Raw genomic sequence first — 51,682 nt, 5'->3', positions numbered from 1 at the left:
TACGTGATAAATGAAACACAACTGCTTCGTTTATCGTTTGTGATTGCCGTAGCAACTTTTATATCTTAGCAAACCATCAATTGATTGTCAACTGTTTTTTAAAAGTTTTTTGAACTCGTTTTTCACGAGGTCGTTTTAGCAACTCACTTATAATAACTTGTCGTTTGTTATTTGTCAACAACTTTTTTTGTTTTATCTTTTATAGAGTCAACATTCGTTGCCCACTGTCTTAAACGACATCAGTTATATTAACATGTGTTTTTCTGTTCGTCAAGCATTACTTCAAGTTTTATTGATCATGCAAAAACTAAAAAACAACAAAAAAAAATATACCATTGATTCTATTTGATTGTCAATAACTATTTTCTCTGGTCGTACCTGAAGCATTTCTTATTCTGCCCCTCTATATAGTAGGAACCCGAAAAAAATAAGTGTTTTTTCTTTGAGAAAATGTGTAGCATGCCTTTGGTAATAAGCCAAAAAATCAGAGAACAGTTGGGTGATATTTTGATTCTTTGGCTTGTTACTAAGGAAAAGCCGGTTATTCCAATTGTCTTTTTCAGTATGTAACTCAATTGGATAAAGTTTATTCATGTAAAATCAATTGTTCCATCAATCGTTGATCGTATCCAACAAACAACGTATCATCGATGATGATCAGAGGCCGTCTTAACAGATGACGTTGCGTTTTGCACAATAATAGAAGTTGTTCTTCTTTATTCTTAGGAAGTCCAGCTTTTATTTTTTTGAATTCAAACGACCATGTAGTAAATAATTGTTCAATATCTGCATTTTCAAAACTACATAGCTCTTTGACTTCTTTATTACTTAATGCTCTGCTTTCTATATCAACGAATTGGTAAGACAAACTTTGCTTTTCTAACCATTGGATCGCTTTGACGGTTATCATACAATTCGTTGAACTATAAATTTTGATTTTCACAACGCCTCCTCCTATTCTTACGAATACAAGACGCTATGTTTCATATAGATCAAGTTTCTTGCCACACCACGAATTTCTCTAGGGATGAATGCACGAATTTCATCTTCATTAAAGCCAATCAATACTCGTTTTTCATCAAGTAAAATCGGACGTCTAAGTAAAGAAGGATATTCTTTGAACAAACGGATCATTTCTTTCAACGATAAATCATTAAAATCGATGCCTAATTTCTCATAAACTTTTGACCGAGTGGAAATAATATCTTCGACTCCACCTTCAGTCGCGGCCAATATTTGTCGGATCTCATTTTCTGATAGAGGTTCTGCAAAGATATTCTTTTCTTCAAAATCAAGGTGATTCGTTTGTAACCATGCTTTGGCCTTTCTGCAAGATGTACAGCTAGGCGAAGTGTATAGTTTTATCATTTTCTCACTCCTTTTTAATTGTAATCCCATTCTAAACGTAATATCAAAATAATGCCAGTCATACGCTATCTTCAAAATAAATAAAAATCGTTTTATTATAAAAAATAGTTATTTAAAACATTTATAAAACGTTATATTCTTTGATGAAACAACGGTTATTTATAACCAACTTAAATAAATATAGTTATTTATTTTTTTGAATAAAAAAGCAAAGTGAGTGTATTTTTACTCGCTTTGCTTTTTATGATTTATTGGATTTTTTTAACTTTACAACCCGTTTCTTTAATAAAACGAGAAGGCTTTAATTTTCTTTTCCCTTTAAATTCAGGTACACATAAATAAAGGCGATTCCTTGCTCTCGTCATCGCGACATAAAAAAGCCGTCTCTCTTCTTCAATCGTTGTTAACGGTTCTGTTTTCAACTCACTCTTTTGCCTTGTATCTTTCGCCACCGCCCCATTGTAAGGAATCATTCCTTCATTGCAACCGATCAAAAAGACGTTACGGTAACTTAATCCTTTACTTTTGTGGATACTCTGGATACACAGCGCATCTAGATTTCCTTTGCGATACGCAATCAGTCTTGTTTTTAGTTCTGCTGCAATCCCTTGGATCTCAAGATATAGTTTTTTCAATTGTTGGATCGTTGGATGTTTCTTGATCGTCTCCAGCAGCCATTCTTTATCGCCTTGCTCGATTTCCTTATACGGTCTTGGTAATCGGCAATATGCCTCTATCAGTGGAACGCATGAACGTTTTGTTGGTTGACTGAATGTTTCTAGGGTATTTACAAAAGCTTTTAGTTCTTTCTCTCTGGATTCTAAGTTAGGACGACGTTTTAATATATAGTCAACAATATCTTGATCATGGTTTTTAGTAGAGAAAAATTGGTCGCATTCATTTGTTTTCAGATAACAATTGATCATCAACTGTCTTAATAATTGTTGATAAGCTTGTGGTTTCAATGGTGCTGCCGCATCATACCAAACGATGAATTTTTGATAGAATTGTTGGAAAAGCTTGATTCCATATATTCCTGCATATTGCGAATCTGCTTCTAAGACAAAAGGGATATCTGTTTGTATCAAATGCTGTACTAAGGCTTGTGTTTGTGAGAGCGAACGATACAACACGATGGATTCTTTGTATTTTCCTTTGTCTGCTATGAAAGTTTTCACTTGCTGGATCAGCCAATCACTTTCCTCTTGTACCGTTTTAAATGATAGAGCCTGCAAGATACCTGCTTCTTTTTGTGCCGGCACCATTGCTTTTGGTATACGGTCTTCTTTATTGAATGTAATCAATCGATTAGCCCCTTGGACGATCGATGCACGCGAGCGATAATTGGTTAATAGAAAAAGTGTTTTTGTTGGATACTCTTTTTCAAATTGTTTGATGTAGTCCGGTTCAGAACCTCTAAAGCCATAGATACTTTGATCATCATCTCCAACAATAATCAACTTGATTGAGGAATCTTTCGTAATCAATTGCACGATTGCCCATTGTAAAGGATTCGTGTCTTGAAATTCATCGATAAATAAATAATCGTATTTTTGTCCTACATATTTTCTGACTTCTTCATTCGAAAGAGCAGCTTTCAAATTCTGTAGTACATCGTTAAACTCAAAAAGTTGCTGTCTTCGTTTTTCTTCAAATAGTTCAGTCATTAATTGATTCATACGTTCAGAGATAGGTTGCCGTGGCTCTTTCTCGATCGAATCAAACCTTTTTTTGATCAATTGGATGATCTCTTGCTGAGACAGGTTCATATTTTGCCAATAGTCCAAACGGTTAGCAATCGTTTTTTCACCATATTGATCGAAAGAATATAGTTGATATTTTTTTATCAGCTTCTGCAGTAATATATTTACTTTGTAAGGCGTATCTTTAGAAAATTCACCTTGAATCCCTTCACTAGACAGATGTGGAAATTGGCGCTTGATCTCACTGTACAGACGGTAAAAAATACTATGAAACGTCCCAATCGTCACACTTGTTTTTCTTTGACTGAAATTATCCACTCGTTTTTTCAGTTCATTGGCAGCATTTCTAGTAAACGTAATCATTAAAATTCTTTGTTCTTCTACTTGCTCTTCATTCATCAAGTAAACGGCTTTCGCACAAATCGTTTGCGTCTTCCCGCTCCCAGCGCCTGCAATGATACGTAAGTGTTTACTCATATCATAAGTGATCGCTGCTTTTTGCTCATTGTTGAAGCGATTATAAGAGCGCTTTTCAATCTTTTCAAAAAATGATTCATTTGGCTGTTCTTCCGTTTGATGTTCTTCTACCAACCCCGGTGCTTCCCCATATGCAGCTTCATAACTGGCAATTATCTCTTCTTGCATTCGAAAAATTTGTTGGAGCTTTTTATACTTTGTTTCCCAATGGCTGATTTCTCTTTGCAATCGAAGAATTTCTTTCTCACTTTCTTGATTGATCATCTTCCCCATCTTTCTCTTGTTTATTTTCTACTCCATTTATTTTCTTTATACTAACAGACCTTTACAAAAAATAAAATGGGGCTTCCTTCTTTTGAGGAGATATCTTGAACATGGAGAGAAGACTCGCTACTAGTAAAATATCTATTGATGAATTTCCAAGATAAACTGGATTTCCTTCATAAAAAGTGTAAAAAATAGCCAATCAAATTGGGAATGATGGATTGTCATTTCCAATTTGATTGGCTATTTGTAAAAGTTTTGATTCTTATTTATGAATATCTGCTTTTAGTAGCTATATTCTTTTACAGCATTTGATTTACGAACAACTAATTGCCAATGAAGATTTTGTGCGGTTTCGTTGTCTTCATCTGCACAATTGAGAACGCGAACCATCAAACTGTTCTCATAGATTTTTTCAATTTCCGCTTCAATTGGTGAACAGAATAAATCTGATACAAAGGCATAAGTTTTACCGATTTCAAATAGATTTTCATTTTCCATACTATTTCCTCCGTTATGTTGTGCATCTCGCACAGCTTCTTCTGATAAGTTTCTCAAACCACTAAATATTTATATAAAAACTCACCTTCATCAAGGCTTGTATTTTCACATAGGAACCTCTACTCACGTTATATCAGAAGACAACAACGAAAGGGGAAGAGTAGCTGTTGTCTTCTATACTAGAAGTTAGCAAAACAAAAATATAAGAACGTGTCACTCATATTCTCTTTCACAACCTCTATTACTTTTTAACATAAAATTCCAAACATAACACAAAAATATCATAAAAAGTACTTTTAACATCAAAACTGTTAAATAATCTCACTATTTTTTGGTTTTAGCTCACTTTTTGTTAAAAATCAGAGATCGTTCACTCGATTTTTAGCTGATTTTTCATGATTTAAAGATAAATCTTGCTTTTATTTGTTTTTTTGCACTGAAACAAAACAAAAAGCACGTTCCTATATAACAAACATGTTACAAATTTCACTTTTTTAACGGTTTTGATCTTAAAACGCTCTTTTATGAGTTAAAACACTTTTTTTACGCATTTTCGATTAATATATTACTCGGAGGTACGTATAGAGATGAAAAATAAAGTGGTAAATAGAATATTGGCAATATTATTCAACGGTAAACAGGATGAAGAAGATATGACATACATCCAAGTGAAGTTCGCTCTAGAAGTTTTGCTGAACAACCTTGGAAAACTTGCTGTCGTTTTCGTATTTTCTTTATTGACAGGCACATGGGCGGAAACAGGAGTGACTTTTCTCTCCTATATCTGTATTCGCAGATACGCTTATGGTCTTCATTCCGATTCTGAATTTGTTTGCTTACTTTGGACATTGCTTTACTTGTGGGGGGTTCCCTTACTAATGAAACATTATCAATTGACGATCTCTTTTCCTATGATGGTCCTTTTGTTAATCGTTTGTTTTTTCCTTTTGCTTCGCTATGGATCAAGAGGCACAGCGCTGAACCCGATTGCACCAGAGAAACGCCCACCCCTACTAAAAAAAGCGATTTTCATGTATCTTTTATTTGCGGCATTCACATTATTTTTCTCTGCTTCTTATTTTTCTACCTATTTATTACTTGGGATTATTTTAGAAATAGCTACGTTGCTTCCAGTTACAAATTACATGATGAATATTGGAGGAATTTTTTATGAAAAAAACAATCGTTAAACAATTAACTAACCTTTCTGATTTCTTTGTATCTGGCTGCTGCTTCGGTATGAGCTCAGAATTTAAAATACCTGAAAAATTAAAAAAATAAAATCATAAGTATGCTATAATTTGGGAAAACGCAACGGGAGCTGTGCTTTATGTTTCTATGGTCCATAGCCTTGCAATACCTGATTTACACAAGTTCTATCTTACTCATCAATCCCCAAATTAAAAATAAATACCTATTTTCTACGTTTAGTCTCTTAGCAGCGACCCTGCTGGGAATGCTTTACCCGATTTTAGGTATTTTTTCTGCACTTGTTGCAATCGCCATGCTGATTCTGCTTTTCTTTTTCTTTTCATCTTCGCGCCATCATATGATCTATGCCGTACCTTGGGGGTTATTGACTTCCATTTTAGGGGATCATTTGACGAGTGTCGCAGATTTTTTAGTATTGCAGTCAGCTGTCATCGAACCTGGCGATGCGCTACAGTATTTCCATATCGCTGTATCCGCGATATTAGCTTTACTACTTTCTTATGGATTTAAAAAAATTCTAGATAATTGGTCATACATGATCGATCGTCGCATGATCGGTACGATTGGTGCGCTGATTCTACTCACTTACTACATCATTATTTTCTATACCCGTTTTTCTGGCGAAACACCAAAAGTTTTAGCACTAAATACTAGTTTTTTTATGTTGTATCTATGCATAGGTCTTATCATCTTTACTTACTATTGGAAAATATCTAATAAAAAAATGGCGGATCAATTATTAGAACAACGTATCCAGTTACAGCAAGATTACATTCGAGATCTAGAAAAGAATTATCAAGAGCTTAGAGAGTTTAAACACGATTACCAAAATCTGTTGTTTTCTCTAAATAGTTACATTTCTGAAGGCGATCTAGAAGGCTTACAAAAATATTACAATCAAACGATTTTACCTACACGTGAAATGATGAATCTCTTCCCAGCAAATCTTAGCTTACTAGATAAAATGAAAGTACCTGAAATTAGAAGTCTCTTCTCTCTAAAACTAATGATGGCCCAAGAAAAAGGTATCTCTGTCCAATTGACTGTCCCAGAAGAGATCGTTCTCGGGAAGAAATATACGATCAATTTGGTAAGAATGCTTGGGATCATCCTTGATAATGCAATCGAAGGTGCGACGGTAACCAAAAAGAAAAAAATCGAAGTCCTTATCATCAAGAAAAAGCAGTCGTTGATGATACGCGTCATCAATACGACGACTAATACTTTTCCATTGAGTAAATTAAAACAAAAAGGCTTCTCGACAAAAACAAATCCAAAGAATGAAGGATTAGGTTTGTTTATCCTTGATGAACTAACAAAAACGAATCCTTATCTTTTTCTTGAAACAACGATTGAGAATCAGCGATTTTCGCAAACAATCCATATACAATTAAAGGAGTAATTTTATGATTCCCATTTACATTTGTGAAGACGATCCGAAACAACTGGAAGTCATCTCTACAGTAATCAAGAATCGGATCATGATCGAAAATTTGGATAGTTATGTCCATATTGCTACCTCTGATCCTGTTGAACTCCTCAATGCAGCAAGGGTACGTACGTCTTCTTTTGGTATCTACTTTTTAGATATCGAACTAAAAGACAGTGAGTTAGACGGCATTGCCATTGGCAAACGAGTACGTGACTTGGATTCGCTTGGAAAAATCATTTATGTCACTTCACATACAGATCTTTCCATGACGATTTTGAAAAGCAACATTGAGCCGACTGATTATATTATCAAAGAAGATATTTTTGATTTAAAAGAAAATGTTGAACGGATCTTAAGCAAAATATTTGAAGATTTCCAAACTGCGCCGCTGCAAAAGGATATTTTCAGAATTGAATTCAATGACGAAATCAAGTTTTTACCAATCAGAGATATCCAATACTTTTCTACTGCACAAGGCACGCCTCATAAACTTGAGGTTCACCTGACACATGCACAAATGCAGTTTTATGAGAAGATAAAAGATATCGAAAAGAAAAATCAACACTTTATTCGCTGTCACAAATCTTATGTCATCAATACTCAAAATGTCCGAACAATTAATAAGAAAACACGAGAAGTGACTCTATCCAATGGGGATGTCATCCCTGTTTCGATTCGCGGATTAAAGAAGTTGATTTCTTGAATGCCAGAAAAGGAAAGCAACTGAATCTTTCAATAAAGAAACGAAGAACGAATGAAAAGTCGTAAAGCCCTCTTTTCCATTCATCCTTCGTTTTTTAGTCTCTTTTAATGTGCGATCATTTCTTGCGCGATTTCTTTGCCAGTCATTTCTTCAGGATAGAAAGTTGGCCAATTTTCCATTTCTTCTAATAACGCTTCTTGGCTATCATTTCCTAAGTAGATATGGAAATGATCTGATTTAGTCGGCGCAATTGAATGGTCACTGAATTGTACATACTTGAACGCACCAGAATCAGGATCTTCAGCTTCGAATAAGAAGCGAACCCCACGATTACCTGCTGAATAGTTCAAGATTTCTTTACCCGCATAGCGATACTTAGATTCTTTGACCTCGCCGTTTTTAAAGGTAAAGATCATTGTATCATCTTTGATTTCGATTTTTTCGACATCCGTTTTGTACCCTACTTCATAGTACTCACGGTATTCCTCAGCTGTCATGTCTGTGTTAGTTTTTGCTTTATATTCAAACACTTGATCAAACGTTCCGTCTGCCATATACGTATCGACTGTTTGCCAAACACCGTTCCAGTCTGATAATGGACGATCTTTGACCTCTTCATCTTCAAAGTAACCGTTATAAACTGTTTTTTCTTTCTCTGGCTTCAATGTATCTTCTAATGGGTTTTCAGTATCTGTTGTTTTTTGGAGCGCTTTTAAGTTTGCTTCCATAATTGAGATATATGTTTCGCCATTGTCCATTTGTTCTTTTGTCAATCCTTCTAAAGGATTCAACACTGCTAATGATACGCCAGCTTCAGTAGCTAACGTACGAGCGATACTGTCTTTGGCATTTTCTTCAAAATAGATATATTCAATACCATGTTCTTCTACAAATTCTTTTAATTCGGCAATTCTTGCAGCAGATGGTTCTTCGCTTGAAGAAAGACCGGCAATCGGTACTTGATTAAGACCATATTCTAGAGCTAAATAATTAAATGCAGCATGTTGGGTAACAAATGATTTCTGCTTTGCTTGACCCAATGTTTCTTTAAACGTGTTGTGTAGTGCTTCTAATTCTTCTAAATAAGAGGCAGCATTTTCAGTGAATGCTTCTTCTTTTTCTGGGTAAGCTTCGATCAATTGATCACGAATCGTTTCTACTTGCTTCATCGCTAGATTTGGCGCTAACCAGACATGTGGATCTAACTCGTGTGAATGACAGTGGTCTCCGTGGTCGTGATCATGGTCATGATCGTCAGCATCATCGTCGTGGTCATGATCATGGTCGTGGTCATGATCATCATCAGCGTGATCGTGATCATCGTGGTCGTCATGGTCGTGGTGATGTCCATGGTCATCACCAGGTAATAACAACATCCCTTCGGTTGCTTTGATTGGAAGGACATCTCCTTCTTCTAATGTATGTTCAATCGCTGGAACCCACGTTTCCATATTTTCATCATTATAGACAAATACATCTGCCTCTTGGATTTTTGCCATATCTCTTGCAGAAGGTTCGTAGTCATGTGAATCTGTTCCAGCCGGAATCAATAATTCAACATTTCCTTCATCTCCGACGACTTGCTTAGTGAATTCATACATTGGATAAAATGTTGTCATTACATTTAAGCTTTCATCATTTTGTGCATTTGTTTGTGTTGCAGTTTCTCCTGTGCCACAGCTTGCAAGTATCCCTGCAAACAGCAAGCCTCCTACCACCTTGATCCAACGCTTCATCTTATTCGCTCCTTCTCATCTTCTTTCTATGTTTGATTACGATTAGCAAATACAAATCGTAATAGTTACGTTTTAGCAACAGGAATTAATTTAGCATAGAATCAAACGACTCGTCAAGCATTATTGTTAAATTTATTTTATTAAAGGAATTCGCTTGATTTTTCAACTGTATTATTTTCTTTTTATACCCGTTTCAGATTATAATAACTTGGAGTAGAACAAGGTTGTGAAAGAAGCGGTCAGCACTGAGTAATAAGACAGGAAAATCAAAAATGGCTTTTTCATTTTGGATTTTCTTGGCTTATTATTGAAGTGTTGCTTCTTGAACACCGTTTATCAAGGTTGTGAGAAAAGCGATTTGACCTGAACAGTAAGATGGAAAATCAGAAAATAGCTTTTCATGTTTATACGTTTTGGCTGACGAGTGCAAAGCGCTCATTCAATTTCAATAGTTGCCTCGTGCGAATGGCTCAACCTCAAAACTAACTACTTATTTCAAGAGAAAGGAGAACTATCGTGGAAAAAAAATCAAAAGAATCTTCCCGACTGATTCGTTTTTTAGGAGGTAAAACTTCGTATTATGTACTTGGTTTACTCGTGATGATTGCGTTGGTCATTTACTTTTTCCAAAAGATTGCTTTTATATTCAGGCCACTGGTTGTCATTTTTATCACAACTTTGCCACCGGTCCTTTTTGCTTTGGTCTTATATTACTTATTAGATCCTTTGATCAAACGTCTCAGCAAGAAATTATCACGTAATCTGTCGGTCATTTTAGTCTTTCTGGTTATCTTATTGTTTATCGGTTTAGGGGCTGTCTGGCTGTTCCCGTTTTTACAACAACAAGCGACTTCACTGGTCCAACAGCTACCTGATCTATTCCAAGATTTCCAACAAACGTTGAGAGACTTTTTAGCACAGACACCATTTTCTGATACGTTCAATCAATTTTTCGCATCGGTTGATGACTTCACCGATAACTTTACTTCATTCATCGGTAATTACTGGAAGAGTGGGGCTGAAAGTTTAGGCAATCTCTTTTCAGCTGTGACAACGACCTTTATCACATTGTTCACTGGCCCGATTATTGCGTTCTTCCTGTTAAAAGATCCACACAATTTTTATCAAGCGGTCTTAGGTATCGTGCCACCAAAATTTCGGACGGATTTTCGAACATTGACTAAAATTGCGAACCAGCAATTAGGGGCCTTCTTAAAAGGACAGATTATCGCTTCTTTCATTCTAGGGGCTGTCTATTGGGTAACGTTCTTATTGATCGGTTTAGAGTTTGCAAGTATTCTTGCTATCGCTGCCGGTTTGTTATGTATTATTCCTTACATCGGACCATTTGTGGCTTTCTTTCCCGGGCTCTTCATTGCCTTTCAAGATTCAACCTTCATGGCTGTAAAATTCGTGATCGTCTGGTTCGTTGTCCAATTGCTGCACGGAGATCTTGTCGTTCCTCGTGTCATGGGCGATCGTTTACAGATCCATCCCATCACGATTTTGATTGTTTTACTAGTCATGGGTGATCTTCTAGGAATCATGGGCGTTATTTTTGGTATTCCGATCTATACGCTGGTCAAACTACTCGTTGTATTCCTCTTTAGAAAATTCAAACAACGGTACAACAAGTTTTACGGTGACCAAGGTGTCTATCAAAAAGCTGACTTTTCAGAGAAAGATTATTTTAAATAACTAAAAAAGGGATAAGAGTGTGACATTAGTCAACTCTTATCCCTTTAAACTGAATAAATAGTGTTCAAAACCCCTACTTCTACTGCAATAATAAAGCGACTGCTTGATAAGGCTGTAACTTCATTTCCTTTTCAACTGTCGTTGGATAATTACTGATCAATGCTTTCGCAGCAACAAATTCTTCTGGTAATTCGACTGTCGTTTCGTCTGCGTAAAAGTTGGTCAAGACGAGTAATTTTTGATCTTCAGTTTGTCTAAGATAGCCATAGACTTGTGGATGTTCAGGTACATATGCTTGGTAATCACCGATAGCAATCACTGGATATGTTTTTCTTAATTGAATCAGCTGTTGGTAATAAGCAAAAATCGACTGTTCTTGCTTTTGTTCATTCGCTACATTGATTGTTTCATGCTTTGCTGCTAAAGGCAGCCAAGGTGTCCCAGATGTGAATCCGGCTTGTGGTTCATCTGTCCATTGCATGGGTGTTCGTGAGTTGTCTCGTGATTTTGCTTTGATTCGGCGGAAAGCTTCTTCTTGAGTGAGTCCTTGTTCTTGTAAAAGCTGGTAAGCGTTCAAACTTTCAACGTCCCGATAGTCAGAAATAGATGCAAAGTCTGGATCGATCATCCCGATTTCTTCTCCCATATAGATATATGGCGTTCCTCGATTTAGATGGATCATCGTAGCCAACATTTCTGCCCCTTGTTTGCGGTAATGTTCGACGTCGATAAAGCGATTCAAGGCGCGGGGCTGGTCGTGGTTATTTAAAAATAAAGCATTCCACCCATTTCCTGCACTCATTTCTTCTCCCCAAGTATGGAACAACCGTTTTAATTCTTCAAAATCAAATGCTGGTGTGGTCCATTTATTGCCATTCTCATAATCGACTTTCAAATGATGGAAATTAAATACCATCGACAATTCATTTCGTTCAGGCAGTGTATACAAAATACAGTTTTCGATCGTTGTTGAACTCATTTCTCCAACCGTAATGATTTCAGGATCTTGTCCGAATGTTTCTTTGTTTAGGCGTTGCAAATACGTATGAGTAATCGGCTTATCTGTGTATTCGGCTTTTCCTTCATTTTCTGCATTGTCTTTCAGTTCTTCGTCTTTTCCAATTACGTTGATCACATCAAAACGGAACCCTTTGACCCCTTTTTCCATCCAAAAACGGACAACTTTGAACAATTCCTGTTGGACCGCTTCATTACGCCAATTCAAATCGGCTTGAGTTTTATCATATAGATGCAAGTAATATTTACCTGTTTCACCAAATGGTGCCCATGCGTTCCCGCCAAATTTTGACACCCAATCCGTTGGTTCATCTCTTAAAATAAAGAAGTCTTGATAATACTTATCCCCGGCCAATGCTTTTTGGAACCATTCATGTTCAATAGAGACATGATTCAACACCATATCCAACATGATGTCGATCTGATATTTTTTCGCTTCAGCGACTAACTCTTCAAAATCGGTCATTGTGCCGAATAATGGATCGATTGCTTGATAATCAGAGATATCATAGCCATTATCTTTTTGCGGACTTGGATAAAAAGGATTCAACCAAATCATATCAACGCCTAATTCATTCAAATAAGGCAATTTTTCTTTAACTCCTGGTAAATCTCCAATCCCATCACCATTCGTGTCACGATATGACTTGGGATAAATCTGATAAATCACTTTTTCTGTAAATGCCATAAGCCAACCCTCCAGCTGATTTTTAACTTGTATATATAAGTTGATAATCCAATTATATCCGAAACGTAAGCGTTTGTAAATCAATGTCACAGGTAAATGAAAAAAGTCTTCTTTTAGGAATATCTCCAGTTTTTCCAGTGAGATGAACCGTTTTGGCTACGTTTGATTCAGTTAAAAACATTTATTTTTTTTAATAAATTCTTCGAAAAATAAATAAATTCTTATAGTTATGTTATATTTGAATATGAGTTGTGCCAGAAATCATCTCATGTCATCTAAAATTGGATGTACATTTCTTTCACATTCTCAACCATAAAAAGCCACCCAGCGGAGGATCTCTACTATGACTTTTTTAAAACGCTCCAAACTATTTGCTACACTTGTTTTACTCAGTTTGACAGGAATCACTATTTTTATTTTTTCTAAGATCACTTTTATCTTCAGACCCTTAGAAGCGATCATGGCAAGCATTTTCTTGCCAATTTTGATCTCAGTTTTTCTTTTTTATATTTTCCTACCTATTTACAATCAACTCCTCAAATATATAAAATCAAGAACACTCGCTGTTACGTTGATGATGTCGCTGATTTTATTGACTATTTATTTGATCATACAAGTTGTTCTACCGATCATCATTTTAGAAATCAGTCGATTTATCGGGCAAATCCCTCAAATACTGTATGTCTTAGCGGAAAATCTGGATGGATCTTTACTGGAAGAACATTTGCTTCCTTTTATTGATACATTAGAATTGAATCAATTGACGCGCTTTGTTTTACAATTTGTCTCAGGAGCAACTTCAAGTTTAGTCAATGTATTCGAAATCGTTTCACGTTCTGCGATCATTCTCTTCACGATCCCACTTTTGTTGATTTATATGTTCAAAGATGGGGATAAGATTCCTGCTACTTTGACACGTTACATGCCTAAGAAATTCCATCAGCTAGTCAGAGATTGGTGTCATGATTTCCACTTAGCTGCTTCGACCTATATCAGTGGCAAGCTATTGGTTTGTATGTATGTCGGTGTAGGAAGTTATCTTGTTTTCAAAGTATTGGGCTTGCCAAATGCGTTATTGCTTGCCTTGATTTGCGGATTGATGGATATCATCCCATATTTTGGTCCATTTATTGGTGCGGCACCTGCGTTACTCTATGCTTTGAGTCAAGACGTCAAAACAGCTTTACTCTTAGTAGCCTTCATCACCTTGATCCAATTTGGTGAGTCATACTTAGTTTCCCCTCTCGTGATGAATAAAATGATCCACATCCATCCGATTGCGACTGTTTTTCTTTTACTTGTCGCTGGGAACTTGTTTGGTTTATTAGGGATGATCCTCGTGCTGCCAACATATACGATCATCCGAGAAATGATTCGCAGCTTTATTCGTTTTAAAAAAAATGAAGGTACCATGCCAAAATTTACTGAATAAACTCGAACAATAAGAATGGATAAGCAGAATGCAATACGCTGTTTATCCATTTTTTGTGTTTGTCTCTTTTTTATTTTCCTATATTTAGCCGACAAAAAACCGCTTATTGCTCTCTTCTTTTTCAAGAATTCGCAATAAACGGATAAATATTGTTCTTTCTAATCGCTGGGTTCATCGATAAAACGCTGGACCTTCATTTTTAAGTGGTATTTTTTTCGTAATTCAGCGATTTCCACCATCATTTCTGATTGGTGATGGCGATCGATTGCTGCTTGATCCGCCCAACGATCCACTAATAAAATCGTTTCATCTTCTTCTAAAGGAATGAAATACTCATAACGTTCATTTCCTTCTTGTGCTCGAATGCGTTCAACGATTCCACGTTCGGTCATTTCTTTCGCAAATGCCTTTGCACTACCTTCTTTTCCTGTATACAAGATATTCACGGTAATACTCATAATCATCCTCCTACTCATTATTCATTTGATTTCAAGGCATCGATCATGTCGATATGTTTCAATTTGAAATGAGTCACGATCATCACGATCACCGTGAATAAGATCGTTAAAACAGCAGATAGTGTATAAGCGACCCAAGTAATCACTAATGGGAAGATCACTGATTCCATTGATGCTTGACGTAAGATAAAATCAGTTAAAACATAGCCAATCCCAAATCCTCCAAGGATCCCTAACAAAGTAAAGATGATATTTTCTCGAACGATATACATCGTCACTTCTTTATCAAAAAAGCCTAAAACTTTGATCGTAGATAACTCGCGAACACGTTCGGAGATATTGATATTCGTTAAGTTGTATAACACGATAAATGCCAACAAGCCTGATAGAACAACGAAGATGATAACTACCGCATCTAAATTAGAAAGAGATTCTTCTTGGTTCTTGATCTGTGTTGAGATAAACGAAGTATTCGTGACTGCCCCAGTTTTCAATAATTCTTCTGATAACGTGTCTTCTTCATCCTTCGACATCTTTTCTGTTTTGATCAAGTACGCATTTGTCGTCATCGGCTGTCCAGAAATTTCTTCATAATAGGCTGGGCTCATGTAGACGAAATTCCCTAAATAATTTTGCAAAATGACCTCCACTGTACCGTGTAGCTTTTGTTGATCATCATCATACAGCTCGATCGTATCACCGACAGATAAATCAAATAGTTCTGCCGCTTTTCGGGTGATTGCAAGTCCAGAATCTGGCAAGTCGACCGCTTGATCATCCGTTGTTTTCAAATGAATAAATGTTTCTAAAGCTTGTTCCTTTTCTGGTACCATCAAAGTCAAACTCTGTGACGCTTGTCCTTTTTTGCGTAGCTCAACAGTTTGCGTATCGATTGCTAAACGGTCAGTGATCTTCGCTTGATCATCCATTGCCTCGTTGACTTCCTTTTGACTCGCTTCATCGGTTTGATTAGTTGTTACGATGGCTTGGTAATCAATGATCGGGCCGAATTGTTTGTCGGAAACAGAACTAAGTGAATCTTTTAACCCTACTCCAGCGACCATCAATCCTGCACAGCCGGCAATTCCGACGATTGCCATAAACATCCGTGACTTATAGCGGAAAAGGTTACGATAACTGATTTTTTGATTAAAGCTTAGACGTGACCAAAGAGGCGTAATGTATTCTAAAAGAATTCTTTTCCCTGGTTTTGGCGCCTTAGGTTGCAATAAAGCAGCTGGTCGTTCGCGCAAATCTTTGAATAATACTAACATCGCCGCACCAAAAGCTGCGATGAAAAATGCAATTGCTGCTTGGATGATCGGTGGCCAATCATAAAAAATCACCGCACTGCCGATATCATAACGCTCATTGGAAAGTTCATAAATGATTCGCGGTAAAAGATTTGTTCCTAGTACCGTTCCTAAAATAATCCCAATGCCAGACGCGAGACAAGCATAAATGGCATATTTTTTGGCAATCTCTAATTTACTATAGCCTAAAGCTTTCAGTGTACCGATTTCTCGACGGTTTTCTTCTACCATCCGCGTCATCGTCGTAAAAGTGATCAATGCCGCAATAAAGAAGAAAAAGACAGGAAAGACATTCGCGATAGCTGCAATTCGTTCTGCTAGATCGCCGAATTCCTGAAAGCCGACGTTTTCTGAGCGTTCTTTGAAAAGATACGTTGGCTTTTCTAACTCATTGATTGTTTCTTCATTCTCAGTAATCGTTGCTTCAGCCTCTGTCAGCTCAGCTTCTTTTGTCGTCAATTGTGCTTCTTGTTCTGATAATTGACTTTCTTGCTCAGCCAACGCACTCAACGCTGGTGTTCGTTGTGGTTCTGGTAACTGCGCCAAGGCTTGGCGTTGTTGATCGATCTGCATTCTCGCTGTTGCTAGCTGACTTTTCGCATCCGCTAATTGTGATTTTCCATCTGCAACTTCTTGTTTTGCAGGGGCTAAAGCATCCTTGCCTTCTTGCTGTAGTTGTTCTAATCGTTGCTGTGGTCGTTCTTTAAACAACTTTTCCAGCTTTTCGATGTTCTTTTCCATCTCTTCTTGGTATTCTGCACTGTACGTATTCAGATCATCGACATTCGCAAAGTCAAGAGTTAAAACCGATTGGATATCCGTTGTAAAATTCGCTTGTGGGACATAGGCAAAGTAATCGATGCTCCCATTGCCGACATTTGCAAAACCTCGTTCCAAGTTATTGATGAATAAAGGCGAACGGACAAAACCGACGATTTTATAATCTGTCTCTTTCAAGTCGTCTGTTTCGATCGTATAGGTGTCACCAATGCGATACCCTTGATTTTCAGCTTTCTCATCTAACACAAGTTCGTCTTCTGCTTGAGGCAATCGACCATCGACTACCGTCAATTGATTCTGTTTCATGTCAGGATCATAAGAGAAAACTTGGACAACTTCATTTTTATTCGCATTTGCGTAAAAAAGCTGTTTCCCCGTCTCAACTGTGACACCGGAGAGCTTTTCTGCCTGAGCAACGTCCTCTTCGGTCAAGCCTGCCGTTGAAACGATCTGTAAATCAGAGAGTTTGCCTGCTCGGACATATTCATCCATCGTTTTTTGCATCACAGGACCGGCTGTCTTAACACCGACATACAGTAGCGTGCCGAGTAAAATGATCAAAATGATTGCGATGAACCGCCCTTTTGATTGGCGAATCTCACGAAACCCTGCTTTCAGGTAAGTTTTATTTTTCATTACAGACCTCCTTACCAAACAAGTTCATCAATTGATGAAGGGTGTTCATTCAATTCGACTGCTCGGACTTTTGCATCGTTGATATGGATCACTCGATCAGCGATTGGCGCTAAAGCCGAGTTATGTGTAATGATCAATACTGTATTTCCATGTTCACGGCTAGCATTTTGCAACAATTTCAATACTTGTTTTCCTGTTTCAAAGTCCAACGCGCCAGTCGGTTCATCACAAAGTAATAATTTTGGATTTTTCGCAAGTGCTCGTGCAATGGATACCCGTTGCTGCTCGCCACCGGATAATTGGGACGGAAAATTATTCAACCGATGCGCCAGTCCAACTTGCGTCAAGACTTCTACCGGGTCTAACGCATTTGGCGATACTTCTGTCGCTAACTCGACATTTTCTTTTGCGGTCAAGTTAGGAACGAGATTATAAAATTGAAAAACAAAGCCCACATCTGTGCGACGATAAGCCGTCAATTGTTTGTCATTGAATTGCGCAATATCTGTCTCATCAATGATGATCTGTCCTTCATCTGGTGTATCCATCCCACCTAAAATATTCAATACTGTTGACTTCCCAGCCCCACTAGGACCTAGGATGATCACTAATTCTCCTTTTTCAATGGAGAATGAAATATCGTCATTCGCTGTAATCGTTGTTTCGCCCATCTGGTAACGCTTAAATTCATTTTTTACTTCTACGTATTTCATATCACTTCCACCTTCATTCTCCAGTTTGCTTTTTCTATTTAATCGATCCCTTCTATTCTAACATTGAAATCAAAGGTTGTGAAAAAAACCTTTTTGAAAAAAGGAATAAAAACGATTTGACAAGTCTACCGCCGATACGCTCAAAACCTAAAAAGAGACAAAGTCATTTCTCTCATTTACTTCTTTACGTATTCATGGGAAAATGGCACTAAGAAAGAGATAGGAGTATAGCAATGGGAAAGAAAAAAGTGACGATCAAAGACGTTGCGAAACATTCAGGCGTATCCATCGCAACTGTCTCATTGATCTTGAATGGCAATGAAGCAAAGTTCCATCCAGATACAGTCAAAAAAGTGGTGAAAGCAAGAGATGAATTAGGCTACCAGCCCGATTACATTGCTCGACAAATGATCACCAAGAAAACAAAAACGATCGGTGTTCTGGTACCCGATATTACCAATCCTTTTTTCAATACATTGATGCAAGGAATTGAAGATTGTCTTTACCAACAAAATTTTGTCACGATTTTATGTAATGCAGATTTTGACCACCAAAAAGAAACCGATTATTTACTGGAGTTGACGCAACGCGGTGTCGATGGTTTTATCATTGCCTCATCAGCTGTCTCAACAAAAACACTTCAAAATTCTTTGAAAAAACAAGGCAAACCATTTATCGTATTAGATCAGAAAAAAGCAGAAGGCTACAGTGACGCAGTTTTAACCGATGACTATCACGGTGGATATTTAGCCGGTGAGCATCTATTAGGCTTAGGACATCAGGAGATTGCTTTGGTTTATCCACAGCAAACGCCCCAAAATGTCCAAAATCGGATCGATGGTTTTCTGGCGGCATGTAAAAAGGGCGAACATTCTGAGAAACAGCTCCATTGGTTCCCCGCTGAGTTTTCTAAAAAAGGCGGCTATGAGATCGTTCCTGATCTGCTTTCTTCTCCTACTACAGCGATCTTTGCATTGAATGATGAGTTAGCTTTTGGGGTCTATCGTGGTTTAGCGGAGCATGATAAAGTGATTCCCGAAGATTATAGCATTATCGGTTACGATAATATCGATATGTGTGAATACATGAAACCTAAATTAACGACCATTGCTCAACCCATTTTGGAATTAGGGAAAGCGACTGCTCGTTTACTTTTAGATCGTATCCAAAGTCCCGATAAATCATGGGAAGAACTTTTATTGCCGGTAGAGTTGGTCCAACGATCCTCCACTCAATCGCTCAACAGATCATCAAATCAATGAAACGAGCATTTCTTACGAACCAATGACGACTAATTCTGTTGTCATTGGTTTTATTTTTACGTCATGTTATTTTATCGTTTTATTTACCCTCGAAAAACCTTTTACTTGCGCCTTATTTTTCACATTAGTTATTTAACGAAATGTTTTGAAGAAATGTTAAATCTTTGGTAAACTGATAGTAAGTGTACTCATTTCCCCCAAAATTTGTGCCCCCACAAATGAAATAGGGTACATCCAATAATGAATGTTCGAACGAATGAATGACTACTCATCGCTTTTGTCCAGATGTTGAATTGTTTTTTTGTCAGTCAATAAAGCTTGATTTTATTGACGAAATCAAACAACTGACCGAACAGGTAGCGCTTTTTTAGCGCAACTGTGGAAAAAGAAAAGGAGTATTTCATTATGAAGAAAAAAACAGCAATACGCCTACTTGCAGCATCTTGGCTGATTGCTCCAACGTTGTTATCTACACAATCTGCGTTTGCAACAACTAGTCGGACCCAAACATCCAGCAGCTCTCTCATTGCTGAGCGCCCGACGTTTACGACCGAATCAAGTACGAGTGATTCGACCGTCTCAAGTTCTTCCACTGATTCTTCGGATAGTACGCAGGAATCCACAGAAGAATCTTCCGAAGCAGCAACTCGGACGCTAACGATTGCTCGAAACCTACGTGGAAAAATCAAACTGAGGATCGTTGATGAAGAGGAAGAAGAAGCCGATATCAAGACAAGAGAATATACTGAAGAGGATTTTCTAGAGATTTCTAAATCCGGAAAAGTCAAAGATTTAGAAGAAGGTACCAAAGTTACATATATGATCACACCTGCGGCAAACGAACGATTGGTTTCGGTCAAAATCGAAGGCGCGCAAGAAATAGACTATACTAAGCAAATGTTTACAGTCGGTGTGACTGATTTAACGATCACTGGCAAATTTGAATCGACGACTTCCCCTTCTGAACCATCAACGCCTGAAGAAGAAACGACAGATTCTTCTCAGCCAACCCCAGTCACGCCAGAGGTCCCAGATAATGGGAATAGTGGCAATTCTGGAAATAGCGGGAACAACAATGGAAACAATAACGGCAATTCAAATACGGGAAATACCACGAACCCTTCAAGACCGCCAAGTTCTTCGAATAATAATGGGAACTCAAATACAAACGGTTCTACCGGGTCAACGAACAATACAGGCTCATCTTCAAATCAGACAGCAAACACGAATCGTCCGTCGACGCCTGATCGAATCGAAAATCCTTCTTCAGAATCATCTGATTTTGTTGTCAAAACACCGATTGAAGCTGTTCTACCGACAAATACGACTAGTATACAACAAGCACTTGTCAAAGAAGCCTATAAGCATTTAGGGAAACCTTATGTTTGGGGTGCCAAAGGACCTGCTACTTTTGATTGCTCTGGTTTGACTTATTTTATTTACAAACAAGTCACGGGCTATTCCATTGGTGGTTGGACGGGCGAACAACAATACGCTGGAACTAAAATCCCAGTTGATCAAGCGCAACCAGGCGATTTAGTCTTCTGGGGTCCTTCTACCGGTATCACGCACCATGTCGGTATTTATATCGGTAACGGGAATTATATCCATGCGCCCCAACCGGGTGACCATGTACGGATCACTTCGCTCAAAGCATACACACCTAATTTTGCCTTACGTGTCAATTTAGCAGGCTTACCACGAGCAACGGGATCTTTAGCTAGCTCGCCGATTTTAGACGGATTGAATGAGACGTTCCACTTCACACAAAACCAGACGACTGACCAATTTTTAGAAAAAATCGCAGAGGATGCGCGAGAAATCGGTCAAGAAGAAGATATTTATGCTTCTGTCATGATGGCACAAGCTATTTTAGAGAGTGGTTCTGGGAATAGCTTGCTTTCTCGCTCACCTAACTATAATCTATTTGGGATCAAGGGTGCTTATAAAGGAAGTAGCGTTTCCTTCAATACTTTAGAACAAACATCCGCCGGTCAAAATTATCAGATTCGTGCAGCTTTTCGGAAATATCCTTCTTACAAAGAAAGCTTAGAAGATTACGCCGATTTGATCAAAAATGGTCTGTCCCATAATTCTGATTTTTATAAACCGACATGGAAATCTGAGACCAAAGATTTCCGTGAAGCAACGAAGTATTTAGAAGGACGCTATGCAACAGATCGTCAATATTCTAGAAAATTGAATGCGATCATCGAAGCCTATGATTTAACGCAATTCGATGAACCAAAAGAACAAGAGAAGAATGAGGAAGAAACAAATGAACAAAGTGATTCCTTTGTGGTTCCAATCCGTTGGCAACGTCCTTCTCCTACATTCTCACGAATGAATATTTCACTGTTCAATCAAAGAAATCCTTCACTGCTTTATTTATCAGAATTAAGATTTGCTTCATTTTGGGATCTATGGCACCATTTCTCAGTGAGAGAGATCCCACAGAAGCTTTCTGTAACCGTTAGGGAAACCGACCAGCCACTGGCTAGCCGCTTGAATCTTGATCGTGTCTTTCGGATGAAACAGTTTTTAAGATAACAACTTGGATAGACTAGAACCAGAAAGCAAAAGTTGATGGCTGACTTTTGCTTTCTGGTTCTTTTTACGTAGCTTAGTTCAACGGAATAGATGCTGGAAAGGTTTATTATTGAGTTAGAAAAAATATTTGGCAATTTCCGATAATGTTTTTTTCGTTTGAGAATCGATTTGATCAACCACCTGAAGATTACTGCGTTGAGATAAATCGATGCTTCGGATATGTTGACATAATATCGTTCCTTTGATTGTATTCATCTCTGTATCAGAAATTGTTTGAAATGCCCCTGAACGTTGATATTTTTCCTGTAAATACTTTGTGGAGCTACTAATTGGCATGACTAAAACAGTATTGAAAATCTTATTGTAATAATCATTACTGATGATGACACACGGACGTGTTTTTGCTAGTTCATTCCCTTTTGTTGGATCCAAATCTATAAAAACAATATCCCCTTGTTTTACCATTGGATTTTCTCCTCGCCAACGTCCTCACCAAAATCGACAGTTTCTGTATCATAACTCCCATATTCTTCCATCACAACCAATTCATGCTTCCAAAATTCTTCAAAATCCAGATTAGCTTTTTCACTAGTCACTTTAATTTCACCCTCAGGCGTGAATTCAAAAATAACTCTCTGATTCTCTTTCAAGCCTAATTTTTGACGAACACTCTTAGGGACAGTAATCTGATTTTTGGATGTCATTTTAGCTGATACTTGCACTTTTTTATCCATAGTTATTCCTCCCGTTTCTTTTATTATACCAAAAAAGTAAGGAAAAGTAAGGAATTATCTAACTTTTAAATCAGCTCCTGAACGTAGCATTTTAAGCTGTCCAACTATTTCTCTGATACTTTCTGTAGCAACAATAAAAAATAAAAGCACCAACCGGTAGCATACTAAAAAAGAGAAGTGCTCGATTTAATGAGAACTGTTGAACCAGTACTCCGCCTAGTAATGGAGAAATAAATGAAGAAATCCCCATATAAATACTTATAGATAGGAGTTGCCCTGAGGAAAAAACATTTTTAGGTGTAATCTCACTGATGATCATTCGACTACCGATGGTAAAAGCTGGGACAGTAAAAAACTGCATGAAGCTAGCAACAAGTAATAGGAATGGTGTGCGTGAAATTGTATAAATCAAAAATTGCAGCACCAAAAAGAAACCAGAAATAAAAATCAATCGCTCATTTTTCCATTTTGTCACTGAACGATTCAATAGAAAATATGCTGGGATTTCACAGAAAGCTTGAATCGACCACTTTGATCCTACAAATGCATGTCCACTATCCATTAAGAGCAACTTATCGATCACAATCGTATTATTTGCGACGATGGTTAAATATAAAAGAAAAAATAGCAAGGTATAAAATAAGAACTCCTTATTTTTTATAAGCAGATACATATCCGAAAGGCTGAATTCTTTGATTTCTTGCTTTTTTTGTTTATTTTTCTCGCGCTGTGCTTCCGGTAAAGATTTAGCAAAACAAAAATAAATGACTAAGAAAAACAAAAAAGGAGCTACTAACCACTGATAGTCATTATTGAAAATAAATAGCGGAACACAGATACTCATCACACTCCACCCTAAAGAACCAATTGCTTTGATTGAAGCAATCTCATTTTTCACTGCTACTTGTGATAATACCCAATTATCTAGAACTACTGCACCTGTATTGGATAACCCACCAGCAATTGCCAATACGATAAAATGTATCAACCAAGTATCTTTTCCTAGCAAATAAAAACTGCTCGCAAAGCATACAAATAGTGTAGAAACGACCATGGCAATTTTTTTTATCTGTTTGCTTCGATCTGAATAATACCCAATAAAGATTTGGAAAACAATCGTGGTTACACTGTAAGAAGCTAAAAACCAACCTCTCTGTACCGTGTCATATCCTTGTCCGGTCAAAAACGGAACGATCTGTGTCATCAAAAGAGCCATCAATGCATACTGGAAAAAATAGACTGCTTGAAATTTATTTTTTACTGCCATGTCGACTTTCAAAATAATCGGCTGAAGGATATCCTACAGCCGATTCCTTTCTTTCTTTTAGTGATACTTATTTCAGTTCTGGCCAATAAGGGGCATTGACTTCAATCATTTCATCAAGTATCTTCTTAGCTACTTTTGCACTAGGTACCGTTTTGTTCATAATGAAGGCTTGCCATAACTTTTGATATGATTTTTGTTCCCATGCATCAACTGCTAACTTTTCAGATGCAATTTGTTGTTCCATCAAACCTTTTTGGAAAGTAGGAATCGCACCAATTGACACTACTTCATAACCATCTTTCCCCACGATACAAGGCAATTCAACCATCGCATCATGATCAAAATTAGAAATCGCACCATTGTTTTCAACAATCAGGATCATGCGTTCTTTTGTATTAAATGTCAACGCACAAGCTAGATCTGTAATAAATGAGGCATGTTCATTGGAGGCAAAAGTTGTGTCTTTGGCCGTTTGATTATCGATGATTCTTTGACATTCTTCAAATACATATTTCTCACGTCCATCGATAATTTCATTTGCTCTTGTATACTGTTTATCGGCATGAGCAACTGTTTCATCAGCCATTAAATAATATTTCAAATACGTATTTGATAAAAAAGTCGGTTCAATCTCATGTAACTCTTTAGCTGCTAACATGGTTTCCAACCAACTCGTTTCTTTATGTTGGCCTTGTTGCGTTTGTTCCGTATACCCATATTTTTTTACATGCGCGCTTATTTTTGGCAATAAGTCGTTTCCCTTATGATCTTTGATACTCGTCCACCACCCAAAGTGATTCAAGCCAAAATAAGATGTTTCGAAGTCTTTACGATCCTGTAAGCCCATCACTCGAGCCATGATATCTTCTAAACAAACAGGCATATCACAAATATTGATGATTTTTGAATTGGGGCGAAACCTTCTTGTTGCTTCTGCGACAACTGCTGCTGGATTGGAATAATTCAATAACCAAGCATCTGGCGAATACTTTTCCATATAATCAACTAGTTCTAAGACTGGCCCGATCGAGCGTAATCCATAGGCAAGCCCCCCTGGACCGCATGTTTCTTGTCCTACAACATTATATTTAAATGGAATTTTTTCGTCTTGTTCCCTCATCGCATATTTTCCGACTCTTAGTTGCGCCATGACAATATCAACATCTGTGAAAGCCTCTTTGGGATCCGTTGAATAGCTAAATTCTATTTCTGGCGCTCGTTCAGCGAGAATGATTGCACAGGCTTTTGCGATGACTGCTTGCCTTTGTTCATCATTATCATAAAATTTTATTTTACTGACTGGAAATCGTTCTCGGTCTTCTATTAACATCATTACTAGTGATGGTGTATATGTGCTTCCTCCGCCGGCAATCAAGATTGAACTTTTTTTCTTACTCATGGTTCTCCTCCTCTTATTTTACAATCAAGTCTTCAAACGATTCTCTCACTCTTGGAACAGTTAACCCAACGATGATTTGGATAGCACCATTGCCTGGATTGACTAGTCCTGAGGCGCCAGCTTCCTGAAAATCAATAGAACTGGCTACTTTACTTGTATCTTTCACGGTAAGTCGTAACCGTGTTGCACAATTCGTCACATCAAGTACATTCTCTTTTCCACCCACTAACACTAAATAGGCTTGTGCTTGCCTTGCATGTTTAGGTAGGTTTTTATCTTGCTCATGTTGTTGTACATTCTTTTTGTTCTCATAATCCGCTTTTGAATAAAGCTGTATCTCTGATAGATCCTCTTCACGTCCAGGAGTTTTTAGATTGAATTTTTTGATCATGAACGTAAATACCACAAACCAAATCGCAGTAAATATAAGTCCGATCATAATTTGGGTGAGGTACGTGGAACCATGGAAATTCCATAAGGGTAGCCAGTTTAGCCCGAGCCAATTGATCAAGCCACCTCCAAAGTCTCCAACAACGCCAAATGCATAAGAAACTGTAGCAATCGATGCATCTAACAGTGCATGGACTCCCCATAAAGCAGGGGCAACAAATAAGAAAGTAAACTCGATGGGTTCGGTGATTCCGGTCAAAATCGCAGTTAATGCAGCTGGTGCGATCAATGCGATGACCTTTTTCTTTTTATCTGGATTAGCAGCTTGAATAATAGCTAAGCTCAATCCAGCTGTACCAAATACTTTTGACATACCTGATAAAGAAAAACCACCAAAAGGATAAAGTTCTTTAAGCGAAAGTGCACTTGTTTGGAATTCACCAATATTTGATGCCCAATAAGCGGCCATCCCACCTTCAACTACCGCACTATCATAAGCAAATGGTGCGTACACAAAATGATGTAAGCCTGTTGGGATAAGAATTTTCTGCAAAAATTGATAGATGAATACACCAAAATTTCCCGAATTCACAAAAAATCCTTGCATGCTTCTCATTCCTTCTTGAATGATTGGCCATACGACACACATCAAAAGTGCTAAAGGAATCATGACAAGAAAAGCAATCATCGTCACGAAAACAGAACCACTAAAAATCGTTAACATCTCTGGTAATTCTTTTTCATAAAAGCGATTATGCAAATAAACCACGATACCTGAAATCAACAATGCTCCGATCATACCAGTATCTAAAGTGATGATCCCTGCAATCGATGTTAACCCGGAACCAACCGTTGTTCCTTGAGATAGATCCACAGCGAAAGAATTTGGCCATAACGTTAAGATCGCATGAACGAAATAGTTAAAAGCAATATAGATCACTAATGCTTCCATTGTTGCTCGAGCCGCATATTTTTTAGCTAAACTGATCGGTAATCCGACAACAAATAAAAGCGGTAATTGAAAAAATGGGGTCCATCCACCGGCTGCTACAACATTCCAGAACTTATACCAGAGTGTGCCTGGTGCAGCAATATCTCCCATAATCGTTTGATTCGAAAGAAGCAAAGAAAAACCAATAACGATACCGAAAAAAGAGAATAGCATGACAGGTGCTAACATTGCTCCACCAAATCTTTGAATTTTTTTCATCATAGTCTTTTTTTCCTTTATATTTTTGGGTAAGCGCTTTACCTGTTTCCAGTTTACTATTAAAACGGATTTATAAAATACTTTCAGATGATTTAAAAGTTTCTCACAACAAAAAGGTTTTTTTCACAAAAAATGTGAATCGTCACATCGTATCCTAGAGTATAAAACTAGACATATGATAACAGTTGATCAAAATAGATAAATCTTTCATTTAACCGAGAAACTATGCGTATCTTACTATTAAAGGAGCAATAATGAGGACATATCCAGTCGAAAACATCCCTCGAATAAACGTATAGGTGGTGAGAAAAGATAAAAAAATGTTGATACAAGAGAGTTGCAACAGTTAAATTTAAAATCTATAAATACCTATAAAATTTGCGGTTATATTGCCAGATATGGCGTATTGTAGTTTTGAGAGGAGAAAAAGGTCGATCGATTTAGTTGAATAATTCCTAATAAAGATGAAATAGACCGATCGACGAATTTCTTTCGTTGGAAATAAATTTTGGTATCAAAGCTTTAGCAGTTGTATCGAATGGCAGAATCAAAAAAATAGCAACTAAACAGACATAAAAATGTTGCGCATATTGATGTCTGTTACAAAGCAAAGTTCCTCAAAAATGAGAGATGAATAAGGAGTGGGAAAATGTTACAAGACCTTATTACGACGTTTCAATCAAAATTGACTGAAAACGATTTTCTTATCTGGTCCTATATCACAAATCACAAAAAGCATTCTTTAACGATGTCAATCAATGAATTAGCAAAAAAATGCAATGTTTCTCGAACAACGATTATGCGTTTTTGCCAAAAATTAGAATTTGATGGTTTCTCAGAATTTAAATATCACCTAAAAAACGAACTCACACAGGAGAATATGTGTCTATCTGAGCTGGAAGGAGAAATTCTTGAAAATCATATCCAAACAATTGAAAATCTCAAGAAAAAAGATTTTACGGATCTATGTAAAATGATGGCTAACGCTAAGCGGATCTTTATTTACGGATCTGGTGATATCCAAACTTTAGTCTCGAGTTATATGAAATTACTCTTCGTACATAATGGGTTGATCTTATACGATTTTGGTGCCGTTTCGATCAACAAACAGTTTTACCAAATCATTCAACCTGATGATTTAGTATTATTGCTCACACTGAATGGTGAATCTCCTGAAGTTGTTAAATTGGCTAAGCAATTAAAACAACGAGGGATTCAAACCATTGGTATTACAAAACTTAGAAATTCTGCTGTTTCAAAACTCTGTACCGAAACTATTTTCTTCTTGAACTCAGAACTACAAAATCCAGAAAATCCTATTGCACTTTTTGAATCCACTTCGACACTCTTCTTCGTTATTGAATATTTCTTATTGAAATATGATGCTTGGCAAAAACAAACAAATCAAAATCTCTAAAAAAACGCATCTCTTTTCACCAACTTTGCTTGGCTTTCAAAGAGATACGTTTTTGAATTTTTCACTCATGACTCTCTCACTGCCTTTTTATAAATCGAACCGTCCTTTGCTCGATCAAGATAATGATAATCAACGAGGTAGCGACGTAATATCGCATGATCAGGATAAATACTTTTTAGAATTGCGTTGACCTCGTTCTCTAAGTAATCTTTATCAAATTCAAACTTTGAATAAAGATGATCAAAAATCAAACGTTTGTTTTTTTCTTTTCTGGGGATTTGTTGCAGTTGCCCGTCTTTAAAAAATCTAGCTAGTTCACTCATGATCAATAGCCTCCAATCAAATTCAATGTTCTTTCCACTATTTTATCATGTTTCCCTAAATTATTTCGAAGGGAGCAGAAAAAGCCGAGAAGGTGATTCTTCTACGAACCATCTTCTCGGTTTATCAATCTCTATTCCTAGTCTTTTTTGTTCAAAACGATTCCTGTGTACAACCAAGTGGTTACAGTATAGTAGATAAAGTAGAGAACAAAGAATATTGCAAATGGTATCCATAAGTTGTGATATGGATCATCCATCAAAACAGTAAACATTTGAAGTCCAAATAATACATGGATTGCTCCTAGAATTCCCGGTGCTAAGAAGAGAATACCGATTTCTCGACGAATCGATTGTTTTAACAATGCTTGACGAGCACCGATCTTACCGAGCATCTCATAACGAACGACATCGCTTTTACTACCTGAAAGAATCTTGAACATCAAGCAGCTTGCTAACATCGTCAAGAAGGCGATCCCTAAGAAGAAGCCCATGAATTCAAAGCCTGAGAACATGCCGTTGATCACTTGATACGCATCATATTTTTGCGTAAAGCTAAACATTCCGTCTTTTAATGATTCATTATTTTTATTGTTTTCTGCTACGAGCGCGCCAATCGGTTCAATACTCTCATGGAAATCTTTTACTTGAATCAATTGCATGTTTGTTTGCGGAAGATTCAACTGAGCAAATTCTTCTGCTGGCAGCAATTTCACTTCTTTTTCCCGTTGTTCTGGTAGTTCATAATAGCGTAACTCATCTTGATAATTGACATTCGTCGCTAATTCTTCGGCTGTTACTTTTTTCGTTTTGATGTTTCTTTCCCCAGTATTTGGTGTTTGATTTTCCATGATCAAAAATGGATTTTGTTCAAACTCACTATAATTATAGTATACTGTTTTTTCATCTTCTTTTTGTTGATAGACTACATTGATCGTTGGTGAAAGTTTTTCCACCTTCGATTGATCGATCAACTCTGAGCGATTCAATACTAGGTCATAGTTTGATACCGCATTGGTCAACTTAGTGATTTCATTTTTAAAGCCTAGTCCAACTGTCAATGCCCCTAAGGCTAACGCGAACAACATTGCGACCATTGAAAGCATTTGCGTATATTCACGGATACGGAAACTTAATTGAGACAACGTAAAGTTATTCAATTTTTTCATTGAAAGATTCTCTGTCTTCTTCAGCAAGGTCAAGAAGAAAATAATGACCGAGTGGAAAATAAAGTACGTTCCTAAAACGATTGTAACTAACGCAACTGCAATGGCCATCAACTGATATTTGCCGATATTAGCCATCATATAATAACCGACACCGATAAAGATGATTCCTAACACTACTTCAAGGAAAAATAAGAATTTGTGTTGTTTCATTTGTGTCGGTGTTTGATCGGCACGGATCAATGTCAAAATTGGTTTTTTGACAATGGAGAACGCATTAACAAATGCTGCTAATAAGAATAAAACAATGAAAAACAGCAAAGTGATCAATAAACCGTGCAAGTTAAAAGGTGTAAAATGAGTGATTTGAATATTCAACTGTGCAACTAATAGTCGATGGACGACACTTGTCAATCCAATCCCTACAGCTGAACCAACTAATGTAGCAACGGTTCCAACAACCAAGGTCTCAGAAAAGATCATCTGTGCAATTTTTCGACCTTTTGCACCTAGCATCATGAACATCGCATAATCTTTTTGACGCATCGTCATCAAAAAGGAGTTGGCATAAAGGATATAGACGAACGTAATGATCCCTAGTAATACTGAACCAAAACGGAAAATGATCACAGTCATCGCTATAGTCGAATTATTGTTCAAAAATTCTGTGTTACTTGCCATTGACTCAAACATATAAAAGATGGCTGAGGCCATAACTAAACCTGAGAATAAAACGATATAATCTCTCAAGCGGCTTTTAATTCCTGTAAGTGATAATTTCCAAAGCATGTTCAGTCCCCCTGTTCCAGATTACCTAAAATCGTTAATATTTGACGATAAAAGTCTGAACGGCTTTGCTCTCCGCGTTTTACTTCTTGGTGGATGACCCCATCTTTAATAAACAAGATTCGTTGACAATAACTTGCTGAAAAAGCATCATGTGTCACCAAAAGAATGGAAACTTTATCTTTTGTATTCAATTCTTCCATTGTGTCTAATAGGTCTTTCGCACTTTTTGAATCCAACGCACCAGTTGGTTCATCTCCTAATAGGATCGTTGGTTGTGTCACTAATGCCCGAGCTGCCGCTACCCGTTGTTTTTGTCCACCGGAGATTTTCGCTGGGTAGCTGTCTAAGATATGAGTGATCGACAAACGTTCAGCAACTGCATGGACTTTTTTCTTGATATCTTTTGGTTTCACGCCTTGTAAAGAAAGCGGAACTGCAATATTTTCTTGTGCAGTCAAGTTTTCTAAAAGGTTGAAGTCTTGGAAAATAAAGCCGATTTCTTTTGCTCGAAAATCTGCTAATTGATTTCCTTTCAGCTTGGTTACATCTGCTTGATTGATATGGATCGTGCCATTTGTTGGTTTATCCAGCGTTGATAAGATATTTAGTAATGTCGATTTACCTGACCCTGAAGCACCCATGATGCCAATAAACTCGCCTTTTTCTACACTAAAACTGATACCGTTCAATGCTTGTGTTTGCTTCTCATTGCTTTTTCCATAGACTTTCGTCACGTTATTGATTTCTACGATTTTATCCATTATCGACCGTCCCTTTACTTAATTTTTCTTTTGCTGCTGTTGGAATGTCTTTCGCTTGTACTTCCTCGTAAGAAGTAACCCCTTTGTTTTTATTCCAAGTGACTTTCAAAAACGCATCTTTCCTTAACGGTCGTTCTTGAAACCCATTGAAGTCCATTATTTTTTCGTTCCCTTCTTCTGTATATCCCGGTAGCTCATAGCGGTAGCTGGTAATCTTTTGTCCATCGCTGGATTGATCCACCTGTTTTTCACCATCCGTGGTGATTTGAACGTAATAACTTTCTCCCCCCATGATCAAATGATCTGCTAGACGGTAGCCACCAAAGACGATGATGATAACCGTACCTAACCCAATCAATAATTTTTTCATTGTTACTCCTTCTTTCGTGTTTCTGATAAATTAAGTATAGTGAACTGCCAGTGGAATGTCCTTTCTTTCTGCTATCAAAAATCTTTCACTATTGTCATATGGTGAACGAAAAAAAGAATCTGGAAAGTGTCAGTCACTCCAGATTCTTTGTATTGAGCGAAAACCACCGTTTTATCGTCAGCTTCTCAACGAACAACTGGGTTTTCTACTTCGGCTATTTTTCTTTATTGCTCCCAGTATTGATTACCGGCTGTGTTCCTTTATCGGTAATAATAGAGACAAGCAAATTATTGATCAATTGGACTTTTCGATCATCCGTAAAAGTGATGTCCTGTCCTTCTTCGATTTGTTCCAACGCCATTTGAGTCATCGACACCGCCCCTTCAACAATTGTTTGTCGAGCAGATAAGATGGCTTTAGCTTGTTGCCGTTGCAGCATCGCGCTAGCAATTTCTGTCGCATAGGCTAAGTGATTCAATCGCGTTTCCAAGACTTCAACACCTGCCACGGATAAACGTTCCTGTAATTCCTGCGCCAATTCATCAGAAATCGCTGTAGTATTCCCACGTAACGTAAGATCCTCCTCTTGGAAAGTATCATAAGGATATTGACTGGCGATGTGACGAAGTGCCGTCTCACTTTGGATCTCAACAAATTGATGATAATTTGCTACATCGAAAAGTGCTTTGGCTGAATCCACTACTTTGAAGACGACGACTGCTGAAATCTCGATCGGATTTCCATCTAAATCATTGACTTTCAACAACGAACTGTTGAAATTTCGAACCTTCAAAGATAAGCCGATTTTTCGAGCAAAAGGAATCGATAAGAAAAATCCGCTCTCACGTATCGTTCCCATATATTTTCCAAAAAACAAAATGACTTTTGCCTGGTTGGGATTGACAATTGTGACGCCACTGATAAGGATAGCACCGATCAACCACAACAATATGCTAACAATTAAGACTGACGGAAGATAGACACTCATACTTGTGAAAAATAGCGCAACTGCTGCTAATACTCCTAGTACCAAAACACCGAAATACCCATTGATGTAAAAAGCTTTTTTCTCTTTCACTATGTACTCTCCTTGCTTATTTCGTTTTATTTTATTCGTTGATTATCTATGTGTTTTGCGAATCCTTGCCATAGCTCCTTCTAATTCTAATTCTTTGTCTTCCGTGATATACCAACCGTTTTCGTGTACGCCACCTGATGCTTCTGGCAAATATTCTAGACGTGTACGGACCCATTGCTTTGTTTCGGTAAAATAATCTTCTACTAAGATTTCTAAATCCATTCCAGCGGATAACTCAAGATTTTCACGCACTGACTTGAAAACAAATCGTTCGCTTGCTTGATCGTATTTTAAAATCCCCGTATCGATGATCGGCAATGAATAATAATCTAATTCCTTTTTCACTTTCAATAGATGTTTGAACATTTCATTATATACTTGCTCCAATTGTCGACCTTCAGAATTGTTTGGATATTGGATCGTTACTCTTTCTTTGTCTGTATCATAGTACTTCTCACTCAACTCTGTCAGAAAATGATGCAGTTCCCCTAATTCACTTTTTAATTCTTCTCGTTTGATGTCCTCTATTTTCATTCGTTATTCACCCTATTTTCCCCGTATATGTACGTTCTTTCCCTTTCTTTATTCTACTATATTATTGAATGATAGGCGATTATATTTCATGCAAAATAAATAAAAAAGAGTACAACGCCTTATTACATAAGGAATTGCACTCTTCTCCAACCATTTATTCGTTATTTAGAAAAAAACAGTCTTGACAGATCAACGATCAATCATACACTTCATAGTCCTCATCATCCATCGGAAACTCTTCGTAATCTTCATCCGTCAAATTCACTTGACTATTGTGACCAGTCACTTTGAGATCTTTGTTACCTCGATTGTAAGTCTTCGTTGTTAATGGTTCATAATTTTTGTTGATGTAAGAATCACCATCTAGTGCCACAGACAAACCTTGATCTTCATTATCATAGAACTCAATACTACTATTTTGCAGGGTAACTTCGCCTTTTATTGCTTTTTCATTATCATTAAAATAGATACTGCCATCACTTACTTCTAGTTTCACTTGTTTCATGGATAGTTCAGTCAGATTGAGCGAACCCATTTGACTCTCTACAGTAAGAGCTTCCCCGGTTACTTCATTGATCGATGTCCAAGTGTGTGCTGTGTTCAAGTTGATTTTCTTACTACTGAATTCATCTAACATTAATTCATTGTTTCTACCTTCAACCACTAATTCGTCTAAGGTTACACTTCTAGGTATCGTGATTTTCAACATTGAGCGTGTATCTGTCATGTTGATCATTGCTGCCGGAGTTTGTCCATCAGCAGAAATATCCAATGTACCATCTTCCGCATTGATCTTTGGTTTTTGTGTTTTATCATGAGAAGTTTCGACACTAAAGCTTACGCCTCGTTGGATCACGATATTTTGGTGATCTGCTCGGATAACCACTTTGTCGATTTTATCGGACGAGAAATCTTTTGTTTCATGAGCCATTTCTATGATTCTTGGTCCACCTTCCCAAGTCAAACTCGTTTGGGCACCAGAAGCATAACTTAATCCTGCCATCAAACCACCAACGATCATTAATCCTAACCCTGCTCCTAAGATATATTTTAATTTCATTGTTTACACCCCACTATTTGTCGTATGGATTGCTCGTTTTGTGATGAAACGGCGTCCTACCCATTTGACAAAGTTCATCATCATTTGGAATAGCCATTTGGTGCCTTTTAACAGTAATGGTGCAAAGAAAACAGCACCTCCCGTGGCAAGTAAACCTAGTCCTACAAAGAACAGCCCACTAGCAATCGATTGTTGCAAAACAGCAACCCCTGAAATGATCGAAAATAAACCTGCTCCTAAAATACTGATACATACAACATAGATCCCAATAACCACGCCGATCAAACCAATCAGAATACCAAAAATCGCTAGAATAAAAGCTAATGCCAAAGGAACCAGTAACGGAGAGGCACATAAGCCGATAACGATCATCCAAATCAAACGGATTTTTCGTTTAGGACTTTGGCTGTATTCTGATTCATCGTCGTCTTGTTCCGAGTAATAATTGATTTTCACCTTCAAGGCAAATTGTTTTGGTGAGCCATATTCATCCACAACTTCTTCCACTGTTTTTCCAGAATCTAAGAAGTATTCTTCATAATATTGAATAATATCAAAGCGGTCATCTTCAGGGATTTCTTGAAGTTCATCCAACACATCATTTAAATATTCATTCATTCGTATTCTCCTCCAGTAATCGGTTTAAGGAATCTCTAAACACGATCCATTTATCAATGATTTCTTCTAAATGTTGACGCCCTTTCGGAGTTAAGCGGTAATATCGGCGATTTCTACCTTCGAATGGTTCGTCGTATGTTTCTAAGTATTCTTCTTGTTTTAATCTGCGTAAAACGGGATACATCGTCGATTCACTGACAGATAAACTTTCTTGGACTATTTTCGTTAATGCGTAACCGTACATGTCTTCTCTGCTCAAAGCTGCTAAAACCGTACCATCGAGTAAAACTGTTGGGACTTGGATATGCATTACTTCACCTTCTTTATAGTTTGCAATATTTTATATTTACCAATATTATATCACGTATAATATTGTTTGCAAGAAAAAATATTAATAGTTCTCTTGATCACTGGATCTTTCTTGAAAGTAAACTAGTACATCCTAAAAACCGCACGTGCAAAAAAAGGAACAAAGACCACAATGATTCTCGGTCTTTGTTCCTATTAGATGCGTGTTTTTCAATCTCCTCTAACTTAAAGCAATGCGCACACGATGAGGCTTAGCGTGATACCTAAAAAAATGGCAAGAGAGAGACGGATCAATTCTTTTTTATTTCTACTCAACCACGTTTCATTCATCTTTTGTTCCACTCCATTCTAAAGTTATCGCTTGCTAATTGGGATAAACAGAAGTGACATGATCATATTGCTGCGCATGTTTATTGGCAGCAGAAACTGCTGTTCCAGGGAATAGATGCCACTTACTATGATAGCCACAGGTATGGCATTTCCAATAATAACCGATACCACGATCGGTTTGTTTTTCATCCGCTGTACTTGATTTTGTCACGAGCGTGCCTAAGAGCGAATCCTGTTTCAATAATGCCACGGGAGTATCATGAGAATGAGTTGCTTCCTCTGCAATGACGATGGGATTGGCTCCGCTTAGTCCAACACTTAACGTCAACAGTCCGAGCAATAAACCGACTTGTTTTTTCATTTCCTATCATTCCTCCAATAACGGTTATTAGAAAAATATACGAATGGTCACTTATGTACGATATATCTTCGTACACTTTTCCAACTATATATTACTTGAAAAATACACCTTAGAGCGATTGAATCAGAAGCGGCGTTTTTTTCTTCGTTTGTGTTGGTTTATTGCTCTTCTAAATCATTAACTGTTCATTTCCCTCTCTTATTCCACCGGAGAAGTTGGTAGCATGTTTTCTTTCTCTAATTGAATGATGACAGTCGTGCCAACCTTGGGAATACTGTTGTAGCTGATTTTTCCATGATGCAATTCAATGATTTTTTTGACTAAAGATAGACCTAGTCCGTTCCCAGAAAATTGGCGACTGGATTCCCCTTGATAAAATTTCTCAAAAACCCTTGCCTGTGTTTCTTGATCCATCCCCACACCGGAATCGGTCACTTCAACGATCACTTGGGTTGCACTTTGTTTTAAGCGAATCGTGATTTTCCCTTGAGGTTGATTGTACTTGATGGCATTATCCATGATATTCAACCATACTTGATATAAAAATTCTTCATTGCCCACATAGCTGACACTTTCCAGATCGATCTCTAGTTGAAGTTGTTCTTGCTCCCATTTAGGTTGTAAAAATACAATGACTTCACGGATCTGTTCATCTAAACGAAACGGTCGCTTGTCTAATTGGATCCGTTGATTTTCTAATTTATTCAGCTTCAAGGTGTTTTCTGTCAACTGTGAAAGTTGGGTGATGCTTTCAATGATCCGTTGCAAGAAAACCTGCTTCTCCTCTTCTGAAATATTCGGTGCTTGCAACAATTGGACATACCCTTGGATCGTTGCAATGGGCGTCTTAAATTCATGGGAGACATTGGAAACAAAGTCATTTCGTAATGTTTCGATACTACTCAATTCTTGGACCATCACGTTGAAATCCTTGTATAACTGCTGCACTTCTTCCACTTTTTGTTGTTCGTCCATCCGAATCGAAAAATCGCCAGTTGCTACTTTACTCATATTCATTCGCAAGTCACTGATTGGCAGTAAGATCCGCCGACCGACAAAAATCGAGATTCCTGTGCCCACCATCATACTAAATCCTGCGAAAACGACTAAAGGAAACCACGTCGCTTGTTGCTCTGACGCAGGAACTGTTTTGTGTGACAACAAGAAGATAAACCCTAAGAAACACAACAGAGTGACTAAAATGGAAACAAAAACAATACAAGCAAAATAGATCCATAATTGTGAAAATATTTTTTTACGCATCAGATCACCGCCTTGTAGCCTAAGCCACGAACGGTCACGATCTGAAAATCATCATTTTCAATAAAACGTGTACGCAATCGTTTGATATGCACATCGATCGTCCGTTCTTCCGTGTTTGTGTCCAAGCCCCAAATATCATCCATCAACTGTTGGCGGGTAAAGATTTTATTCGGGTAAGAAAGTAATTTGTACAATAATTGAAATTCTTTTTGTGGAAGCAAGATAGCTTGTTCCTGCTTGATCACTTCATAGTTTTCTTGGTTCAAACTAGTTTGACCGATGTTCAACTGATGACTATGATTGATTTTCGCTCGTCGTAACAAGGCTTCCACACGCAACACCATTTCATTGACATCCACCGGTTTGGTCATGTAATCATCCGTACCTAACTGAAAGCCTTTCTTTTTGTCTTCAAAATCTGCTTTTGCTGTGATAATCAAAACAGGTGTCTCTATTCGACTGTTTCGTAACGTTGCTAACAATTCATAGCCATCCATCGCAGGCATCATGAGATCGGTAATGATCATATCCACTTGCGTACTTTCTAATTGTTTCAATGCTTCTACACCATTCGTGACCGCAAAGATCAGAAATCCTGCTCGTTCCAAAACGGATTGATAAAGCTGTTTCAACCGTTCATCATCTTCTACTAATAATATTCGATTCATTGTTTCTCCTCTTTATTTATTTGAAAAATTGCAGTTTTTTTTCTGATTGTTCATATTCAGTTAATATTCATTCATTATACTACGTTCATTGTTCTGTTATACTTTAAGTATAACCAATATTTCAAATGGAAAGAAGGGTGACAATGTTACAATTAAAAGAGATAAAGAAATATTATAAAGTTGGTGAAACAACAACAAAAGCATTAGACGGCGTATCCGTCGCTTTTAGAAAAAAAGAATTTGTAGCTATTTTAGGCCCAAGTGGTTCTGGTAAAACAACCATGTTGAACGTGATCGGCGGCTTGGATAATTACGATTCTGGCGATATGGTCATCAACGGAAAGTCCACAAAAGATTTTAAAGATAGCGATTGGGATGCTTACCGTAACAATTCCATCGGTTTTGTGTTCCAAAGCTACAACTTGATCGGTCATCTAGGAATCATTGAAAATGTCGAGCTTGGGATGACGTTAAGTGGCGTTTCGAAAGATGAGAAACGTAAAAAAGCCGAGGAATCATTACGTCGCGTTGGCTTGACTGACCATATGCACAAAAAGCCCAATCAATTATCCGGGGGACAAATGCAACGTGTCGCCATTGCACGTGCTTTAGCGAATGATCCGGATATTCTATTGTGTGATGAACCAACCGGTGCTTTAGATACTGAAACAAGCGTACAGATCATGAAGTTGATCGAAGAATTATCGAATGAAAAGCTAGTGATCATGGTTACCCATAATCCTGAATTGGCACATGAATATGCCGATCGGATCATTGAATTCTCAGACGGACAAATCGTCTCTGACTCCAATCCGCATATCGAACGTCCGAAAGATGATCAATTCAATCTACGTCGGACAAAGATGAGCTTTTGGACCGCACTAAAATTATCTTTCAATAATATTCGCACGAAAAAAGGACGGACATTCCTGACTTCCTTTGCTTCAAGTATTGGGATTATCGGGATTGCGATCGTACTATCTTTATCTACAGGCTTCCAAAAACAAATCGATGAAACACAATCAGAAACGATGGCTCGTTTTCCAATCACGATTTCCAGAGTTACCACTAGCCCACCTTCTGGATCGGATGGTTTGAGCTCGAATACAGCCGATTATCCAGATACAAAAACTGTCACAGCCAAGGTCAGCGACGAAGATCGGGCGCAACATACAAACAATATCGACCAAGAATATGTTGATTATGTAACGAATATCGATCCTAACCTAAGTAATAACATTGGGTTTACCCGCACGACTGGCATCAACTTGTTAAGAGATATTGACGGTGACGTACAACCTGTCAGCTTCTCTAATCAAAACCCTGATTCTGAATCATTGTCATTCTCAAGTGCGATGTCTTCAATGACTGGTGTAGGAGTTTCTAGTTTCCCAACACAATTAGACGACCAAAAAGACAATTTCTTAGAGTCGAATTACTCATTGCTTTCTGGCAGCTACCCTACTTCTGCAAATGATGTCGTATTGATCGTAGACGGCAATAACAACACAAACATCAATGCGTTGAAAAATCTAGGATTTGACGTAAAAGACGGTGAAACACTTGATTTTGACAAGATCGTCGGCACAACGTTCAAATTAGTGAACAACGATACGTACTATACAAAATTACCAACAGGAAACTTTATTCCTAATACGGATTATCAAGCAATGTATGAAGATGCAACTAGAGAAGTTAAGATTTCTGGTATTTTACGGGTCAAATCTTCTTCTACGATGAATCTGTTATCTCCTGGTATTGCTTACAGCGATCAATTAACGACAGAAATCGTCAATGAAAATAAAGATTCTGAAATTGTTCAAGCACAAAAAGACAGTGATATGAATGTATTGACGACTGAAAAAGTAGATGAATCAGCGAAACAAACACTGATCAGCTATTTGGGTGGAGATAGCTTACCTTCAAGTATTATGATCTATCCAAATAATTTCGGCGATAAAGAAGAAATTCTAAACTACTTAGATGACTTCAATAAAGGAAAATCAGATGAAGATAAAATCATCTATTCCGATCTAGCTGGTACAATGACTGAATTGACTGGTGGATTGATGGATGCTATCACATATGTCTTGATTGCTTTTGCAGGTATCTCACTTGTTACAAGTATGATCATGATCAGTATCATCACTTATACTTCTGTCATCGAGCGGACAAAAGAGATCGGTGTCTTGAAAGCATTAGGTGCACGCAAGAAAGATATCACTCGCGTATTCGATGCTGAAACTTGTATTTTGGGGATTTCTTCTGGACTATTAGGTGTCCTGATCGCATGGTTAGCGACTTTCCCAATCAATAGCCTATTGTACAGCATGACTGATTTAGAAAATGTTGCTCAACTAAATCCTGTACACGCCTTGATCTTGATTGTTGTATCAACGATCTTAACGATGTTAGGCGGACACATCCCAGCTCGTATGGCAGCGAAGAAAGATGCAGCGATTGCTTTAAGAGCAGAATAGTAAAATATAATAAAAAAAAACACAGTTGGTTTTGATATTACTTGTCAAAACCAACTGTGTTTTTGCTTTATTCTTTTGTTCGTACTATGTAGCTCGCGGTTTCTAAAAACGGCCTATATATCTACTTATCAAATGAAATAAGTTGATTCTTCCTAAAAATAAATTGATTCTCAACCACCTGATCTCTAAATAGGGAAAGAAAAATTTTTAAGAAATCTTTGTGCTATATCGAAAAAAGCTTCTTCCTCTAATGTATCAACGTATTTAACATTTCTTTTAGCTTTTTCGGTATAGTCAAGAGAGAATACTTGAAGCGTATTTACTTTGCTTCTCTTCACTTCATCTAGCTTGAACTTATCGCTTTGAATAGGCACAAGAAATGGTCTATTTTTATCACTTGTAGTAATTGGGCATACTATAATTAAATTTGTTGCTAAATTGTACGCATCCTTACTCATAATTAAAGCCGGTCGTCTCTTCTTAACTTCATAACCTTTTGACGGTTCAAAGTCAAGAAGAACGATATCTCGTTGGCGTGGCTTATAGCTCATCTAGTTCGCCTCCATGTGGCGTGTAATCAACCCCTAATTCTGGGAAATAAAATTCACCTTCTTTAGCGGATTCAAAAAAATCTTCAACTTTTGGAATTAAAGCAACTGTACCATTTTCTTTTTTTATAATATGAAATTCTTCACCTTCTTTTATGCCTAACTTTGCAGGAAGCGTAATCACAAGGGAATTCCCTTGTTTTCTTGTTTTTGTTGAAATCATAAGTCATTCCTCCTTTTTTAAAAAGTATACCATGTAATTACAAGGTGAAACAATGTAAGTACCTATTTTATATAAATTAATAAAATATCCCTTTATCTAGTCATTCTCGCCATTTTCATTTCCTACTGTCTCACCCAGATCCTGAAGATCTACATGAGTCCTTTCTTCTTTGTAGTTTGCAAACAATTGCTCAATTGTCCATTCATTTTCTGGAGTAGTCGCTTCGATGATCAAACGTTTTTTCCCGTTCTTCTCTTCCTGTATGATTTTCACTTTATCTTCTGTATGGATTTCAAGGTATTTCATGATATATTTTGGTAACCTAAGACCATTACTGTTTCCCCATTTTTTTATTGGCAACATCTCCATTATAAACGCCCCCCTCTATGTATATACATAATTGTCCTTGGTAGTGATTTTCTTATTCGTATTTCGTTTCCTCCTTTCTTTTACGAACTTTCTATCTACTACTCTTTAAATACGTAAAAATCTAATTTTTCTTCTTCACTCCTACTTCCATAAAAAATAGTGGATAAAGTATGTTGTCGAATACTTCATCCACTATTTTTGTCCTATTATTAAACGATTTACTTCTTCACTTCTTCAACTAATTTTGCCAATGCTTGTTTTTGATAGGCTGTCGCTAAGTCTTTTGATACTTGTTGTTGTTCTTCTTGAGTCATCGCTGGGTTTTGGGCGATGGCTTTCATCAAACCTTCTTTAACAAAATTTTGGGCATCGGCTTCCATCGTGCTTTTTTGTTCTTCGACACGTTTTGCCAATTCAGAAGCTTGGTCGGTACTTAATTCGATCCAATCAGCCGGAATTTTGAACGTATTGACACGACGCTCAAATTCATGGTTATTATCCGCTAAGTTGAACCAGAATTTGTATTGGTCATTTTTATAGACCCAGTAAGTTGTTTCACTGACTTTTTCGGCTGTACCTTCTGTTTGTTCGACTTTATTTGTTTCATTTTTCGTTCCAGTTGCCTTTGGTTCTTTTTGCTTGTCATCTGTTCGGTACAAGTAGACTTTTTCTGTTCCATCTCCAAGGGACTTGTAGAGCAACATATTGACCTCTGATTGGTCTGCACTTGAAACGATCGGTGTCGTTTTAGTTTCTGTCACTTCTTTCATACCAAAATGGTTGGTAATATTTCCTACGATCAGTCCTAATGAGAGAACAAAAAGTAAACCAAAGACGAATGAAAGAAGTGTCTGCCACATTTTTTTGGCAAAAACATTCGTCAAAGCAAAGGCAATGACACTGGCAATCAATACGAAAATAATCATGCGTTATCCCCCACTTCCATCACTACTGGTTCTTTTCTTTTTAAGAAGAAAGCAATCGTAAAACCGATCAATCCGAAAATGATTGCTACGAAGAACGCAGCATGGTATCCGGATAAAGTCGCATTTATCGCTTGATCTTTGTAGGCTAAAGGCGTACTTTTCAACACAGCATCAGTTGGTAGATTGTCTTTCGTGACGTTCGTCAACACACTGATCAAAATTGCGGTTCCGATCGAACTTGCGATTTGACGGAATGTATTGTTGACTGCTGTACCATGACTGATCAGATTGTTAGGTAAAGCATTCATCCCTGAGGTTGTCACTGGCATCATGACCATCGAGATCCCAAACATACGAATTGCGTAAAGAATAACGATATACAATACTGGTGTAGTTTCAGTCAAAAATGCAAAAGGTGCGGTTGCTGCTGTCAAGATGAACATCCCAACGATCGCAAGACGTTTTGCTCCGTGTTTATCAAAAATTGCACCAGTGATCGGCATCATTGCCCCCATGATCAATGCTCCAGGAAGTAGCATCAAACCAGAATGGAATGCAGACTCTCCACGAATGTTTTGAATATATAATGGAACGACCATTTCAGCTCCGACCATTGCCATATTCGTTACTCCAGCTAGGATTGCTGCAATCGTGAAGGTTGGTGATTTGAAGACGCGTAACTCTAAGAATGGATGTTCTAAATGTAGTTGACGCCAAGCAAATGCGGCGATGAAAATCACGCCAACGATCAAGAAGCCAATCACTTTCGCGCTTCCCCAACCGGCATCCCCAACACTTGAGAAACCATAAAGCAAGCTACCAAATCCAATCGTTGAAAGAATCGCAGAGAAAATATCGATACTTGGATTTGACAAAGGAATCACACTTCGCATCAAAAAGAATGCTAATACTAACACAAGAACGACGATTGGAATGACCATTCCAAACAAATCACGCCAATGATAATTGTCAATGATATAGCCAGAAAGTGTTGGTCCTAATGCTGGCGCTAAACCAATCACGATCCCAGACATCCCCATAGCAGAACCTCGTTTTTCTGGTGGGAAGATCGATAACATGATATTTTGCAATAATGGCATAGATACCCCAACACCACAAGCTTGAATCAAGCGTCCAATAAGTAGTGTACTAAAGTTAGGAGCGGTAAAACAGGTGATCGTTCCAATCAAAAAAATCGTCATCGCAGACAGATATAATTTTCTAGAACTAAATTTATTGATCAACCAAGCAGTGATCGGAATCATGATCCCATTCACTAATAAAAAGCCTGTAGTCAACCATTGCACATCAGAAGCTGAAATATCAAAAGCTTTCATCAATGCTGGAAAAGCAGTTGTTAATAAGGTTTGATTCAAGACCGTACAAAAAGTCCCGATCAATAAAACAACAACTAGTAGTGTACGATTGTATGGTTTTCCGTAAATATCTACGGGTTGATTCTTACTCATGTTTCTCCTTCTTTCTGAATGTTTTCTGAAATCACTAAGATACTTTATTCCTATTTTCGACTTTTGTCAACCTACTTGACACGATAGTCAACAAAAGTATAATTAAGGGAACAACCAACAAAGGAGTGTGATGAATGGTGGGAGCTTCACTAAAACAGTTATTAGAAAATGATCATTTATTAGTAGGAATTAGTGAGCTAAGTGAAATTGTCGGGGTTTCACCACGACAATTGAGGTATTGGGAGCAAAAAGGCTTTATCCGATCCGTCACTGCTGACGCGAATTGTGCAAGAAAATACCGATTACCGACAGTGGTCAAAGTTGAGATCATCAAGAAATTTTTAGATGAAGGGTACACGTTGACCAAAGCCGCTGAAAAAGCTCAGGAACGTTTAAACAAAATGCACCATGTCCGAAAAGTTTTCTCAAAGTCCATCAAAGACATCGAGTTGATCGATGAACGTTACACACTCCTTTTGATTGGCGACTTCAACGATGCAGAGCAGTTATGTATTATCCACGACGAAGAAACAGACGAATTGTCTTATAAAATCATCCCCGCAGATGAAACGATCGATCCCAAAAAAATACTGGAGAAATAAAAAAGTGCGTACTTTGCTTTTTCAAATCCACTAGCACATGCCTTCAAGAGGTTACGATCAGATACTAAAAAAGTCGTCAAAGCCGAAATAGTCAACTATTTCCGGCTTTGACGGCTTTTTTGTTTAGGTATCGTAACAAACCATTTTATTTTCTTTTTGTTTCCTGTGCCAATACTTGTGTCAACCAGTTGGTATATTCGGTTTCTCGATTGATTGCGTGAGACAAAATCAAGTAGTGTCCATAGTTTTCATGCTGCTCTTTTTTGGTCGGGAAAATCACTTGTTGTCTAGCCAATAAATGCTGTCTTTTTTCTTCATGAAGCTCCTTTTGCTGTTCAAGGATCTCGATCCACGCTGGATCATTGATGTCTTTCACAAAATAAAGTTTCAAGACAAATTCATCACGGTTGACTGGCAGTTCATTTGGTGATGTATGGATCCATTCGTTTAACAAAATACGCCCTTCTTCCGTCAGCTGATAAATTTTCTTTTCTAGCTTGACGCCAGTGATCCCTACTTCATGTTTGATGATGCCTAGTTCTTCCATTTTAGCCAGTTCAGGATAGATCTGACTATGCTTTGCCTGCCAAAATTCACCGATCTCATTTTTAAATGCTTGGTTCAACTCATACCCCGTTTGATTTTTTTTGCTCAGTAGTCCCAATAAAATATAGCGTAATGTATTTTTTCTAGCCATCAAAATTTCCTCCTTGACATTCTCTCAAAATCATTCTATCATAATCACGTAATCAAAAACATGTAAATTATTACATGTTATAATTTAAAGGGGATGTTTTACATGAAAGAATTCAAAAACTTAGAAGATTTTATCGGAACTCACTTTATCTATACGTATGATAACGGTTGGGAATATGAATGGTATGCAAAAAATGACCACACCGTTGATTATCGTATTCACGGTGGAATGGTCAAAGGACGTTGGGTCAAAGACCAAGAAGCAGATATTGTAAAATTAACCGATGGTGTATTTAAAATCACTTGGACTGAACCAACTGGTACAGATGTCGCATTAGACTTTATGCCAAATGAGAAAAAACTACATGGTACGATTTTCTTCCCTAAATGGGTCGAAGAACATCCAGAGATCACTGTCACTTTCCAAAACGAACATATTGCTGAAATGGAAGCTGCTCGTGAAAAATATGAAACTTATCCTAAATTAGTCGTTCCTGAATTTGCGACAATTACTTATATGGGTGATGCGGGTGTTGATAATGAGGATGTTATTAGTGAAGAACCTTATGAAGGGATGCCTAAAGACATTCGTGAAGGTCGTTACTTTGACGAAAACTACCGTCGTGTCAATAAATAATCCATTTGCTTAGCTTAGGGAACAAAGCCACTCCTTCATATCGTGAAGTTCAGTGACTTTTCCCATAGTTTTTTTGGGGATCTAAAATAAAGTTTTACTAACACTTCCCTATTGATCATCAAAAATCTCGTTAAATAACTTTACCAATGATTTCTTTATGAATTACATAAATAATTTCATATTATTTTCAGTTTTTTTCTAATTCCTTGCCTCTCTTTTCATTAACCTTTATGATAAGTTTAGTTATTATATGAAAAGGAGCAGAACAGTTGAAAAAATATAGACCATATTTTTTGATTTTTATTTTCGCAATTATTTTCGTATTGCCGAATATCTTATCACAAAAATTGATTATCGGGGCCGATGCACCATTTCACTATAATCGCTTCTATGATGCAGCACAACAAATCATCCACGGTGACTTACACTACTTCCCTTCGATGTATGGCTTTCAACAAAGCGGTCGGATCGTCAATGCGATTTACGGTCCGTTATTCTCATACTTCCAAGGGTTGATCGTACTCGTTGCAAGAAGTTGGTACCATTATCAGATCTTATCAAATTTTATCCTCTTCCTTATTGCTGGTTGGTCCATGTTGACCTTGTTGCGCTACGTCAAAGTACGTGATTGGGTGAGCGTGCCGGTCTCAATATTATTTATGACGACCTATTCGATCCAGTATTGGGCTGTCAATCAAGGATTTACGAGTTGGGGAACCGTTTTTTATCCTTTGTGTATGATCCCTCTCGTTGATTTCATCATGCATAAGAAATTCCCTGTACTTAAAGTGACTGCCGCGATTGCCTTGATGACACAGATCCATTTACTATCATCCGTCATGCTGGTGTTGATGTACATTCCGTTTTACGGTTATTATTTCTTTACGCAAACGAACAAAGGAAAAGCACTTCTCCAATTAGGGAAATCCATTTTGCTTTACTTTATCCTAACAGCAAATATTTGGGTAGGTATGGCGATGGTTTACAGCGGTAACGAGATTCTTCCACCATTCGTCAACCGACGAATGACAGAAAAAGCAATCAATCTTGAGGGAAGTTACTGGTTGAATTATCCAAAGATTTTCCCTATCGTCTTGTTTGCTGGATTTTTATTTTTCTTGTTGTTCCGAAAACGCGAAGAACTGTTTCCAAAACTATTGTTACGTACAAGCGTCGTGTTCTTCCTACTTTCAACTAGTTTGATCCCTTGGAATACATTAGTTGAAAACGAAGTGCCATTTATTAGCTTGATCCAGTTCCCGTTTCGTTTCTTTGTTCCATTTACCTTGCTTTTCTTACTTTACTTTGCGATTGTCGCCAATCGCTGGGAGAAAAAGACTTGGTTACGTGTAGGTGCGACGTTACTGATTTTGTTCAGTAGTGTCCAAACCATCCAAAACTTATACCGTCACCTCGATAAATGGGAAGATGAAACCTTTGTCAGTCGTCATACGTATCTCTTCGATACACCTGATGAAGCGAGAAAAACCTTCTATAGTCATGACATGTCCAAAAGTTTGTTTGTTTTCCAAAAAACGACGCCGGATTATTTACCGATCTATGAACAAACGAAAGCAAATAAATACGATCGTTACAATGAAGAAATCTTAGAAAATGAAACTACCTTTATCAAATCACATCCAGATGGACGCTTGAGCATCAAATGGAAAAACACCGGCGAGCCAACTGTGCATGTTCCAGTTATCGTGTATGATCGAACCGTCTTGATGCAAAATGGCAAGAAATTGACAGATTTTGAATTGACCGATATCGGCACCCCGATCGTCAAACAGCATAATGGGATCAACGAGATCATTCTCTATTACGATCTTCCAATCTATTTCTACTTCGTCGTTGGTATGACTATTGCAGGATGGCTGACATTTTTAGGAATCTATCTTTCACAAAAATTTAATTTTAGGAAAGAAAAAAATGTAAAATCAGCTAAACTATAATTTTTTTAGAACGCTCAAAACATAAGCGGGGCTATGGCACATTGACTGCCACAGCCCCGCTTATGTTTTAAAAATGTGATAGAGATTTTCCAGTTCATTTTTATTTATCTGAGCATTGGTCTTATAATCGATCATGGATTTTCACCCCTATTTATTTTGGCTTGCTCCTTTTCGTTACCTCGATTATATCAATATTCCTTCGAATCCACTTGATCTAATTGTAAATCAAGTCTACTTATCCAACTTCTTATCTAGCCATTCTAAAATTGGTTTGCAAATGTTTTTCTAGACCACCAAGAATAGTCAGCAACGCTAAAAAAAGCACACCTTCAAAACAGCGGATTGTTTTAGAAGGTGTCCTTATTTTTTATCCGCCTTTTTACATTTTTACGCTCACTTTATCGTTCCATTTCCACAGCCACTCCAAAATGATCACTAACGATTGGTCCGTTCGTGCCGTCAAAGATCCGTGTGTAGGCACTGACTTTGCTATCCATTGGAACAAAAATATAGTCGATTCGCAAAGCTTCTGTGTTGTTTTCCCACCCGTCGATTTTTTTCTCGATCGTGGCTTCTTCAGATTTTTGCTCTGCTAAAAGATAGGAGTCTTTGACTTTCAGTTGGTTAGCTGCCACTAAGCGATACCCTTCCTCGCCTACCGGATTATTAAAATCACCCATCAGCAAACAAGGCATTTGATACGTTAAGAGTTGTTTCTGTAAAAATTGCCACTCGTAGGCAAAGCCAGTTTCTGCATCTGACCACCAAGAAAAGTGACAACTTGCGACAACGATCGGTTGATTCTCGATCACGGTCTTTGCAACGAGGATCATGCGGGTACGATAGTTTTCTTTTTCTTTTGTTTCGGATACTAGGTATGCCCGACTGTCTAAAGGGGTCTTTGATAAAATAGCATTTCCTTCTTCATATTTGTCATACCCGATATGACTCATTTCCCAACTCCAAAAATAAGCTTCTCCTGCTTCAGCTAATCTTTGGACGAGGCAATAAGCGAAATTATCTTCGTGAATCGGGGTTTGATTCATTACTGGACAAAAATCGACTAACTGTTGTTCGTTGACAATATTTGTTTGGATCAGTTGATTGACCTCTTGCAAAGCAATCACATCATATCCCTCGGCTACAATCTTGTCAGTGAGTTCTTGAAGTTTAGTGAATGGATCTTCTTCCAACCAACTATGCGTATTCAACGTCATTACTTTCATTTTTTTGGGAACCTCTTTTCCTTTTTACATAAAAATCAGAGACTGCTACGTCAGCGCTGATCGTTGAAGAAAAAATCCCCATCGTCTTGCTTTTTCGTCACAATCTCTGAATACTTCTTTTATTTATTATAGCTTGATTTTACCGATTTCTGTACCTATTTCAACAGAACCAAGAGTGGTGATCGCAACTTCTTTCACTTTATCATCAGTAAAAATGACCATGATCGTTGTATCTTTCCCTTGTTCTTTGACTTTGGCAAGATCCATTCGTGCAATTGGGGTGCCTGGTGTGACTTCTTGTCCTTCTTTGACAGAAACTTCAAATGCAGGTTCTGCCATTTGGACAGTATCGATTCCCATGTGGATCAGTACTTCTGCACCTTCCGCTGTTTCCATACCGATTGCGTGTTTCGTTGGGAATACGCTGACGATTTTACCGGCTACTGGAGCTGTGATCGCATCTGTTTCAGGAATGACCGCAAACCCATCTCCCATCATTTTTTGTGAAAAGACTGGATCATTGACCTCTGCTAAAGCAATCACTTCACCTTTTGCCACTGCGTATAATTCTTTTTCGATCCCTAATGCTGCTGTCGCTGTTTCTTTTTCCATCACGACTTCTTTGACTTGTGGTTCAGGGATATCTGCCCCTGATTGCAATAGATCTTCGATATCTGATTTTAAAACATCCGCTTTTGGTCCATAAACCGCTTGGACGCCGTTGTCTTTTACGATCAAGCCCATTGCGCCTGCACGCTTCCATGCGTCTTCTGAACCGACTCTACCTCGATCGGCAACTGTTACACGTAACCGTGTCATACAAGCATCCACGTCTTTAATGTTTTCTTTTCCACCTAATAGATGGATGATTTGGATGATTTGTTGATCAGCAGGTCCGGCTGTCGTGCCATTTGTTGTTTCTTCGCTATCGCTGTCGTAGTTTCCGTTACGTCCTGGTGTCGCAAAGTTGAATTTCTTGATCAAGAAATTCGCTAAGAAGTAAGTCACTACACCAAAGAGAATGACACAGATGACGAAGTTGATCAAATCACCGCCAAGTCCTGCTTTGATTGCTAATGGTGTCCGCGTCAATAATTCGATGTTCCCGAATGAATGGACACGTAATGGTAAAATATCAGCCATTGCAAAAGCTGCCCCTTGGATCACTGCATAGATGGCATAAAGTGGCACTGCCGCAAACATAAACATAAATTCTAGTGGTTCTGTTACCCCTGTTAAAAAGACAGCTAAAGCAGCTGAGAAGTACATTGATTTGTATTTCGCTTTTTTATCTGGGTCGACATTGCGATACATGGCAAGTGCCATCCCCATCAAAATACCAGAAGAACCGATCATTTGACCGACTTTAAAACGAGCTGGTGTCCAGTTTTGCAACACGAATTCGTATTGTGACATGTCGCCTGCTCCTCTTAGGTTCACTAAGTCAGTTGCCCAAGCTAACCATAATGGATCTTGTCCAAATACTTGTGTCCCTGCTTGTGCACCAGATAAAATCTCGTACGTTCCACCTAATTGCGTATAGTTGATTGGAATCGTCAACATATGGTGTAACCCGAATGGTAACAATAAACGTTCCAATGTTCCATATAAAAATGGTGCTAAAATTGGCGCACTATCTTGTGACTGTGCGATCCATAAACCGAAATTGTTGATTCCTGCTTGGATTGCTGGCCAAACTGCTGCCAAAATTAGTGCAACGATCGTTGACCATAGAATCACTACAAAAGGAACAAAGCGTTTGCCGTTAAAGAAAGAAAGTGCATCTGGTAATTTACGGTAGTTATAGTATTTGTTATACGCCATCGCACCGACAAAACCGGCGATGATCCCTACGAATACCCCCATATTCAATGCAGGCGCTTCTAATACACTCGTAAAGAATCCTTTGACCATGATCCGTGTGCCGAACAGCGTATGTGTGAACGCATCTTCGTTTGCTAACATCTCTGTTGTCACACCAAAGATAGCACCTGTGATCCGATTGATCAAAACAAATGAAATACCGGCAGCAAATGCTCCGCCTGCACGTTCTTTCGCCCAGCTACCACCTATTGCTAACGCAAATAATAAATGTAAGTTTCCAATAATTGCCCAACCAATACTTTCAAGAACGCCACCCGTAGTAACAAGCGCTGCCATATCCGGGTTGATCAATGGGATCGATTTCCCGATACTGATCATCAAACCAGCAGCTGGCATCACTGCGACAACGACCATTAAAGCCTTTCCAAATTTCTGCCAAAACTCAAAACTAAATAATTTTTTCAATTTCTACCTCTCCTTTACGCAATCGGTTTCGTTAATCCGTATTATAGAGGTAATTTCTTTTTTTGTAAATGCTTTATTTTTATTTTATTTGTTTTTTCTTTTGAAAAACAAAAACTCTACAATATAGTATAGACTCTTTATCATTAATAATATATTCACGATATTTTTTTCTTGCTAGTCATTTCTCAACAAAAAGATTCTCGATTTCTCACTTTGCTATTGACTAACGCAACCGGTTGCGTTTATTATAAACCTAAGAACTGAAACATTTAGGA

General features: G+C 37.7%; 46 protein-coding genes. 12 read left to right on the top strand and 34 right to left on the bottom strand.

Annotated features, from left to right (window positions below):
• Positions 1-586: 586 nt before the first annotated feature.
• The 4 genes from JZO83_RS12000 to JZO83_RS11985 all read right to left on the bottom strand — a co-directional run bounded on the left by JZO83_RS12000 (position 587) and on the right by JZO83_RS11985 (position 4,313).
• On the bottom strand, positions 587-943 hold the full coding sequence (locus JZO83_RS12000; protein ID WP_206857697.1) for an ArsC/Spx/MgsR family protein: 357 nt from the start codon (positions 941-943) through the stop codon (positions 587-589).
• Positions 944-960: 17 nt separating this feature from the next.
• Positions 961-1,368 carry a transcriptional regulator Spx gene (spx, locus tag JZO83_RS11995; protein ID WP_019724106.1) on the bottom strand — a complete coding sequence of 136 codons (408 nt, stop codon included), beginning with the start codon at positions 1,366-1,368 and terminating at the stop codon, positions 961-963.
• A gap of 248 nt (positions 1,369-1,616) precedes the next feature.
• Positions 1,617-3,821 carry an ATP-dependent helicase gene (locus tag JZO83_RS11990; RefSeq protein ID WP_207115883.1) on the bottom strand — a complete coding sequence of 735 codons (2,205 nt, stop codon included), beginning with the start codon at positions 3,819-3,821 and terminating at the stop codon, positions 1,617-1,619.
• A 276-nt stretch (positions 3,822-4,097) separates the two neighbouring features.
• A complete protein-coding gene (locus JZO83_RS11985) occupies positions 4,098-4,313 on the bottom strand; it encodes a hypothetical protein (protein WP_206857701.1) in 216 nt (71 codons plus the stop codon).
• A gap of 587 nt (positions 4,314-4,900) precedes the next feature.
• On the opposite strand from JZO83_RS11985, the gene JZO83_RS11980 reads away from it, so the two are divergent.
• The 3 genes from JZO83_RS11980 to JZO83_RS11970 all read left to right on the top strand — a co-directional run bounded on the left by JZO83_RS11980 (position 4,901) and on the right by JZO83_RS11970 (position 7,660).
• Entirely contained in the window at positions 4,901-5,503 is a 603-nt protein-coding gene (locus JZO83_RS11980; protein WP_206857705.1) for an accessory gene regulator B family protein, read from the top strand.
• Positions 5,504-5,643: 140 nt separating this feature from the next.
• Positions 5,644-6,927, top strand: a complete 1,284-nt coding sequence (locus JZO83_RS11975) for a sensor histidine kinase (protein ID WP_207115882.1) — start codon at positions 5,644-5,646, stop codon at positions 6,925-6,927.
• 4 nt (positions 6,928-6,931) lie between these two features.
• A complete protein-coding gene (locus tag JZO83_RS11970; protein WP_207115881.1) occupies positions 6,932-7,660 on the top strand; it encodes a LytTR family DNA-binding domain-containing protein in 729 nt (242 codons plus the stop codon).
• 104 nt (positions 7,661-7,764) lie between these two features.
• Here the strand turns inward: JZO83_RS11970 and JZO83_RS11965 are convergent, their stop codons facing one another.
• Entirely contained in the window at positions 7,765-9,396 is a 1,632-nt protein-coding gene (locus JZO83_RS11965) for a zinc ABC transporter substrate-binding protein AdcA (protein ID WP_207115880.1), read from the bottom strand.
• A gap of 516 nt (positions 9,397-9,912) precedes the next feature.
• On the opposite strand from JZO83_RS11965, the gene JZO83_RS11960 reads away from it, so the two are divergent.
• Positions 9,913-11,094, top strand: coding sequence for an AI-2E family transporter (locus JZO83_RS11960; RefSeq protein WP_207115879.1), 1,182 nt, complete (start codon positions 9,913-9,915; stop codon positions 11,092-11,094).
• A gap of 79 nt (positions 11,095-11,173) precedes the next feature.
• Here JZO83_RS11960 and treC read toward each other — a convergent pair whose 3' ends face one another.
• Positions 11,174-12,799, bottom strand: a complete 1,626-nt coding sequence (gene treC, locus JZO83_RS11955) for an alpha,alpha-phosphotrehalase (protein ID WP_207115878.1) — start codon at positions 12,797-12,799, stop codon at positions 11,174-11,176.
• A gap of 343 nt (positions 12,800-13,142) precedes the next feature.
• On the opposite strand from treC, the gene JZO83_RS11950 reads away from it, so the two are divergent.
• Positions 13,143-14,231 (top strand): AI-2E family transporter, encoded by a 1,089-nt coding sequence (locus JZO83_RS11950; RefSeq protein WP_207115877.1) that lies wholly within the window; start codon positions 13,143-13,145, stop codon positions 14,229-14,231.
• Between the two features lie 158 nt (positions 14,232-14,389).
• Here the strand turns inward: JZO83_RS11950 and JZO83_RS11945 are convergent, their stop codons facing one another.
• From JZO83_RS11945 to JZO83_RS11935, 3 genes are read right to left on the bottom strand one after another with little or no spacing between them, the layout of a single operon-like run.
• Complete coding sequence (locus JZO83_RS11945) at positions 14,390-14,689, bottom strand: putative quinol monooxygenase (RefSeq protein ID WP_206857722.1); 300 nt, start codon at positions 14,687-14,689, stop codon at positions 14,390-14,392.
• A 17-nt stretch (positions 14,690-14,706) separates the two neighbouring features.
• Entirely contained in the window at positions 14,707-17,418 is a 2,712-nt protein-coding gene (locus JZO83_RS11940; protein ID WP_207115876.1) for an FtsX-like permease family protein, read from the bottom strand.
• Between the two features lie 11 nt (positions 17,419-17,429).
• Positions 17,430-18,131 carry an ABC transporter ATP-binding protein gene (locus JZO83_RS11935; protein ID WP_206857725.1) on the bottom strand — a complete coding sequence of 234 codons (702 nt, stop codon included), beginning with the start codon at positions 18,129-18,131 and terminating at the stop codon, positions 17,430-17,432.
• Between the two features lie 233 nt (positions 18,132-18,364).
• Here JZO83_RS11935 and JZO83_RS11930 point away from each other — a divergent pair, with 233 nt between their 5' ends.
• Positions 18,365-19,393: a LacI family DNA-binding transcriptional regulator gene (locus JZO83_RS11930; RefSeq protein ID WP_206857727.1), complete on the top strand. Its 1,029-nt coding sequence runs from the start codon at positions 18,365-18,367 to the stop codon at positions 19,391-19,393.
• Between the two features lie 405 nt (positions 19,394-19,798).
• Positions 19,799-21,943 (top strand): glucosaminidase domain-containing protein, encoded by a 2,145-nt coding sequence (locus tag JZO83_RS11925; RefSeq protein ID WP_206857728.1) that lies wholly within the window; start codon positions 19,799-19,801, stop codon positions 21,941-21,943.
• A gap of 114 nt (positions 21,944-22,057) precedes the next feature.
• On the opposite strand, the gene JZO83_RS11920 is transcribed toward JZO83_RS11925, so the two are convergent.
• From JZO83_RS11920 to JZO83_RS11900, 5 genes are all read right to left on the bottom strand, one after another.
• Positions 22,058-22,408 carry a type II toxin-antitoxin system PemK/MazF family toxin gene (locus tag JZO83_RS11920; RefSeq protein ID WP_206857730.1) on the bottom strand — a complete coding sequence of 117 codons (351 nt, stop codon included), beginning with the start codon at positions 22,406-22,408 and terminating at the stop codon, positions 22,058-22,060.
• Positions 22,402-22,677, bottom strand: a complete 276-nt coding sequence (locus JZO83_RS11915; protein WP_206857732.1) for an AbrB/MazE/SpoVT family DNA-binding domain-containing protein — start codon at positions 22,675-22,677, stop codon at positions 22,402-22,404. The genes JZO83_RS11920 and JZO83_RS11915 overlap by 7 nt, the downstream gene beginning before the upstream one ends.
• A gap of 91 nt (positions 22,678-22,768) precedes the next feature.
• On the bottom strand, positions 22,769-23,944 hold the full coding sequence (locus tag JZO83_RS11910; RefSeq protein WP_206857734.1) for an MFS transporter: 1,176 nt from the start codon (positions 23,942-23,944) through the stop codon (positions 22,769-22,771).
• Between the two features lie 67 nt (positions 23,945-24,011).
• On the bottom strand, positions 24,012-25,343 hold the full coding sequence (locus JZO83_RS11905; RefSeq protein WP_207115875.1) for a 6-phospho-alpha-glucosidase: 1,332 nt from the start codon (positions 25,341-25,343) through the stop codon (positions 24,012-24,014).
• A gap of 13 nt (positions 25,344-25,356) precedes the next feature.
• Positions 25,357-26,946, bottom strand: a complete 1,590-nt coding sequence (locus JZO83_RS11900; protein ID WP_206857735.1) for an alpha-glucoside-specific PTS transporter subunit IIBC — start codon at positions 26,944-26,946, stop codon at positions 25,357-25,359.
• 646 nt (positions 26,947-27,592) lie between these two features.
• On the opposite strand from JZO83_RS11900, the gene JZO83_RS11895 reads away from it, so the two are divergent.
• Positions 27,593-28,360: a MurR/RpiR family transcriptional regulator gene (locus tag JZO83_RS11895; protein ID WP_206857737.1), complete on the top strand. Its 768-nt coding sequence runs from the start codon at positions 27,593-27,595 to the stop codon at positions 28,358-28,360.
• Positions 28,361-28,425: 65 nt separating this feature from the next.
• On the opposite strand, the gene JZO83_RS11890 is transcribed toward JZO83_RS11895, so the two are convergent.
• From JZO83_RS11890 to JZO83_RS11835, 12 genes are all read right to left on the bottom strand, one after another.
• The gene (locus JZO83_RS11890; protein ID WP_206857739.1) at positions 28,426-28,683 is read right to left on the bottom strand and encodes a DUF2087 domain-containing protein; all 258 of its coding nucleotides are present in this window, start codon (positions 28,681-28,683) and stop codon (positions 28,426-28,428) included.
• A gap of 137 nt (positions 28,684-28,820) precedes the next feature.
• Entirely contained in the window at positions 28,821-30,635 is a 1,815-nt protein-coding gene (locus JZO83_RS11885) for an FtsX-like permease family protein (RefSeq protein WP_206855836.1), read from the bottom strand.
• A gap of 2 nt (positions 30,636-30,637) precedes the next feature.
• The gene (locus tag JZO83_RS11880) at positions 30,638-31,396 is read right to left on the bottom strand and encodes an ABC transporter ATP-binding protein (protein WP_206855834.1); all 759 of its coding nucleotides are present in this window, start codon (positions 31,394-31,396) and stop codon (positions 30,638-30,640) included.
• A complete protein-coding gene (locus JZO83_RS11875) occupies positions 31,389-31,766 on the bottom strand; it encodes a YxeA family protein (RefSeq protein ID WP_207115874.1) in 378 nt (125 codons plus the stop codon). Before JZO83_RS11875 ends, JZO83_RS11880 begins: the two co-directional genes overlap by 8 nt.
• A gap of 214 nt (positions 31,767-31,980) precedes the next feature.
• Positions 31,981-32,844 (bottom strand): SPFH domain-containing protein, encoded by an 864-nt coding sequence (locus JZO83_RS11870; RefSeq protein ID WP_207115873.1) that lies wholly within the window; start codon positions 32,842-32,844, stop codon positions 31,981-31,983.
• 42 nt (positions 32,845-32,886) lie between these two features.
• On the bottom strand, positions 32,887-33,378 hold the full coding sequence (locus JZO83_RS11865; RefSeq protein WP_207115872.1) for a DUF5348 domain-containing protein: 492 nt from the start codon (positions 33,376-33,378) through the stop codon (positions 32,887-32,889).
• Positions 33,379-33,574: 196 nt separating this feature from the next.
• Positions 33,575-34,438 carry a DUF4097 family beta strand repeat-containing protein gene (locus JZO83_RS11860; RefSeq protein ID WP_207115871.1) on the bottom strand — a complete coding sequence of 288 codons (864 nt, stop codon included), beginning with the start codon at positions 34,436-34,438 and terminating at the stop codon, positions 33,575-33,577.
• 3 nt (positions 34,439-34,441) lie between these two features.
• Entirely contained in the window at positions 34,442-35,056 is a 615-nt protein-coding gene (locus JZO83_RS11855; RefSeq protein WP_207115870.1) for a DUF1700 domain-containing protein, read from the bottom strand.
• On the bottom strand, positions 35,049-35,366 hold the full coding sequence (locus tag JZO83_RS11850) for a PadR family transcriptional regulator (protein ID WP_206855821.1): 318 nt from the start codon (positions 35,364-35,366) through the stop codon (positions 35,049-35,051). Before JZO83_RS11850 ends, JZO83_RS11855 begins: the two co-directional genes overlap by 8 nt.
• A gap of 363 nt (positions 35,367-35,729) precedes the next feature.
• Positions 35,730-36,056 (bottom strand): hypothetical protein, encoded by a 327-nt coding sequence (locus JZO83_RS11845; RefSeq protein ID WP_207115869.1) that lies wholly within the window; start codon positions 36,054-36,056, stop codon positions 35,730-35,732.
• 198 nt (positions 36,057-36,254) lie between these two features.
• A complete protein-coding gene (locus JZO83_RS11840; protein ID WP_206855815.1) occupies positions 36,255-37,319 on the bottom strand; it encodes a HAMP domain-containing sensor histidine kinase in 1,065 nt (354 codons plus the stop codon).
• Positions 37,319-37,987, bottom strand: a complete 669-nt coding sequence (locus JZO83_RS11835) for a response regulator transcription factor (protein ID WP_207115868.1) — start codon at positions 37,985-37,987, stop codon at positions 37,319-37,321. The genes JZO83_RS11840 and JZO83_RS11835 overlap by 1 nt, the downstream gene beginning before the upstream one ends.
• 143 nt (positions 37,988-38,130) lie before the next feature.
• On the opposite strand from JZO83_RS11835, the gene JZO83_RS11830 reads away from it, so the two are divergent.
• Positions 38,131-40,467, top strand: coding sequence for an ABC transporter ATP-binding protein/permease (locus JZO83_RS11830; protein WP_207115867.1), 2,337 nt, complete (start codon positions 38,131-38,133; stop codon positions 40,465-40,467).
• Positions 40,468-40,652: 185 nt separating this feature from the next.
• Here the strand turns inward: JZO83_RS11830 and JZO83_RS11825 are convergent, their stop codons facing one another.
• From JZO83_RS11825 to JZO83_RS11805, 5 genes are all read right to left on the bottom strand, one after another.
• Positions 40,653-41,018 carry a type II toxin-antitoxin system PemK/MazF family toxin gene (locus JZO83_RS11825; RefSeq protein WP_206855806.1) on the bottom strand — a complete coding sequence of 122 codons (366 nt, stop codon included), beginning with the start codon at positions 41,016-41,018 and terminating at the stop codon, positions 40,653-40,655.
• A complete protein-coding gene (locus tag JZO83_RS11820; RefSeq protein WP_206855804.1) occupies positions 41,008-41,238 on the bottom strand; it encodes an AbrB/MazE/SpoVT family DNA-binding domain-containing protein in 231 nt (76 codons plus the stop codon). Before JZO83_RS11820 ends, JZO83_RS11825 begins: the two co-directional genes overlap by 11 nt.
• Before the next feature lie 96 nt (positions 41,239-41,334).
• A complete protein-coding gene (locus JZO83_RS11815) occupies positions 41,335-41,607 on the bottom strand; it encodes a PbsX family transcriptional regulator (RefSeq protein WP_207115866.1) in 273 nt (90 codons plus the stop codon).
• Between the two features lie 218 nt (positions 41,608-41,825).
• On the bottom strand, positions 41,826-42,533 hold the full coding sequence (locus tag JZO83_RS11810) for a DUF4811 domain-containing protein (RefSeq protein WP_207115865.1): 708 nt from the start codon (positions 42,531-42,533) through the stop codon (positions 41,826-41,828).
• Positions 42,530-44,002 (bottom strand): MDR family MFS transporter, encoded by a 1,473-nt coding sequence (locus JZO83_RS11805; protein ID WP_206855796.1) that lies wholly within the window; start codon positions 44,000-44,002, stop codon positions 42,530-42,532. Before JZO83_RS11805 ends, JZO83_RS11810 begins: the two co-directional genes overlap by 4 nt.
• 134 nt (positions 44,003-44,136) lie before the next feature.
• Here JZO83_RS11805 and JZO83_RS11800 point away from each other — a divergent pair, with 134 nt between their 5' ends.
• Positions 44,137-44,604, top strand: coding sequence for a MerR family transcriptional regulator (locus JZO83_RS11800; RefSeq protein WP_207115864.1), 468 nt, complete (start codon positions 44,137-44,139; stop codon positions 44,602-44,604).
• A 145-nt stretch (positions 44,605-44,749) separates the two neighbouring features.
• Here the strand turns inward: JZO83_RS11800 and JZO83_RS11795 are convergent, their stop codons facing one another.
• Positions 44,750-45,301 (bottom strand): PadR family transcriptional regulator, encoded by a 552-nt coding sequence (locus JZO83_RS11795; RefSeq protein ID WP_206855791.1) that lies wholly within the window; start codon positions 45,299-45,301, stop codon positions 44,750-44,752.
• 102 nt (positions 45,302-45,403) lie between these two features.
• Between JZO83_RS11795 and JZO83_RS11790 the strand changes: the two genes are divergently transcribed.
• Positions 45,404-45,937: a phenolic acid decarboxylase gene (locus JZO83_RS11790; RefSeq protein ID WP_207115863.1), complete on the top strand. Its 534-nt coding sequence runs from the start codon at positions 45,404-45,406 to the stop codon at positions 45,935-45,937.
• 269 nt (positions 45,938-46,206) lie between these two features.
• Positions 46,207-47,892: a hypothetical protein gene (locus JZO83_RS11785; RefSeq protein WP_207115862.1), complete on the top strand. Its 1,686-nt coding sequence runs from the start codon at positions 46,207-46,209 to the stop codon at positions 47,890-47,892.
• 398 nt (positions 47,893-48,290) lie between these two features.
• Here JZO83_RS11785 and JZO83_RS11780 read toward each other — a convergent pair whose 3' ends face one another.
• Both JZO83_RS11780 and JZO83_RS11775 read right to left on the bottom strand, forming a co-directional pair.
• Positions 48,291-49,118 (bottom strand): endonuclease/exonuclease/phosphatase family protein, encoded by an 828-nt coding sequence (locus JZO83_RS11780; protein ID WP_207115861.1) that lies wholly within the window; start codon positions 49,116-49,118, stop codon positions 48,291-48,293.
• A gap of 126 nt (positions 49,119-49,244) precedes the next feature.
• On the bottom strand, positions 49,245-51,407 hold the full coding sequence (locus JZO83_RS11775; RefSeq protein WP_207115860.1) for a PTS transporter subunit IIBC: 2,163 nt from the start codon (positions 51,405-51,407) through the stop codon (positions 49,245-49,247).
• Between the last annotated feature and the right edge of the window lie 275 nt (positions 51,408-51,682).

Origin of the sequence: Enterococcus sp. DIV1298c (assembly GCF_017316315.1) — a bacterium.
GTDB lineage: Bacteria > Bacillota > Bacilli > Lactobacillales > Enterococcaceae > Enterococcus_B > Enterococcus_B mangumiae.
This window is presented reverse-complemented; position numbering and strand designations above follow the sequence as displayed.

Coding starts and splice junctions, on each gene's coding strand:
- JZO83_RS11835 (WP_207115868.1), bottom strand. CDS start 37,987: ATGAATCGAATATTATTAGTAGAAGATGATGAACGGTTGAAACAGCTT.
- JZO83_RS11825 (WP_206855806.1), bottom strand. CDS start 41,018: ATGAGCTATAAGCCACGCCAACGAGATATCGTTCTTCTTGACTTTGAA.
- JZO83_RS11990 (WP_207115883.1), bottom strand. CDS start 3,821: ATGGGGAAGATGATCAATCAAGAAAGTGAGAAAGAAATTCTTCGATTG.
- spx (WP_019724106.1), bottom strand. CDS start 1,368: ATGATAAAACTATACACTTCGCCTAGCTGTACATCTTGCAGAAAGGCC.
- JZO83_RS11790 (WP_207115863.1), top strand. CDS start 45,404: ATGAAAGAATTCAAAAACTTAGAAGATTTTATCGGAACTCACTTTATC.
- JZO83_RS11985 (WP_206857701.1), bottom strand. CDS start 4,313: ATGGAAAATGAAAATCTATTTGAAATCGGTAAAACTTATGCCTTTGTA.
- JZO83_RS11980 (WP_206857705.1), top strand. CDS start 4,901: ATGAAAAATAAAGTGGTAAATAGAATATTGGCAATATTATTCAACGGT.
- JZO83_RS11890 (WP_206857739.1), bottom strand. CDS start 28,683: ATGAGTGAACTAGCTAGATTTTTTAAAGACGGGCAACTGCAACAAATC.
- JZO83_RS11930 (WP_206857727.1), top strand. CDS start 18,365: ATGGGAAAGAAAAAAGTGACGATCAAAGACGTTGCGAAACATTCAGGC.
- JZO83_RS11780 (WP_207115861.1), bottom strand. CDS start 49,118: ATGAAAGTAATGACGTTGAATACGCATAGTTGGTTGGAAGAAGATCCA.
- JZO83_RS11815 (WP_207115866.1), bottom strand. CDS start 41,607: ATGGAGATGTTGCCAATAAAAAAATGGGGAAACAGTAATGGTCTTAGG.
- JZO83_RS11800 (WP_207115864.1), top strand. CDS start 44,137: ATGGTGGGAGCTTCACTAAAACAGTTATTAGAAAATGATCATTTATTA.
- JZO83_RS11905 (WP_207115875.1), bottom strand. CDS start 25,343: ATGAGTAAGAAAAAAAGTTCAATCTTGATTGCCGGCGGAGGAAGCACA.
- JZO83_RS11900 (WP_206857735.1), bottom strand. CDS start 26,946: ATGATGAAAAAAATTCAAAGATTTGGTGGAGCAATGTTAGCACCTGTC.
- JZO83_RS11965 (WP_207115880.1), bottom strand. CDS start 9,396: ATGAAGCGTTGGATCAAGGTGGTAGGAGGCTTGCTGTTTGCAGGGATA.
- JZO83_RS11970 (WP_207115881.1), top strand. CDS start 6,932: ATGATTCCCATTTACATTTGTGAAGACGATCCGAAACAACTGGAAGTC.
- JZO83_RS11880 (WP_206855834.1), bottom strand. CDS start 31,396: ATGGATAAAATCGTAGAAATCAATAACGTGACGAAAGTCTATGGAAAA.
- treC (WP_207115878.1), bottom strand. CDS start 12,799: ATGGCATTTACAGAAAAAGTGATTTATCAGATTTATCCCAAGTCATAT.
- JZO83_RS11895 (WP_206857737.1), top strand. CDS start 27,593: ATGTTACAAGACCTTATTACGACGTTTCAATCAAAATTGACTGAAAAC.
- JZO83_RS11810 (WP_207115865.1), bottom strand. CDS start 42,533: ATGATTATTTTCGTATTGATTGCCAGTGTCATTGCCTTTGCTTTGACG.
- JZO83_RS11795 (WP_206855791.1), bottom strand. CDS start 45,301: ATGGCTAGAAAAAATACATTACGCTATATTTTATTGGGACTACTGAGC.
- JZO83_RS11885 (WP_206855836.1), bottom strand. CDS start 30,635: ATGCTTTGGAAATTATCACTTACAGGAATTAAAAGCCGCTTGAGAGAT.
- JZO83_RS11830 (WP_207115867.1), top strand. CDS start 38,131: ATGTTACAATTAAAAGAGATAAAGAAATATTATAAAGTTGGTGAAACA.
- JZO83_RS11855 (WP_207115870.1), bottom strand. CDS start 35,056: ATGAATGAATATTTAAATGATGTGTTGGATGAACTTCAAGAAATCCCT.
- JZO83_RS11820 (WP_206855804.1), bottom strand. CDS start 41,238: ATGATTTCAACAAAAACAAGAAAACAAGGGAATTCCCTTGTGATTACG.
- JZO83_RS11845 (WP_207115869.1), bottom strand. CDS start 36,056: ATGAAAAAACAAGTCGGTTTATTGCTCGGACTGTTGACGTTAAGTGTT.
- JZO83_RS11915 (WP_206857732.1), bottom strand. CDS start 22,677: ATGGATAAAAAAGTGCAAGTATCAGCTAAAATGACATCCAAAAATCAG.
- JZO83_RS11840 (WP_206855815.1), bottom strand. CDS start 37,319: ATGCGTAAAAAAATATTTTCACAATTATGGATCTATTTTGCTTGTATT.
- JZO83_RS11865 (WP_207115872.1), bottom strand. CDS start 33,378: ATGAAAATAGAGGACATCAAACGAGAAGAATTAAAAAGTGAATTAGGG.
- JZO83_RS11945 (WP_206857722.1), bottom strand. CDS start 14,689: ATGAGTATTACCGTGAATATCTTGTATACAGGAAAAGAAGGTAGTGCA.
- JZO83_RS11925 (WP_206857728.1), top strand. CDS start 19,799: ATGAAGAAAAAAACAGCAATACGCCTACTTGCAGCATCTTGGCTGATT.
- JZO83_RS11940 (WP_207115876.1), bottom strand. CDS start 17,418: ATGAAAAATAAAACTTACCTGAAAGCAGGGTTTCGTGAGATTCGCCAA.
- JZO83_RS11935 (WP_206857725.1), bottom strand. CDS start 18,131: ATGAAATACGTAGAAGTAAAAAATGAATTTAAGCGTTACCAGATGGGC.
- JZO83_RS11975 (WP_207115882.1), top strand. CDS start 5,644: ATGTTTCTATGGTCCATAGCCTTGCAATACCTGATTTACACAAGTTCT.
- JZO83_RS11950 (WP_207115877.1), top strand. CDS start 13,143: ATGACTTTTTTAAAACGCTCCAAACTATTTGCTACACTTGTTTTACTC.
- JZO83_RS11805 (WP_206855796.1), bottom strand. CDS start 44,002: ATGAGTAAGAATCAACCCGTAGATATTTACGGAAAACCATACAATCGT.
- JZO83_RS11875 (WP_207115874.1), bottom strand. CDS start 31,766: ATGAAAAAATTATTGATTGGGTTAGGTACGGTTATCATCATCGTCTTT.
- JZO83_RS11860 (WP_207115871.1), bottom strand. CDS start 34,438: ATGAAATTAAAATATATCTTAGGAGCAGGGTTAGGATTAATGATCGTT.
- JZO83_RS11910 (WP_206857734.1), bottom strand. CDS start 23,944: ATGGCAGTAAAAAATAAATTTCAAGCAGTCTATTTTTTCCAGTATGCA.
- JZO83_RS11850 (WP_206855821.1), bottom strand. CDS start 35,366: ATGCATATCCAAGTCCCAACAGTTTTACTCGATGGTACGGTTTTAGCA.
- JZO83_RS11920 (WP_206857730.1), bottom strand. CDS start 22,408: ATGGTAAAACAAGGGGATATTGTTTTTATAGATTTGGATCCAACAAAA.